Source organism: Aeromonas rivipollensis (assembly GCF_010974825.1).
Lineage (GTDB): Bacteria > Pseudomonadota > Gammaproteobacteria > Enterobacterales > Aeromonadaceae > Aeromonas > Aeromonas rivipollensis.
The window spans coordinates 1-53,647 of record NZ_JAAILA010000029.1; the positions used below are offsets into that span (position 1 = coordinate 1).

Genomic DNA, 53,647 nt, shown 5'->3' on the forward strand with positions numbered 1-53,647 from the left:
GTTGAGGCAGTTGAGGCAGTATCAGAATCCATTAAAAGAAAAGCCGGGACAAGCCCGGCTTTTTCTTTATCACTCAGCAGCTGCTTCAGCAGCGGCCGGGCGGTCTACCAGCTCAATGTAAGCCATAGGAGCGTTGTCGCCTGCACGGAAACCGCATTTCAGAATGCGAGTATAACCGCCGGCGCGCTCCAGGTAGCGCGGGCCCAGTTCATTGAACAGCTTAGCCACGATCGCGTTATCGCGAGTACGGGCAAATGCCAGGCGACGATTAGCAACGCTATCAGTCTTGGCAAGGGTGATCAGCGGTTCAACTACACGACGCAGCTCTTTTGCCTTAGGCAGAGTCGTCTTGATGATCTCATGACGAACCAGGGAGCTGGCCATGTTGCGGAACATAGCCTGACGATGGCTGCTGTTCCGGTTCAGTTGACGACCACTCAAACGATGGCGCATGACCTTATCCTTCTAACTAAATCTGTGAAACCCGTAATCTGGATTACTCGTCAGCGATGCTGGCGGGCGGCCAGTTCTCAAGGCGCATGCCAAGAGACAGACCACGGGAGGCCAACACATCCTTGATCTCAGTCAGGGACTTCTTACCGAGGTTAGGAGTTTTAAGCAACTCAACTTCGGTACGCTGTACCAGATCACCAATATAGTGGATAGCTTCTGCCTTCAGACAGTTCGCTGAACGAACTGTCAGCTCCAAATCATCGACAGGACGCAGCAGAATCGGATCAAACTCGGGTTTCTCTTCTTTCTTCTCGGGCACGCTGACATCGCGCAGATCCACGAAGGCTTCCAGCTGTTCGGCCAAAATAGTGGCAGAACGGCGAATGGCTTCTTCCGGATCCAGAGTACCATTGGTCTCCATGTCGATAACCAGCTTGTCCAAGTCGGTGCGCTGTTCCACACGTGCCGCCTCAACATTGTAGGCGATGCGAACGATGGGGCTGAACGCGGAGTCCAGCAGCAGGCGACCAATAGGACGCTCTTCATCATCGTTGTGAACACGAGCAGAAGCAGGCACATAACCACGACCGCGCTGAACTTTCAGACGCATGCTGATCTCAGCATTGGCCCCTGTCAGGTGGCAGATTACGTGCTCCGGGTTTACGATCTCGACTTCATCACCGTGAGTGATATCACCAGCGGTAACGGGGCCTGTTCCAGACTTGGTCAGGGACAGAGTTACCTCGTCCTTGCCTTCCAGCTTCACAGCGATACCTTTCAGGTTGAGCAGGATTTCAAGAATGTCTTCCTGTACACCTTCTTTGCTGCTGTACTCGTGCAGTACTCCGTCGATCTCGACTTCAGTAACTGCACAACCGGGCATAGATGACAGCAAAATACGACGCAGGGCATTACCCAGCGTGTGACCAAAGCCACGCTCAAGCGGCTCGAGAGTCACTTTCGCGTGAGTCGGGCTAACTTGCTCGATGTCAACTAGCCGCGGTTTAAGAAAATCTGTTACAGAACCCAGCATTGTGTCCTCTCTTTAGAAGCTAGCTTTACTTGGAGTAAAGCTCGACGATCAGCTGTTCGTTAATGTCGGCAGACAGGTCGGAACGCTCTGGCAGGCGCTTGAAGGCACCTTCCATCTTAGCAGCGTCAACCTCTACCCAAGTCGGCTTCTCGCGCTGACCAGCAACTTCCAGGGAAGCTTTGATACGCGCTTGCTTCTTAGCCTTCTCGCGAACGCAGATCACGTCCTCAGGGGATACCTGGAAAGAAGGAACATTCACAACGCGGCCGTTTACCATGATGGCTTTGTGGCTCACCAGCTGACGAGACTCAGCACGAGTGGCGCCGAAGCCCATGCGGTAGACGACGTTGTCCAGACGACCTTCCAGCAGCTGCAACAGGTTTTCACCGGTGTTACCCTTTTGACGGGCAGCGTCGCGGTAGTAGTTGCGGAACTGTTTTTCCAATACGCCGTAGATACGACGTACTTTTTGTTTCTCGCGCAGTTGCACGCCATAGTCAGACAGACGCGCTTTACGCGCACCGTGTTGACCAGGAACGGTGTCAATCTTGCACTTAGAATCAATCGCACGAACACCAGACTTCAGGAAGAGGTCGGTGCCCTCACGACGGCTAAGCTTAAGCTTAGGACCGATATATCTTGCCATCTTCTTTCTCCAACAATCCTAGACCAAGTAGCTACAGCGTTATACGCGGCGCTTCTTGGGAGGACGACAACCGTTGTGCGGGATCGGAGTCACATCAGTAATATTAGTGATGCGGAAACCAGCCGCGTTCAGAGCGCGGATGGAAGACTCACGACCGGGACCCGGACCTTTGACCATGACTTCCAGGTTCTTCACGCCGTATTCTTTGGCGATCTCACCAGCACGCTCAGCAGCTACCTGGGCAGCAAACGGAGTGGACTTACGGGAACCACGGAAACCTGAACCACCGGAGGTAGCCCATGACAGAGCATTGCCCTGACGGTCAGTAATGGTCACGATTGTGTTGTTGAAAGATGCATGAACGTGCGCAATACCGTCGCTCACTTGCTTTTTAACGCGCTTGCGAGCACGAGTCGGAGTTTTAGCCATTTTCTACCTTCCCGTTACTTCTTGATAGCCTTGCGCGGACCCTTACGGGTACGAGCGTTGGTCTTGGTACGTTGACCACGAACAGGCAGGCTACGACGGTGACGCAAACCACGGTAGCAACCCAGATCCATCAAGCGTTTGATGTTCATGGAAATCTGACGACGCAAGTCACCTTCAACGGTGAATTTACCTACTTGCTCGCGCAGACTTTCGATCTGAGCTTCGTCCAAGTCTTTAATTTTCACATTCTCAGCAATACCGGCTGCGGCACAGATGGCCTTGGAGCGGGTACGACCGACGCCATAAATCGCAGTCAACGCAATGACTGCATGCTTATGGTCAGGAATGTTAATGCCAGCGATACGGGCCACTGTTCACTCCTACTTAGCGTAGATAACGACCACCACAAAGCCCGTGAGCGGATACGTGGCGGTCAACCAATACACAACAAAAGTTGGCTGGCTATATTAGCCAGCACAACTATTTGTTGCAAGTACTAACCGTAAAAAATTAGCCTTGGCGCTGTTTATGCTTTGGCTCGCTGCAAATCACACGCACCACACCGTGACGCTTAATGATTTTGCAGTTACGGCAGATTGCCTTAACGGAAGCACGAACTTTCATTGCTTAACTCCGTAACTACGCCGACCTTTAGCGGCCGTAGCCCTTCAGGTTGGCCTTCCTCAGGACGTCACCATATTGATGAGACATCATATGGGTTTGTACCTGAGCCATGAAGTCCATGATAACTACCACGATAATCAGCAGCGAAGTGCCACCGAAGTAGAACTGTACGTTCCAGGCAGTCATCAAGAACTGGGGTACCAGACAGATAAAGGTTATATAGAGCGCACCTGCCAATGTCAGGCGAGTCATAACCTTATCGATGTAACGTGCTGTCTGCTCGCCCGGGCGGATCCCCGGGATAAAGGCTCCACTCTTCTTCAAATTATCTGCTGTCTCGCGGGGGTTGAACACCAGCGCGGTATAGAAGAAGCAGAAGAAGATAATGGCTGCTGCATAGAGCATCTCATACAAGGGTTGACCCGGCTGCAGGACCATAGAGACCTGTTGCAGGATATCAGCCACCTTGCCCTCGCCCTGACCAAACCAAGAGGTAATGGTCCCTGGGAAGAGGATGATGCTAGATGCGAAAATCGCAGGAATCACACCAGCCATATTCACTTTCAACGGCAGGTGTGTGCTTTGCGCGGCGAATACCTGGCGGCCTTGTTGACGCTTGGCATAGTTGACGACGATACGACGCTGACCACGCTCCACGAACACCACAAAGTAAGTCACTGCGAAAACAATCAAGCCCAGCAACAACAACAGCAGGATGTGCAATTCCCCTTGACGTGCCTGTTCGGCCGTAGCGCCAATGGCATGAGGCAGACCAGCAACGATACCCGTGAAAATAATCAACGAGATACCATTACCAATCCCACGCTCGGTAATCTGTTCACCCAACCACATCAAGAACATGGTACCGGTGACCAGACTCACAACGGCCGTGAAATAGAAGCCCAAACCCGGATGAGTCACGAGTCCCTGCATCATATTCGGCAGACCGGTTGCAATACCAATGGCCTGGAACGTTCCCAAAACCAGCGTGCCCCAACGGGTATATTGGCTAATCTTGCGACGGCCGGATTCACCCTCTTTCTTGAGTTCAGCAAGAGCAGGATGAACCACAGTCAGCAGCTGGATAATGATCGACGCCGAAATGTACGGCATGATCCCCAGCGCAAGAATAGAAGCACGCGAGAGTGCACCACCACTGAACATGTTGAACATCTCAATGATGGTGCCCTTCTGTTGTTGGAACAACTCGGCCAGTACGGCGGCGTCAATACCAGGAATCGGCACATAAGAGCCTGCGCGGAACACGATAATTGCCCCGAGAACGAAGAGCAGACGGCTCTTCAGTTCACTCAGACCACCTTGTGCTTTAACATCCAATCCTGGTTTCTTAGCCATTGTACTGATTATTCCTCGATTTTACCGCCAGCGGCCTCGATGGCTGCACGTGCACCTTTGGTGACGGACAGACCACGAACGGTCACAGCACGGTCAATGTTGCCAGACAGAACAACTTTAGCGAAAACGATGTTCTTGGTAACAACACCGGCTTGCTTTAGAGTGCTCAAATCGACCACATCACCTTCTACCAGGGCGATTTCGTTCAGGCGCACTTCGGCAGAAACCAAAGATTTGCGAGAGAAGAAACCGAACTTCGGCAGACGGATTTTCAAAGGCATCTGGCCACCCTCGAAACCGTTGCGGACTTTACCGCCACCGGAACGAGAAGTTTGACCTTTCACACCACGACCACCGGTCTTGCCCAGACCAGAACCGATACCACGGCCCGGACGGTGCTTAACACGCTTGGAACCAGCGGCCGGAGACAGAGTATTCAGACGCATGCTTAGCCCTCCACCTTAACCATGTAATAAACCTGGTTGATCATGCCGCGTACGCAGGGAGTATCTTCCAGCTCAACGGTGTGACCAATGCGACGCAGACCCAGACCACGCAGAGTCGCCTTGTGCTTTGGCAGACGGCCGATAGAGCTGCGAGTTTGAGTTACTTTTACAGTGTTAGCCATGTCGCATTACCCCAGAATTTCTTCAACGCGCAGACCACGCTTGGCAGCGATCTGTTCCGGTGATTGACCGTGAACCAGAGCGTCTACAGTTGCGCGAACAACGTTGATTGGGTTGGTGGAACCGTAGGTCTTGGCCAGCACGTTGTGGATACCGGCAACTTCCAGTACGGCACGCATGGCGCCGCCTGCAATGATACCAGTACCTTGTGAGGCCGGCTTCATGAACACGGTGGAACCGGAGTGAACACCGCGCACCGGGTGGTGCAGAGTGCCATTGTTCAGTTCAACCTTGTTCAGGTTACGTTTAGCCTGTTCCATTGCCTTTTGAATGGCAGCCGGAACTTCACGGGCCTTACCGTAACCGTAACCTACACGGCCGTTACCATCACCTACCACGGTCAACGCGGTGAAGGACATGATACGACCACCTTTAACAGTTTTCGAAACACGGTTTACTGCAATCAGCTTTTCTTGCAGTTCGCCGGCTTGAGATTCGACTTTAGCCATCTTCGACTCCTAGCTTAGAACTGAAGACCAGCGTCACGAGCAGCGGTAGCCAGAGCGGCTACACGACCGTGATACTTGAAACCGGAACGATCGAAAGATACGTTCTGAACGCCTTTGGCAATAGCACGCTCAGCGATTGCTTTACCTACTGCGGTAGCTGCATCTGCATTACCGGTAGATTTGAGCGCTTCACTGATGGCTTTCTCTACTGTAGAAGCAGAGGCCAGAACTTCGGAACCGTTGGCTGCGATAACCTGCGCATAGATATGACGCGGGGTACGGTGAACAACCAGACGGGTAGCTCCCAGTTCCTGCATCTTTTTCCGAGCACGAGTAGCACGACGGAGACGAGCTGCTTTCTTGTCCATAGTGTTACCTTACTTCTTCTTAGCTTCTTTAGTACGCACTTGCTCGTTGGCATAGCGTACACCCTTGCCCTTGTAGGGCTCCGGAGCGCGGTAAGAACGGATATCGGCGGCGACTTGGCCAACCAGCTGCTTGTCCACACCACGCAGAATGATCTCTGTGGCGGACGGACATTCAGCGGTGACACCAGCCGGCAGCGCATGCTCAACCGGGTGAGAGAAGCCCAGAGCCAGCGCGACAGCATTGCCCTTGATGGAGGCTTTGTAGCCAACACCAACCAGCTGCAGCTTGCGCTCGAAGCCTTGGGTAACACCGATTACCATGTTGTTAGCCAATGCACGTGCAGTACCGGCCTGAGCGTCAGCACCAGCGATGCCGTCGCGCGGGGCGAACTTCAGTACATTGTCTTCTTTGGTCACTTCTACACCGGCGTGAATGGAACGAACCAGAGAACCTTTACCACCTTTGATGGACAGTTCCTGACCGTTCAGAGTCACCTCTACGCCAGCAGGAATAGTGACGGGTGCCTTAGCAACGCGAGACATTTCCGACCTCCTATTAAGCGACGTAGCAGATGATCTCACCACCCATGCTTGCCTTGCGGGCAGCACGGTCGGTCATCACACCTTTAGACGTGGACACGATAGCAACACCGAGACCGCCCATGACTTTCGGCAGATCAGTAGTGCGCTTGTAAATACGCAGGCCGGGACGGCTCACGCGTTGGATCAGTTCTACAACCGGCTTGCCCTGGAAATATTTCAGTTCAATTTCCAGTTCCGGCTTCACATCACCTGCTACGGAGTAGCCAGCGATGTAACCTTCTTCCTTCAGCACTTTGGCAATAGCCACTTTCAGCTTGGAAGAAGGCATGGAAACCGCAACTTTGCTCGCCGCCTGACCGTTACGGATGCGGGTCAGCATATCCGCGATCGGATCTTGCATGCTCATAGTCTAACTCCCGAGATTCTTACCAAGAGGCCTTTTTGAGGCCCGGAATTTCGCCCTTCATGGCATGCTCACGCACCTTGATGCGAGAGAGGCCAAACTTCCGCAGGAAACCGTGCGGACGACCAGTGATGTTGCAACGGTTACGCTGGCGGGACGGACTGGAATCACGGGGCAGCTGTTGCAGTTGCAAGACAGCATCCCAACGCGCTTCTTCAGAAGCGTTCATATCAACGATGATAGCTTTCAGCTCGGTACGCTTGGTCGCGAACTTGGCTGCCAGCTTCGCACGCTTTGCTTCACGTGCTTTCATGGATGTTTTAGCCATAACCCTAACCTTACTTGCGGAATGGGAAGTTAAAGGCAGCCAGCAGAGCACGGCCTTCTTCGTCGGTATTCGCGGAAGTGGTGATGGTGATATCCAGACCACGGACGCGATCGACCTTGTCATAGTCGATTTCCGGGAAGATGATTTGCTCACGCACGCCCATGGAGTAGTTACCACGGCCATCAAACGCCTTAGCGTTCAGACCACGGAAGTCACGGATACGCGGTACGGAGATGCAAATCAGCCGTTCCAGGAACTCCCACATACGCTCGCCACGCAGGGTTACTTTACAACCTATCGGGTAGCCTTCACGAATCTTGAAGCCCGCAACAGATTTGCGTGCTTTGGTGATCAGCGGTTTCTGACCGGAAATGGCAGCCATATCGGCAGCAGCATTTTCCAGCAACTTCTTGTCAGAGATCGCTTCACCAACACCCATGTTCAGGGTGATTTTCTCGATCCGAGGGACTTGCATGATAGTCTTGTAACCGAACTGCTTGGACAGTTCATTTACTACATCGGATTTGTAGTAATCATGCAGTTTCGCCATCGTTAAACTCCAATTACTTCACAAGTTCGCCGGTGGATTTGAAGAAACGGACTTTCTTGCCGTCTTCAATCCGGAAACCAACGCGGTCAGCCTTGCCAGTGGCAGAGTTGAACAGCGCGATGTTAGATACATCGATGGGGGCTTCTTTGGTGACGATACCGCCAGCCTGACCCAATGCGGGTACCGGCTTCTGGTGTTTCTTCACCTGGTTGATGCCTTCCACGATTACCTTACCTTTTGCAATCAGGACTTGAGTGACTTTGCCACGCTTGCCCTTGTCTTTGCCGGTAAGAACAATTACTTCGTCTTCGCGACGGATTTTCGCTGCCATCGTTCGACTCCTTACAGTACTTCGGGTGCCAGGGACACAATCTTCATGAACTTCTCATTACGGAGTTCACGGGTCACCGGGCCAAAAATACGAGTACCGATTGGCTGTTGGTTGTTGTTAAGCAACACAGCCGCATTGTTGTCGAAACGGATGACAGAGCCGTCCGGACGACGAACGCCTTTACGGGTGCGTACGACCACCGCGTTATACACATCACCTTTCTTCACTTTACCGCGAGGAATAGCTTCCTTGATGGAAACCTTGATGATGTCGCCGATGCCGGCATAACGGCGGTGCGAACCACCCAGAACCTTAATACACATTACACTGCGAGCGCCGGAGTTGTCGGCAACACCCAGCATACTTTGCATCTGGATCATCTTAGTGCTCCGCTTTGTTTACTTCTTATCCCTAATGGGATCTGGCTGCCTTCAAAAGGCGCGAAACTATAACACAGGTATTTTTGAAAAGGTAGCCTAAAAAACAAACGGCCCCGATGGGGGGCCGTTTGGGCTAAAAAGTACCGAATTAGGCCTTTTCTACGACAGCAACCAGGGTCCAGGACTTGGTCTTGGACAGCGGGCGGCATTCGCGGATTTCCACGAGATCGCCAGCTTTACACTCGTTGTTCTCGTCATGTACGTGCAGCTTGGTAGTGCGCTTGATGATCTTACCGTAGATCGGGTGCTTTACCTTGCGCTCGATAGCGACGGTGATGGACTTGTCCATCTTGTCGCTAATTACACGACCTTGCAGAGTACGGATCTTGTCAGTCATTACGCACCTGCCTTCTCAGTCAGTACAGTCTTGATACGTGCGACGTCACGACGCACTTGTTTCAGAGTGTGAGTCTGAGCCAGCTGGCCGGTGGACGCTTGCATGCGCATGTTGAATTGCTCACGCAGCAGACCCAGCAGCTCCTGGTTCAGTTCATCGACGCTCTTTTGACGCAGATCTTGGGCTTTCATCACATCACCGTCTTAATTACGAAAGTGGTCTGAACGGACAGCTTAGCTGCGGCCAGGGCAAACGCTTCACGCGCCAGAGCCTCAGGTACACCATCCATCTCGTACAGAACCTTGCCAGGCTGGATCGGGCAGACCCAATATTCCACGTTGCCCTTACCTTTACCCATACGAACTTCGAGGGGCTTTTCGGTGATGGGCTTGTCCGGGAACACACGGATCCAGATCTTACCTTGACGCTTTACGTGACGGGTCATGGCACGACGGGCTGCTTCGATTTGACGAGCAGTCAGTTGACCACGAGATGTCGCCTTCAGGCCAAAGGTACCGAAGGATACTTCGTTACCAGAGTTGGCCAGACCGCGGTTACGACCCTTATGGGTCTTGCGGAATTTAGTACGCTTAGGTTGCAACATTTACCGAATCTCCTTACTTAGCAGCGCGGCGCTTGTTGTCACGCTTGGGCTTTGCAGGAGCTTGCTCTTGAGCAGCGGCAGCGTTAACAGCAGCCAGACCGCCCAGAACTTCGCCCTTGAAGATCCAAACTTTGACGCCGATCACACCGTAAGTGGTGTGGGCTTCAGAAGTTGCGTAGTCGATGTCGGCACGCAGGGTGTGCAAAGGCACACGACCTTCACGGTACCATTCGGTACGCGCGATTTCAGCGCCGCCCAGACGACCGGACACTTCTACTTTGATGCCCTTGGCACCCAGGCGCATGGCGTTCTGAACGGCGCGCTTCATAGCGCGACGGAACATTACGCGACGTTCCAGCTGAGAAGTGATGCTGTCGGCAACGAGTTTGCCATCCAGCTCCGGCTTGCGGACTTCGGAAATGTTGATCTGAGCAGGCACGCCAGCAATAGCGGCTACGGCTTTGCGCAGTTTTTCAACGTCTTCGCCTTTCTTGCCGATCACGACACCCGGACGAGCGGTGTGAATGGTCACACGGATGCTCTTGGCCGGACGCTCGATGGTGATCTTGGACAAGGAAGCGTTTTTCAGCTCCTTGGTCAGGAACTGGCGTACTTGGAAATCGCTGTACAGGTTGTCAGCGAAGTCTTTGGTGTTCGCGAACCAGGTAGAATTCCAAGGCTTGGTAATACCCAGGCGAATGCCATTAGGATGTACTTTCTGACCCATTGCTTATCTCCCAGCCTTAGCGTCGGATACCACTACAGTGATGTGAGCGGTACGCTTGAGGATACGATCCGCGCGACCTTTGGCACGCGGGCGGATGCGCTTCATGGAGGGACCTTCGTCTACCATGATGGTGGCAACACGCAGGGCGTCGATGTCGGCGCCTTCGTTGTGCTCAGCGTTTGCAATGGCAGATTCCAGCACTTTCTTCACCAGAACCGCAGCCTTTTTCGGGCTGAAGGTCAGGATGTTCAGAGCCTTGTCTACGGACAGACCACGTACTTGATCGGCTACCAGACGAGCTTTCTGGGCAGAAGTACGGGCATAACGGTGTTTAGCGATAGCTTCCATCATTTATCCCTTAGCGCTTCTTAGCCTTCTTATCAGCAGCATGGCCGCGATAAGTACGAGTCGGTGCGAATTCACCCAGTTTGTGACCGATCATTTCTTCGGTAACGAAAACCGGAACGTGCTGACGACCATTATGGACAGCGATGGTCAAACCGATCATGTTCGGGATGATCATTGAACGACGGGACCAGGTCTTAACCGGCTTTTTATCCCCGCTTTCCACCGCTTTCTCTACCTTCTTCAGCAAGTGCAGGTCAATAAATGGACCCTTCTTGAGAGAACGTGGCATGGTGATTCCTCTATGTTAACAATTACTTGTTACGACGACGTACGATGTACTTGTCGGTACGCTTGTTCTTACGGGTCTTGAAGCCCTTAGCCTTCTGGCCCCATGGGGACACAGGCTGCATGCCCTTGTTACGACCCTCACCACCACCGTGCGGGTGATCAACCGGGTTCATCGCCATACCGCGAACGGTCGGACGAATACCACGCCAGCGGTTTGCACCGGCTTTACCCAGTTGACGCAGCATGTGCTCGGAGTTACCCACTTCACCAATGGTGGCGCGGCACTCGGCCAGAACTTTACGTACTTCGCCGGAACGCAGACGCAGAGTTACATAGTTACCTTCACGAGCCAGAATCTGGATGAAAGTACCAGCGGAACGAGCCAGCTGGGCACCTTTACCAGGCTTCATTTCTACGGCGTGAACGGTAGAACCAACCGGGATGTTACGCATCGGCAGGGAGTTACCTACCTTGATCGCAGCATCAGCACCAGAAGCGATAGCATCACCTGCTTTCAGGCCTTTCGGAGCCAGGATGTAACGACGCTCACCGTCTGCATACAGCACCAGGGCGATGTTTGCGGTACGGTTAGGATCGTATTCCAGACGCTCTACTTTGGCCGGAATGCCGTCTTTGTCGCGTTTGAAGTCGACGATACGGTAGTGTTGCTTGTGACCACCACCGATATGACGGGTGGTGATACGGCCGTTGTTGTTACGACCACCGGACTTGCTTTTGCTGTCCAGCAGAGCGGCGAAGGGCTTGCCCTTGTACAGCTCTTGGTTGACGATCTTGACGACGTGGCGGCGGCCCGGAGAAGTAGGCTTGCACTTAACGATTGCCATTTTTGAGAACTCCTCTTACTCGGCTGCGCCCATGAAGTCGATGTCCTGACCAGCTTTCAGGGTCACATAAGCCTTTTTCCAATCGGAACGACGGCCTACACGCGCACCTGAGCGCTTGGTCTTACCCTTCATGTTCAGGGTACGGACGGTCTCAACTTCGACCTCGAACAGTTTCGCAACTGCAGCTTTGACTTCCGCCTTGGTGGCATCAACAGCAACTTTGAACACGATAGTGTTCTGCTTTTCTGCGACCATGGTGCTCTTTTCAGAGATGTGCGGAGCCTTCAGAACTTTCAACAGACGTTCTTCGCGGATCATGCCAGCATCTCCTCGATTTGCTTAACTGCGTCAGCAGTCATCAGAATCTTGTCGAAAGCGATCAGGCTGACCGGGTCGATACCGGCAACATCACGCACGTCGACCTTGTACAGGTTGCGAGCAGCCAGGAACAGGTTCTCATCGACTTCAGCAGTCACGATCAGAACGTCAGTCAGTTCCATTTCTTTCAGCTTGGCGATCAGTTCTTTGGTCTTCGGCGCTTCGATGCCGAATTTCTCGACAACGATCAGGCGCTCTTGACGTACCAGCTCGGACAGGATGCTACGGATAGCGCCGCGGTACATCTTCTTGTTTACTTTCTGGCTGTGATCTTGCGGCTTAGCAGCAAAGGTCACACCACCGGAACGCCAGATGGGCGAACGGATGGAGCCAGCACGGGCACGACCAGTACCCTTCTGACGCCACGGCTTTTTGCCGCCACCAGACACTTCAGAGCGAGTCAGCTGCGCACGAGTACCCTGACGGGCACCAGCGGCATATGCAACGACGACCTGGTGAACCAGAGCTTCGTTGAATTCGCGCCCGAAGGTAGTCTCGGAAACTTCAAGAGCGCTCTTGGCGTCTTTCATTACCAATTCCATTACTATCTCCTCAGACGTTACGCTTTGACGGCAGGTTTGACGATCACGTTGCCGTTGGTTGCACCCGGTACTGCGCCTTTGATGAGCAGCAGGTTGCGTTCAGCGTCAACACGAACCAGTTCCAGGTTCTGAGTCGTTACACGCTCAGCACCCATGTGACCAGCCATCTTTTTGCCCTTGAATACACGGCCCGGGGTCTGGTTTTGACCGATGGAGCCAGGTACACGGTGGGACAGGGAGTTACCGTGGGTCATATCCTGGGTGCGGAAGTTGTGGCGCTTTACAGTGCCCGCAAAACCTTTACCCTTGGATGTGCCGGTAACGTCAACCATCTTAACGTCAGCGAGAAGATCTACTTTCAGCTCGCTACCAACAGTGAAAGTTTCACCGTTGTTCAGGCGGAACTCCCACAGACCGCGACCGGCTTCTACACCAGCTTTGGCGAAGTGGCCAGCTTCCGGCTTGGTCACACGGCTGGCTTTCTTGGCGCCAGTGGTAACCTGAATAGCGTTGTAGCCGTCGGTTTCTACAGATTTGACCTGAGTTACACGGTTAGCTTCAACTTCGATAACAGTCACCGGGATAGAAACGCCATCTTCAGTGAAGATGCGAGTCATACCCACTTTGCGACCTACAAGACCGATTGTCATTGTTATCAACCTCTTTCCGTAATTAACCCAGGCTGATCTGGACGTCTACACCAGCTGCCAGATCCAGACGCATCAGGGCGTCTACGGTCTTGTCAGTCGGCTCAACGATGTCTACCAGACGCTTGTGAGTGCGGATCTCGTACTGATCACGCGCATCTTTGTTGACGTGCGGGGAGATCAGGACGGTGAAGCGCTCTTTGCGAGTCGGCAGCGGAATAGGACCGCGAACCTGCGCGCCGGTGCGCTTTGCAGTTTCAACGATTTCCGCAGTGGATTGATCGATCAGGCGATGATCAAAAGCCTTCAGGCGGATACGGATTCTTTGGTTCTGCATTGACAGAGCTCCAATAGATAAAAGAACATAAATCAACACCGCCCGACCGAGATTACTCCCGCCAGAGGTGTGATTTTTCACGTTTCCTCCCATATCGGGAGGACTGTATGGCTGGCGACTCGTAAACGGGAAGCTCAGCAGCAGACATATCGTCTGGCATGCCTCATGGGCAAGCGGAGGGGATTATACGGATTTTTTCAATTCGCGCAAGAGAAGGCGGACAGATTGTGCGCAATTTTGTGTGACGGATGGATCTCGCTGGCGATCGCTCTCCTGCCAGCCACAAAGCGGTAACGACAATGTTGCAAACAGGCTGATAGACTGCGCCCTTGCCTCAGTCAGCGGAACGACCCCGATGCTCAAGAATCAGAAGAAAGCCTATCAATACGGACTCTGCGCCGTCGCCCTCTGGTCGACGGTAGCCACCGCCTTCAAGATATCCCTCGCCTACTTCGAGCCGGTGCAGTTGCTGCTGGTCGCCGCCATCACCTCGACCCTGACCCTGGGGTCCATCGTGGCGATCCAGGGCAAGCTGCCCCTGCTGCTGAGCTATCTCAGGGCCCGCCCCTTCTACTATCTGGCCCTGGGGGTGCTGAACCCCTTCCTTTACTACCTGCTGCTGTTCAAGGCCTATGACCTGCTGCCTGCCCAGCAGGCCCAGACCCTCAACTACACCTGGGCCATCACCTTGAGTTTGCTGGCCGTCCCCTTCCTCGGCCAGAAGCTCCGGCGCCGTGACGGCGTGGCCATAGTCCTTGGCTACTTCGGCGCCCTGGTGATCGCCACCAGGGGGGACGTGTTCGGCCTGCAGTTTGACAGCCCGCTCGGGGTGACGTTAGCCCTGGTCTCTACCCTCATCTGGGCCGGCTACTGGATCCTCAATACCCGCAATCAGAGGGATCCCATCGTCAGCCTGCTGCTTGGCTTCCTCATCAGCCTGCCTTTCATCGTGGTGGCGACCTGGCTGCTCGCCGACTTTGCCATGACCGCCTGGCAGGGCTGGCTCGGAGCCATCTATGTGGGACTGTTCGAGATGGGCTTTGGCTTCGTGCTCTGGCTGATGGCCCTGCGCCACGCCACCAACACGGCCCCCATCAGCAACCTCATCTTCATCTCGCCGTTTGCTTCGCTGGTGCTGCTCAACCTGTTGATCGGCGAAGCCATTCATCCCGCCACCCCCATAGGGCTGGCGCTGATCGTCGCCGCCCTGCTGATCCAGCAACTCAAATACGGCAAGCGCTACCGCAAGAGCGCCGAGCCACAAGCCTGACAATGCAGAAGGGCGCATCCACAGATGCGCCCTTCGTTCAATCCATCCACTCCAGCGGCTGATGCTTGGGTAGCCGGATCTCCACCAGCAACCCCCCCAGATCAGAGCGACCCAGCTTGATGGTGCCGTGGTGCTGGGACACTATCTTGGCGACTATGGCCAGCCCCAGGCCACTGCCACCGCCGGTGCGCGCCAGATTGCCCTGGGTAAAGGGCTTGAGCACCCGGGAGTAGTCCTGCTCCGCAATCCCGGGGCCATTGTCGGAGAGCCGCAACCTGACCCAGTGACCATCGTCCTTCAGCTCGGCCTGCAACCGGGTCGCGCCGTAGCGCAGCGCATTGCCCGACAGGTTGTTGAGGATGCGGCGGATGCTGATGGGATGGCAGGCCACTCGCACCGCCTGCTCCGGCAGGAGCAGCTCCACTTCCAGCCCCTGATCGGTCTGCATCAGCAGCGCATCGTGGATGAGCTGGGTCAGGTCGATCGGATGGGCCTCCAGCCCCTCGTTCGGGCGTATGTAGTCGATGAACTGATCTATGATGCCGTTGGACTCGTCGATGTCTGCATTGATGCTCTCCTTGAGGTACTCATCCCCGGAGGACATCATCTCGGTCGCCAGCCGGATGCGGGTCAGGGGCGTGCGCAGATCGTGGGAGACCCCGGCCATCATCAGGTTGCGCTCTTCGATAAGTCCCTTGATGGAGTGCGACATGTGGTTGAAGGTGCGGGTCAGGCGGCGTACCTCCCGCGAACCGTGCTCTCCCAGGGCATCGGGGAACTGGCCCCGCGCCACGGCCACGGCCCCCGCCTCCAGGTCTTCCAGCGGTCGCACCAGCTGGCGGGCGAAGCGCCAGGCCGCAAACAGGGTCACTACCAGCAGCACGCTCATGTAGATGATGAGGGGCTCTATGTCGTCATCCTCGATCTCGGTCAGGGGGATGCGCACCCACATCTGGCTGGCCTGGGGCGGCTGGATCCAGATGATGTAGTGGTCCTGGATCTCGACCCTGACCTTGGTTTCCCCCTTCAGCTCGCGGCTGATGTTCTCCTCCAGATAGGGGTAGGGCTTGGAATCCTTGAGTCCGTGCTGCTCCGCCTCGCTCTGGGTGTAGATGTCGCTGCCCGTGGTCACATAGACCAGCGCCTCGGCATCCTCGCTCAGCGCCAGCTGGTTGCTGTCGGCAGGGAAGATGAGCTTGACCTGATTGGCCAGCAGGTGGCTGATCTGCTTGACGGTGGGCGCCAGCAGATAGTTGTAGAAGGTGGCGTAGGAGACCACCTGATAGACCACCAGCACGGCGGCCAGGAACCAGAGCATGCGGGAGAACATGCTGCCCACTTTTTTCATTCCCCGTCACCGTCCGGCACGAAGACATAGCCCAGGCCCCACACTGTCTGCAGGTAACGGGGCTGGGCCGGATCCTGCTCCAGCAGGCGGCGCAGACGGGAGACCTGCACATCTATGCTGCGCTCTGTGGCTGTGTATTCCCGGCCCCGGGCCAGGTTCATCAGCTTGTCCCGGGAGAGCGGCTCGCGAGGGTGGCTCACCAATACCTTGAGGACGGCAAACTCGCCGCTGGTCAGGGCGACCGGATCCCCGTCGCGGCTCAGCTCGCGGGTCGCCAGGTTGAGTTGATAGGCGCCAAAGCTCACCATCTTCTCGGCGGTGGAGGGTGCGCCGGGCAGCTCGACGGTATGGCGGCGCAACACGGCGCGGATCCGGGCCAGCAACTCACGGGGGTTGAACGGCTTGGGCAGATAGTCATCCGCCCCCATCTCCAGACCGACGATGCGATCCACTTCGTCCCCCTTGGCGGTGAGCATCAGCACCGGGATCTGGTTGCCCGCCTCTCGCAGGCGGCGGCAGATGGAGAGCCCGTCCTCCCCCGGCAGCATCAGGTCGAGTACCATCAGGCTGAAGTTCTCGCGTGTCAGCAGGCGATCAGCCTGCTCTCCATTGGCAACGCCCCGCACCACAAATCCCTGTTCGGTGAGGTAACGCTCCAGCAGGGAGCGTAGTTTCAGGTCGTCGTCGACCACCAGGACCTTGTATTGCTGACTCATTGCCGCCTCTCCTCTCTGTCTCCTCCCAATACTAGGGCTCGCTCTGGCAACCACAAAGCATAAATATGTTACCGGTTATTACCCTTGGCCTGGGGATCTCGGGGATAGAACGGCGCCGAATGGGCCGCTTGCCATGCATTTCTGCTCGACACTCGGACGCCAATGGCTAAGATCCCGAGCAAGACGACGCAACCCACCATGCAGGCAGCAGGGACTGATAAGCCCATGAAAACCAAACTCATCACCCGTGAAGGCTACAACCAGCTCCGGCAGGAACACGACACCCTGTGGCGCGAGGAGAGACCCGAGGTCACCAAGAAGGTAGCCTGGGCGGCGAGCCTCGGGGATCGCAGCGAGAACGCCGACTACCAGTACAACAAGAAGCGGCTGCGGGAGATAGACCGCCGGGTCCGCTACCTGCGCAAGTGCCTGGAGGAGCTGACCATAGTCGATTACTCCCCCTCCCAGGAGGGCAAGGTGTTCTTCGGCGCCTGGGTCGAGGTGGAGAGTGAAGAGGGAGAGACCAAGCGCTTTCGCATCGTCGGCTATGACGAGATCTTCGGTCGCAAGGATTACATCTCCATCGACTCCCCCATGGCCCGCGCCCTGCTCAAGAAAGAGGTCGGCGACGAGGCCATAGTGCGCACGCCAGTGGGTGACGCCTGCTGGTATGTCAACGACATCAGCTACCCCAAGTGACCCTGCCGGGGGAACACGGACCCACCTGCCCCCGCGGGGTCAGGCTGGCACCCTTGCCCGGGGTGGCATCCCCAGCGTCGACCTCATATAGTGCTCACACCCGGCGCCTTGCGGCGCCAACCGGCCGCAGAAGCGCACCGGGAGTCAGCTGACGAGCCAGCAGCCCGCCGCGACAACTCCCAACCACTGCCGGCCCGTAGGACAGACCCGACCACAGAGACCCCAGATGCACAGCCATGTAATTGAGAGACAGATTGCCGGTGAGCTGAATGCCCGCCCGGAACAGGTGCAGGCCGCCGTGCGCCTGCTGGATGAAGGCTCGACCGTTCCCTTTATCGCCCGTTATCGCAAGGAGGTGACCGGCGGTCTGGACGACAGTCAGCTGCGTACCCTGGAGAGCCGCCTCGGCTATCTGCGTGAACTGGAAGATCGCCGCCAGGTGATCCTTCGCTCCATCGAGGAGCAGGGCAAGCTGACCCCCGAGCTGGCGCGCGAGCTGAACGGTGCCGACAGCAAGACCCGGCTGGAAGATCTCTATCTCCCCTACAAGCCCAAGCGTCGCACCAAGGGGCAGATGGCCATAGAAGCTGGGCTGGAGCCGCTGGCCAACCTGTTGCTCACCGATCCCATGCAGGATCCCGAGCAGGCGGCAGCCCGCTTCCTCAATGCCGAGCAGGGGATCACCGACAGCAAGGCCGCCCTCGACGGCGCCCGTTATATCCTGATGGAACGCTTCGCCGAGCAGGCCGATCTGCTGGAGAAGCTGCGGGACTACCTGTGGCAGAACGCCACCCTGCGCGCCCGCGTGGTGGCGGGAAAGGAGCAGGAAGGGGCCAAGTTCAAGGACTACTTCGAACACGACGAGCCGCTGCACAAGGCCCCCTCCCACCGGGTGCTGGCCATGCTGCGCGGCCGCAACGAGGGAATCCTCAACCTGGCGCTGGTCACAGGTGACGATGAGAGTGCCAGCCCTTGCGAAGGGATCATCGCCCATCACCTCAAGCTCAATCTGCAGAGCCGTCCGGCCGACAAGTGGCTGCAGGGGGTGGTGAGCTGGACCTGGAAGATCAAGCTCTCCCTGCAGATGGAAACCGAGCTTATCGGCCGCATCCGCGAATCGGCAGAGGACGAGGCGATCAAGGTGTTCGCCATGAACCTCAAGGATCTGCTGATGGCAGCGCCGGCCGGCATGCGTTGCACCATGGGGCTGGATCCCGGCATCCGCACCGGGGTCAAGGTAGCCGTGGTGGACGCCACCGGCAAGCTGGTCGATCACGCCACCATCTACCCGTTCGAACCCAAGCGCCAGATTGACCAGAGCCTCAAGACCCTGAGCGAGCTGTGCCAGAAGCACAAGGTCGAGCTCATCAGCATAGGCAACGGCACCGCCTCCCGGGAGACCGACCGCCTGGTGAGCGATCTGTTCGAGCGCTACCCCGCCGCCAAGGCGCAGAAGATAGTAGTGAGCGAAGCGGGCGCCTCGGTCTACTCCGCCTCCGAGCTCGCCTCCCAGGAGTTCCCGGATCTCGACGTCTCCATCCGCGGCGCCGTCTCCATCGCCCGCCGCCTGCAGGACCCCCTTGCCGAGCTGGTCAAGATCGACCCCAAGAGCATAGGCGTGGGCCAGTACCAGCACGACGTCGGCCAGAGCCAGCTGGCCCGCCGGCTGGATGCCGTGGTCGAGGATTGCGTGAACGCGGTCGGTGTGGATGTGAATACCGCCTCGGTCGCCCTGCTCAACCGGGTTTCCGGCCTCTCCCAGACCCTGGCCCAGAACATAGTCGCCTATCGGGATGAGCACGGCGCCTTCAAGAGCCGCCAGCAACTGCTGAAGGTGAGCCGACTCGGGCCCAAGGCGTTCGAGCAGTGCGCCGGCTTCCTGCGCATTCGCGGCGGCAACAATCCGCTGGATGGCTCGGCGGTGCACCCGGAATCCTATCCGGTGGTGGAGCGGATCCTCGCCCAACTTGAACAGACAGTGGACAGCCTGCTCGGCAACAGCAGCCTGCTGCGCAGCCTGAAACCGGCCGACTACACGGACGAGCAATTCGGCGTGCCCACAGTCACCGACATCATAGGCGAGCTGGACAAGCCGGGCCGGGATCCGCGCCCCGAGTTCAAGACCGCCACCTTCAGGGACGGGGTGGAGAGGATAAGCGACCTGGTACCCGAGATGGTGCTGGAAGGTGTGGTCACCAACGTCACCAACTTCGGCGCCTTCGTCGACATCGGCGTCCATCAGGACGGGCTGGTGCACATCTCCTCCCTGACCGACCGTTTCGTCAAGGATCCCCGCGAAGTGGTCAAGGCGGGTGACATTGTGCGGGTCAAGGTGCTGGAGGTGGATGCCCCGCGCAAGCGCATCAGCCTGACCATGCGCCTCGACGAGAAAGCGGGGCAACCAGCCCGCAAGCCGGCGGAATCCCGCCCATCGGGTGCAGGCAGCGCCAGACCCAGGCAGGAGCCGAAACCGAGCGCCCCTGCCGGTGGTGCCATGGGCAACGCCTTCGCCGCCGCCCTCTCCAAGATGAAGAAGTGATTGCACCGAAATGACAAAAGCCCCGTGAGGGGCTTTTTTACATCGCCTGCATAGACCAGGACTCGCTCAGATGTCCTGGCTGAAGGTCTGACGAGGAGCGGGCCTGACGGCCTGCTGATAGTGGTGGGCTATCACCTGATTACGCCTCTCCATGTAGGCACCGAGCGGCCCGATTGAAGCGCCCCTGACCTCCATCAGCTCCTTGCGGGCCAGGGCCTCTCTGGCGGTGGCGGCGCGGGCCACGCTCAGATCCTGTGACGAGGGCTCTGCCGGTGCCAGGGCGGCGGCACGCACCTGCTGCATCTTGGCGAGAGTGGCGGCCGGATCGCCCGGGATGGCGCCGATGTCGATGGCCACCTCACCCCCGGTGGCATAACGCTTGCCATCCGGCCCCTGGGAAAACTGGTAGCTGGGGCTGCCCGCATGCTCGCCGCCTGCCATCTGGTGCGCCTGCTCATGCTTGCGTACCTCGAGATCCCGCTCAACAAACGCGGCCAGCTGGCGCTGCTGCGTCTGTTGCTCCTGCTGTTTGGGATCCTGCTGCTGCCGGCGCTGGCTCTCCTCCCCCGCGGCCTCGACGAAGCGATGGGACGGGGGCGTCGGGCTGGCCTGCGCATTATCCCGGGTCGAAGCGGCGGGTGGATTGGGATTGGCCTGGGCGGCTCTGGCCTTGTCTTTCTGGGAGGCAACGCCGGACTCGGCGGCGGAGGCCTCACCCTGACGTGCGGGAGGCACCAGCTCAGCACGGCGGTTGTCAGTCTGCGCCGATTCAGTCTGCGGTTGCAGCTGATTGGGGATCAGGGGCGGCAGGCTGACGTTGATGTTCATCTCACACCCTGATGTCGATCGAGGTCCCCACCCATATCTGTCTGCGGTTGCAGCTGAATGAGGATGAAGGACGACAGACTGACGCTGACGTTCATCTCACACCTTGATGTCTATCTGGGTGCCCACTCATATCAACCTGCGGTTGCAGCTGAATGAGGATGAAGGACGACAGACTGACGTTGATGTTCATCTCACACCTTGATGTCTATCTGGGTGCCCAACATGTCGCTGGCGGTCTGGATCACCTTGGCGGAGGCGCCGGCATGCAGCTCGGCCACCTTGAGATTGACCAGCTCGTCCGTCACCTGTACTTGGTCGCCCGCCGGGGTGTTGAGGCGGGCGAGCTGCCCGGATGCCTGACCGGCCAGTTGCTCGGCCCGCTGGAATCCCTGTACGCCCGTGGTCATGGCAGAATCGATACGCATCGGCTCACTCCTTTCATGGTTGGCTGATTATCCACCACCTAGAGGCGTTATTGAAGCATGTCGCTCAAGGATCAGCCAATGAACTGTCGCAACAGGGTGATGAAAGGCTCCGGATGGGAGATGAAGGGGGCGTGGGAGGCCTTCTCCAGTACCAGGCTGCGGCTCGCAGGATAGCGCTCGTCCAGCAGCGGTATGGCCGCCTTGGGCACTAGGGAATCCAGCCTGCCATAGATGCGCAGCCAGGGCAGATCCAGGCCGGCCAACTCATCCCTCAAATCCACGTCGGCCAGCAGGCCGAGACCCGCCTCCAGCGCGGCAGGCTGGGGGGCCGGACGCTCCGCCAGCCAGTGGCGCAACTGGCGAATGTCGTTTCTGGCATGCTCGCTGCCCATGGCCTGGATCGCCAGGAAGCGCTCTATGGTCTGCATGAAGTCCCCCGCCAGCATCTGGTTGAACCCCGCCAGCACCTTGGGGGCAATCCCGGGCCAGTCTTCGCGGGCCATGAAGCAGGGGGAGCTGGCGACCGTGATGAGGGAGTGAAGCCACTCGGGCCGGGTCAGGGCCAGCTGGCTCGCCACCAGACCACCGAGGGACCAGCCGAGCAGATGGCATTTTTCCGGCAGGACTGTGGCGACCTGCTCCGCCAGCCAGGGCAAGGAGTAGTCACTCCCCTCGCCAAGGGGGCTGTTGCCAAACCCGGGCAAGTCCACCAGGTGCAGCCGATAGTGGGCCGCCAACTGCTGGGCAATGCCGTGCCAGACAGCACCATTCATGCCCCAGCCATGCAACAACACCAGGTCCTGACCCTGGCCAAACCGCTCAACCGATACGCTCATCTAGACTCAAGATCCCTGTTCATCTGCTTGGAGCCTGCATGTTAAAGCGGCTGCTCGCCAAAGCAAGTCCGATCCTCGGCAGCCGGTCAGACTGGCTCGGCCTCTGCCTGCTCTGTCGCCAGCCCTGTGATGACCAGCCTCTGTTGTGCAGCTGGTGTCAGCACTCCCTGCACCAGCCTTGCCGCAAATGCAGGCTGTGCGCGACCCCCTTGCCAGAGCACCATGCAGGAAACGAGCTGCTGTGCGGACGCTGCCAGCGCAGGCCGCCGCCCTGGGAGCGGCTGCAGGTGATAGGCGACTATCAGCTCCCCTACTCCCTGCTCATTCCCCGGCTGAAATACTCGGGCCAGATCCTGCTGGCGCCGCTGCTCGCCCGCCTGCTGGCCGACCATCTGGAGGGAGACGATCCCCCCGAGGCCATCATCCCGGTCCCCCTGCACTGGTGGCGCCAGTGGTGGCGCGGCTTCAATCAGGCGGAAGAGATTGGACTGGCCCTTGGCGCGATTACCGGCATTCCCTGCGACACCCGGCTGCTGCGCAGGATCAGGGCCACTCCACATCAAACCCGGCTCAGTGCCGGCCAGCGGCGGCGGAACCTGCGCGGCGCCTTTCAGGTAGCACCCCACAGCTATCGTCACGTGGCCCTGCTCGATGATGTGGTCACCACAGGCGCCACCGCCGGCCAGCTCAGCCGTTTACTCCGCAAAAGTGGCGTTGAGAAGGTGGAAGTGTGGGCACTTTGCCGCACACAGAGGCACATCAAATAGCCGGGGCGGCATGGAGAGGAGGAAAAAGCGGCCTGGCGTCTTGTCATGCGCTTGTTGCGCTCAGGGTCGCATAGGGTAGCCATCGACACGCTACCCAAGCCCCGCCAAGCGAGTTATCATGAATACCCTAGTCGTACACTCAGGTTTATGAGGATAGTGATGATCAGCATTTCCGACACCGCCCAGGCCCACTTCCGCAAGTTGCTGGAGAAGCAGCCTGATGGCACCAACATCCGGGTGTTTGTGGTCAATCCGGGAACCCAGAATGCCGAGTGCGGCGTATCCTATTGCCCACCCGACGCGGTCGATCCGGAAGATCAACACCTGCCCTTCAGCGGCTTCGACTGTCTGGTCGATCCCCTGAGCGCCCCTTACCTGGTCGATGCCACCATCGACTTCGTCACCGATCAGATGGGCTCCCAGCTCACCCTCAAGGCCCCCAACGCCAAGATGCGCAAGGTGGCCGACGATGCCCCCCTGGCCGATCGCATCGAATACGTGCTGATGTCAGAGGTGAACCCCATGCTGGCCGGTCACGGCGGCAAGGTGACCTTGATTGACATCACCGACGACAAGCTGGCGATTTTGCAGTTCGGTGGTGGTTGCAACGGCTGTTCACAGGTGGATTACACCCTGAAAGAGGGGATCGAGAAGCAGCTGCTGGAGAAGTTCCCGGGCGAGCTCAACGGCGTGAAAGATGCCACCGAGCACCAGCGTGGCGATCACTCCTACTATTGATTTGTCCTTTACGGCAAAGAAAAGGCCCCGCCAGCTGGCGGGGCCTTTTGCATTCTGCGGCGGGCAGATTACTCGTCCTTCTTGTCTCGCGACAGCAGGGCGATGGCTGCCTCTTTCGGGTTCTTGCCTTCGTACAGCACCTTGAAGATCTGCTCGCAGATGGGCATCTCGACGCCACAACGGGCCGCCAGCAGATGCACCTCCTTGGTGTTGCGATAGCCTTCCACCACCTGACCGATCTCGGTCATGGCGGTTTCCACCGACTTGCCGGCCCCGAGGGCCAGACCGAAGCGACGGTTGCGGGACTGGTTGTCGGTACAGGTCAGCACCAGATCCCCGAGCCCTGCCATTCCCATGAAGGTCTTGGCATCAGCACCCAGTGCGGCACCGAGGCGCTGCATCTCTACCAGGCCCCGGGTGATGAGCGCGGTTCTGGCGTTGGCGCCAAAACCCAACCCGTCGGAGAGACCGGCACCGATGGCGATGACGTTCTTGACCGCCCCGCCCAGTTGCAGACCGATGAAGTCCGGATTGGTATAGACCCGGAACGAGCGGCCGCAGTGCAGCAGTTGCGAGAGATCGTCGGCGAAGTCGTCGTGAGTCGATGCCACAGAGATGGCGGTCGGCAGGCCGGCGGCCAGCTCTCTCGCGAAAGTCGGACCGGAGATCACCGCCAGCGGGATAGTCTCCCCCAGCACGTCACGGGCCACGTCCTGCAGCAGGCGGCCGCTGTCCGGCTCCAGTCCCTTGGTGGCCCAGGCGATACGGGTATCCGGGCGCAGGAAGGGTTTGATTCGGGCCAGCACCTGACCGAACACATGGCTCGGCACCACCAGCAGCAACACGGGAGCGGCCTGCACCGCAGCTTGCAGATCGGCAGTCAGCTGCAGATCGGCGGGGAAAGGGACATCAGGCAGAAACGCCTTGTTGCAGCGATCTTGTTCCAGCTCGGCGACATGGGCGGGATCGTGACCCCACAGCAGGGTCGGATGGCCGTTGCGCGCCAGAGAAATGGCAAGGGCGGAGCCATAAGACCCCGCCCCCAAGACCGAGATTGCGATCTGGTCGGCCATTATCAGGCTTCCGCAGTCGCCTGCTGGGCCTGAACCTGTGCCATGTGCTGGGCAAACAGGGCGTCGAAGTTGACCGGTGCCAGGTTCAGCTGCGGGAAGGAACCCTTGCTCACCAGGTTGGCCACGGCTTCGCGGGCATAGGGGAACAGGATGTTCGGGCAGAAGGCGGCCAGGCAGTGTGCCAGCTGCGGCTCCGGCAGGTTGCCGATGGTGAAGATACCGGCCTGCTGCACTTCACACAGGAAGGCGGTCTCGGTTTCCAGCTTGCAGGTCACGGTCAGGGTCAGCACGACCTCGTACACGCCGTCAGCCAGGACATTGGTCTTGGTGTCCATGTCCAGCTTGACGTCCGGCTGCCACTCTTTCTGGAAGATGTGCGGAGTATTGGGGGCTTCGAAGGAGACATCCTTGGTGTAGACACGCTGGATGTGGAATTCCGGTTGCACTTCCTGATTGTTGATTTCGTCAGCCATTTCGTTTGATTCCTTTTTAAGACAATGAGTGGGCGCAGGCCCTTAAATCAGCGTTTTTTGGTCACCGGCAGATTATCTGCACGCCATTGGGCCATGCCACCGCTGAGCACATATACCTGTTTGAAACCGGCTTTGCTCAGTTGGCGACCCGCGCCACCAGCGGTCATCCCCGACTCGCACACCACTATGATGGGGGCATCTTTGTGCTTTTCAACCGGTCCCAGATTGTTCGCCTGGATCTGGGTGAGGGGCAGGTGATGGGCGCCGGCCAGATGACCCTTGGCAAACTCATCCTGACTGCGAATGTCCACCACGGTGGCATTTTCACGGTTGATCAGCAGGGTGGCGCCGTGATTGTTCACCGCCTTCACCGGAGAAAAACGAGCACGCACAGTGGTGTACACCAGGGTGCCTGCCAGGCCGAACCAGGCTGCTGCCAGCAGCGGGTTGCGGGCCGCAAAATCCAAATACTCTTGCATCTTCTACTATCCAGGGACCAAGACAAGGGCCCGAGTATACATGGGGGCCTTGATAAGATCAGCCATCTTGGCGGCAAAGCGAGAGCAAGCTCCCATCAGGGATTGCCCGCCCCCAAACCGGCTTGGGGACGGGGCAGCCACCTGCTTCGGGGGAGTGGCGCCAGGGGGAGAACCGTGCACCAAGACAAGCCGGCAACATGCCAAATACAGCCGGATAACAGGTAAAAACAGAGGTGGAAGAGGGACTTGGCTATCAGGTGACTATTTCGGCAGATGTAGTAATATTACGCTAGTTTCACTTCCCGCAATTCATTCCTATCCGAGAGGACATAGTCTTATGTCAACAGCTAAGAAACCTTTGGTTCTGGTCATCATGGACGGTTGGGGCTACAGCACCAAGCAAGAGCACAACGCCGTTGCCGCCGCCAAGACCCCGAACCTGGACCGCCTGGCCCGTGACTACACCAGCACCCTGATCTCCGGCTCCGGCCTGGATGTGGGTCTGCCGGACGGCCAGATGGGCAACTCCGAAGTGGGCCACGTCAACATCGGCGCCGGTCGCATCGTCTATCAGGAGCTGACCCGCATCTCCAAAGACATCCAGGACGGCGACTTCTTCCAGAACGTCGAGCTGGGCAAGGCTGTTGACGCTGCCGTGACCAAGGGCAAGGCCGTGCACATCATGGGTCTGATGTCCCCGGGTGGCGTACACAGCCACGAAGAGCACATCATGGGCATGATCGAGATGGCCGCCAAGCGTGGCGCCGAGAAGATCTACTTCCACGCCTTCCTGGATGGCCGCGACGTGCCGCCACGCTCCGCCCAATCCTCCATCGAGCAGTTCGACGCCTTGTTCGCCCGCCTGGGCAAGGGTCGTTTCGCCTCCATGATCGGCCGTTACTTCGCCATGGACCGTGACAACCGCTGGGATCGCGTGCAGCAAGCCTATGACCTGATGACCCAGGGCAAGGGCGAGTTCACCGCCGACAACGCCACCGACGCCCTGGCTGCCGCCTATGCCCGTGAGGAGAACGACGAGTTCGTCAAGGCCACCCGCATCGGCGACGCCGCCCCTATGATCGACGGCGATGCGCTGATCTTCATGAACTTCCGTGCCGACCGCGCCCGCGAGATCACCCGCGCCTTCGTCGACAGCGACTTCACCGGCTTCGCCCGTGCCGCCACCCCGGCGCTGAACTTCGTGATGCTGACCGAGTACGCGGCCGACATCAAGACCGCCTGCGCCTACCCGCCCACCGCCCTGGTCAACACCCTGGGCGAGTGGCTGGCCAAGCAGGGCAAGACCCAGCTGCGCATCTCCGAGACCGAGAAGTACGCTCACGTCACCTTCTTCTTCAACGGTGGCGAAGAAGATTGCTTCACCGGTGAAGACCGCGAGATCGTCGCCAGCCCGAAAGTGGCCACCTATGACCTGCAGCCGGAGATGAGCTCCGAAGAGCTGACCGACAAGCTGGTCGGCGCCATCAAGAGCGGCAAGTACGACGTCATCATCTGCAACTACCCGAACGGCGACATGGTTGGTCACACCGGCGTGTTCGATGCGGCCGTCAAGGCCTGCGAAGCCGTTGACCACTGCATAGGTCGCGTCACCGAGGCCCTGGCGGAAGTGGGTGGCGAGTGCCTGATCACCGCCGACCACGGCAACGCCGAGAAGATGCTGGACGAAGAGACCGGTCAGGCCCACACCGCCCACACCAATCTGCCGGTTCCCCTCATCTATTTCGGTCGCAAGGCCGAGGTACTGGAAGGCGGCAAACTGTCCGATCTGGCCCCGACCATGCTGACCCTTATGGGTCTTCCTGTGCCGCCGGAAATGACTGGCAAGCCCCTGATGATTCTGAAATAATCCTGCCCCATGCGGGGATGCGAAGTTATTTCACAGAAAACCAGTCGCGTCGGCCTGTTGGCCGGCGCGCTGTTTTTTTGCCTGGTCGGCGGCGCTGGCACGGCCCAGGCTGCGAACCAGCAGCTGGGGGCCATGCAGTCCGAGATAAAGGAACAGCAGAAGACCCTCAAGCTCAGCAAGCAGGAGCTTGCCAAGCTCAACACCCAGCTCAAGGCTGACGAGCAGGCCATCTCGGCCGCCGCCGCCAAGCTGGATCAGACCCGGCTGCAACTGAAGCAGAACCAGCAGAAGCTGGCCGACCTGCAGCAGGACAAGCTGGCGCTGGAACAACAAGCCAAACACCAGAAACAGTTGCTGGCCAAGCAGGCGGAAAGCGCCTTCCAGGCGGGCAACCACGACTACCTCAAACTGCTGCTCAACCAGCAGGATCCGGCCAAGCTGAGCCGCTCTCTCGATTACTACGACTATCTCAACAAGGCTCGCATCGAGGCCATAGACGCCCTGCGCGCCACCCGCAACAAGCTGGCGAAAAACCAGCTGGCCACCAAAGAGACCGAGACCAGGCTGCAGACCCTGCTGAGTGAACAGCAGGAGCATCACCAGAGCCTGCTGGCCAGCCAGCAGAGCCGTGCCAAGGTGCGCAACCAGTTGCAGCAATCGGTGCAAAACGACGAGCAGAAGCTCACCAAGCTGGTCAAGGCGGAGAAGGCCCTGAAGGCCAGGCTGGAAGAGTTGCGTCGCCAGCAGGAAGAGAAGGAACGCCGCGAGCGGGCCGAGCGGGAGCGCCTCGCCAAGATCAAGGCCGAGCAGGAGCGCCAGCGCCGCCTGGAAGCCCAGCGCCTGGCCGCCGAGCAGAAGCGGATTGCGGAGCAACAGCGGATCGCGGCCCAGCAGCAGAAGGCGGGCGAACAGCAACGGCTCGCCGCCGAGCAGCAGAGGGTCACCGAACAGCAGAACCGGGTGGCGAAGCAACAAGCCGCCGCGCGCAGCAGCAGCACCAAGGCCAGTGGCGGCTACAACGGCCTCAGCACCAACGGCAGCCTGCGCTGGCCGGTACAGGGGCCCATCCTCATCTCCTACGGTTCGCCGCGCACCGCCGAGCTCAAGTGGAAGGGCACCCTGATAGGCGCAAGCGAGGGTACCCAGGTCAAGGCGGTGGCGCCGGGCCAGGTGGTCTATGCGGACTGGCTGGACGGCTTCGGCATGCTGCTGGTCATCGATCATGGGAAGGGCTATATGAGCCTCTACGGTCACAATCAGTCGCTGCTGCGCCAGGTAGGCCAGAGCGTGGAGCAGGGTGAACCCGTGGCCCTGGTCGGCGACAGCGGCGGCCAGGACAGACCCGGCCTCTACTTCGAGATCCGTTACCAGGGCGAAGCCATCAACCCGACCAAGTGGCTGGCCAGACGCTAAGCCCACCTTGGCGGGGCCCTCAACCCGGCCCACGACAGCTGGCCAGATGCTAAGCCCACCTTGGCGAGGCCCTCAACCCGGCCCACGACAGCTGGCCAGATGCAAAGCCCACCCTTGGCGAGGCCAACAACCCGGTCAACGACAGCTGGTCAGACGCTGAGCCAGCGCCCCCTCATCTCCAGCCCTTCTCCCACGAGGGGAGAAGGGAGCGAACGGCGGCATACCCTCACAACTCCCCCAGCAAAAAGCCTGCATCACGCAGGCTTTTTGCTTTGCGGGGGAAGAGCCGCACCGCCCGTCCTGGTTGATGAAAACTTACATCGTTTTCCCCGTCTCAGGGGAAGACGACCAGGCCTATCTGCTCCAGCAGGGTCTGCTGCTGCTCCTCGTTTATCTGCACCCCGTCCAGGTTGACCCGGCGCAGATCCAGCCCGGGCAGATCGCACTGGCGCAGATCGCAGCCCTGCAGGTTGAAGCTGGTCCAGTCGATCTGCCCAAACTCGGAGCCGCTGAGATCGGATCCCGCCAGCGAGGCCCCCAGCAGGCTGGCCCCCTGCCAGCGGTTACCGCCGAGTTCGCACTTCTCCAGCAGGCAGCCGTCGAAGTTGGCGTAGCTGAAATTGTTTCCCGTAAGATGGGCCTCGCAGAAGTAGCTCTTGGCGGTGATCTGGTTGGCGAAGCTGGCGTGGCCGAAGTTGATGCCGACCGCCTGACAGTCGCGCATCTCCAGCCCCAGACACTGGCTGCGGCTGCAATCCGCCAGGGTGAGATCGCAGCGCAGAAAGCTCGCCTCCCGCAGGTCGCAGCCTTGCAACAGGCAGCCCCGCTCACTCTCCCGATCGTAGAAGCTGCAATCGACGAAGCGGCTATCGCTCAGATCCAGCCAGGAGAAGTTGCAGTCGATAAAGCGGCACTCCGAGAACTGCTCCCCCTCCACATCCTGCTGCTCGAACCTTTTCCCCTCGAAACACTTGCCCTTGATCATCCCCAGCCTCTCCTGTGATGGCGTCATATGCTGACTTTGTTGCGCAAAAACGGTAATGTTACCTGTAACATTCTTTGCCGGATCCCGAGATGAACGACACCCGCAAGCGCCGCCCCACACTGCAGGACATCGCCGACCTGACCGGGGTCACCAAGATGACGGTCAGCCGCTACCTGCGTGACCCGTCCGCCGTGGCCGAAGGTACCCGTGAGCGGATCGCCGCGGCGGTGGAGGAACTCGGCTACATCCCGAACCGGGCGCCGGACATGCTCTCCAACGCCACCAGCAAGGCGATCGGCATACTGATCCCCTCCCTCTCCAACCAGGTCTTCTCGGCGGTGATCCACGGCATAGAGGCGGTGACCCGGCCCGCCGGCTACCAGACCCTGCTCGCCCACTATGGCTACAGCCCGGAGCGGGAGGAGGAGCAGGTTGCCTCCCTGCTCTCCTACAACGTGGATGGCCTCATCCTCTCGGACACCCAGCACACAGAGCGCACCCGCAAGATGATCGCCACCGCCGGCATTCCCGTGGTGGAGACCATGGATCTGCCGCTCTCCCCCATCGACATGGTGGTCGGCATGGATCACCGCGCCGCCGCCCGGGCCATGGTAACAGAGATGCTGCGCCGGGGACGGCGCAAGGTGGTCTACCTGGGGGCGCGCCTCGATGTGCGCACCCAGCTGCGGATGGAGGGCTACTACCAGGCGATGGCGGACTTCGGCCTGGATGGCCAGCACCTGCTGACCGAACAGTCCTCCAGCTTCACCCTGGGCGGCGAGCTGCTGGAGCAGGCCATGGCCCGCTACCCCGACCTCGACGGCCTGTTCTGCACCAACGACGACGTGGCGGTCGGTGCCCTGCTGCAGTGCCAGGCCAAGTGGATACCCGTGCCCCAGCAGATTGCCATCGCCGGCTGCAACGCCCTCGACATAGGCCACGCCATGACCCCCAAGCTGGCCAGCATCAGCACCCCCCGCGAGGCCATAGGTCGCGAGGCGGCCGCCATGCTGCTGGCCCGGCTCAATGGGCAACCCCAGGCCGAGCACCGCAAGGACATGGGCTTCTCCCTCTATGAGGGGGAGAGCCTGGGCTGATCCCGCCCCTTCACACCCACCCGGCGCCACTTTGGCGCCTGTGACCGCCATGATGGCGCGTCCTCCCGGGATCCTTCCCTGCTCACTGACTTATGCTGGCGCAGCTTGTCCCACATTCAGGAGCAGAAGATGAATCACACCGAAAGATTGAAGACCTGCCTGCAGCGCGTTATCTGCGATCCCGGCTTCACCCTGGCCGAGCTCGACACCTGGTTCAGCCCCGACTATTGCCAGCAGGTGAATGGCGAGACCCTCGACTACGCCGCCTTTCGCCAGCATATTGCCGCCTTGAGAGGCCATCTGGCCGAGGCCGCCATCGAGTTTGTCGCCACCCTGGAGCTGGGGCAGCGGGTACATTCCACCCATCTGGTTCGAGCCACCCGCCAGGATGGCGGCACCCTGGTCTGCAAGGTGAGCGGCCTCTTCACCTTTCGCGATGGCCGGCTCTGCCACACCGAGGAGGTCACCTGCCTGCTGGCGGGGGGCAAGGAGGACGCAGACATAGGCTCAAGGCGCTGAGCCCTGGCCCTGCCCCCGCGCCAGGGCCGCCGAGAAGGCCTCGGGATCCTCATAGCCGAGGATCCCGGCAATCTCGGCAGGCGCCATTCCCTGGTGTTGCAACTGACGGGCCCGCCCCATCAGCACCCGCTCCCGCCACTGGCGGAAACTGCACCCCAGCTGCCGGGCAAAGAGGCGATTGAGGGTGCGCACCGAGGCGCCGCAGTCACGGGCCAGCGCCTCCAGCGTCACCTTGATGGAGGGGGCCTGGCACAGCTTCTCCAGCACCCGCAGCAGGCGCGGATCCAGATCCGCTGCCAGGGGGAGCTGCCCCGCCAGCGGAGCGGCGAGTCCCAGCTCGTGGTGAAGCACCCCCAGATAGGCGTCCCGCATCTCTCCCTCCCCCAGCTCAAGCAGGCGGGCGAAGAGACCCGCCAGCATGGGGCTCACCTGCAGCTGGCTGAAAGTGGTGCATGCCGGTTGCGGGCTGTAGAGCAGCGAGAGCCGGGAGTGGCGCAACACGCGAAACTCGTGGGCCCAGCCGGCGGGGATCAGGCAGAGCTGGCCGGCCACCAGCAAGCCGCCCCCGTCATTACCTGTGATGACGCCGCCGCCCTGGTGCAGGTAGCAGTATTGGGCCTGGGGGTGGCAGTGCAGGGCGGTGAGATGCCCCAGCGGGTAGGAGTGGTGAAGAAAGCTCATAAGGGGCGGCAGCGTGAGGAACCGACCCCGACCTTAAGACAGCCGGCGGCTCCATGCAAATGGCTTTCCGGCCTCCCGGGGCCGCAAAAACGACAGGCCACCCGAGGGTGGCCTGTTCAATTTATCTAAACGATGGGCGCTTAGCGTTTAACCATTTCAACCGCTTCGCGGGAGAGGCGGGTCACCTCCTCCCAGTTGCCGCTCTTGACCGCATCGGCGGGCAGCATCCAGGAGCCGCCGACCGTGGCCACGCACTTGAGCGCCAGGTAGTCGGCCACGTTTTTCGGGCCTATGCCGCCGGTGGGGCAGAATTTCACCTGGGGCAGGGGCGCGGCTATGGCGGCCAGCGCCTTGGTGCCGCCGTTGGCCTCGGCCGGGAAGAATTTCAGGTGGTCGTAGCCCGCTTCCAGCGCCTGCATCACCTCGGACGGTGTCGCCACCCCCGGGATCAGCGGTGCCGTGCTCTTGGCCGCGTGGGCCAGCAGGGCCGGAGTCATCCCCGGGGAGATGACGAAGCGGGCACCGGCGGCCACGGCGGCGTCAAACTGCGCGCAGTTGAGCACTGTACCGGCACCGACCATGGCATCCGGCATCGCCTTGGCGATCAGGGCGATGGCGTCGAGGGCCACCGGGGTGCGCAGGGTGATCTCGAACACAGAGATGCCGCCATCCAGCAGCGCCTTGGCCATCGGCAGGGCCTGCTCCAAGTCGTTGATGACCATCACGGGTACCAGCGGAGAGGCGGCAAACACCTCGGCAGGGGTCACTTTCCAGTTCTGCATAACTCTTCCTCAGTCAAAGATGGTGGCGCCGCACTCGGCGCTCGATACCGCGCGACGCATCACGCTGAACAGTTCACGGCCCCACCCCTCTTGTTCCAGGGTGAGGTCGATGTCGGCCTGGGTGCGGCCGCTCAAATCGGTCAGGCAGTCGAGGCGGCCGCTGTCGGCGTCCACCCGCAGCAGATCGCCATCCTGTAACAGGCCTATGGCCCCGCCGTGCAGCGCTTCCGGGGTGACGTGGATGGCGGCCGGGATCTTGCCGGAGGCGCCGGAGAGGCGACCATCGGTGACCAGGGCCACCTTGTGACCGGCCTTCTGCAGGTTGCCGAGCACCGGCATCAGCTTGTGCAGCTCCGGCATGCCGTTGGCGGCAGGGCCATTGTGGCGCACTACTATGACGGCGTCCTGATTGAGCTCACCGGCCTTGTAGGCCGCCTCCACAGCGTGCTGGGAGGAGAAGACCCGGGCTGGCGCTTCAATCACCCTGTATTCGGGGGCGACCGCCGAGACCTTGACCACGGCGCGGCCCAGGTTGCCGGAAAGCAGCTTGGTGCCGCCTGTGGCCTGGAACACGCTGCCAGCAACGGACAGCACGCTCGGATCCGTGCTCTCCCCCACCGGCTGCCACACCAGCTTGCCATCCACCAGCGCGGGGCGGCTGAGGTAATCCTGCATCTCGCCAAACACAGGGGTGGCATCCAGGTGGATCAGGTCCGCCTCGGCCAGACGGCGCATCAGGCCGGGCACGGCGCCCGCCTGCTCGAAGGCATTCACGTCCGCCGGGCCGTTCGGGTACATGCGAACCAAGAGCGGCACCACGTCGGAGAGATCGCTCAAGTCATCCCAGGTCAACTCCAGGCCAGCGGCGCGGGCCAGCGCCACCATGTGGATGCTGTGGTTGGTGCTGCCGCCGGAGGCGAGCAGGGCCACCAGGCCGTTGACCAGGGCGCGCTCGTCCAGCACCTGGCTCAAGGGGCGGTAGGCCGGGGAGCCCGGGATCATGGCGCTGATGCGGCGAGCCGCCTCGCACGTCAGGGCCTGGCGCAACTCGCTGTGGGGGTGCACGAAGGCGGAGCCCGGCAGCATCAGGCCCATGGCCTCGAACACCAGCTGGTTGGTATTGGCGGTGCCATAGAAGGTGCAGGTGCCGGCCGAATGGTAGGCGCCGCACTCCATCTTCAGCAGGGCATCGCGGCCCACTTCACCGGCGGCGTACTGCTGGCGCACCTTCACCTTCTCGTCGTTGCCTATGCCGCTCGCCATGGGGCCGGCGGGCACGAAGGCGGTGGGCAGGTGCGCATGGGAGAGGGCCCCCATGATCTGGCCCGGGGCTATCTTGTCACAGATGCCGAGCAGCAGGGTGGCGTCGAAGGTGTTGTGGGAGAGGGAAACCGCGGTGGCCTGTGCGATGAGATCCCGGGAGAAGAGGGACATGTCCATCCCCGGCTGGCCCTGGGTCACGCCGTCGCACATGGCGGGCACGCCGCCGGCGACCTGGGCGCTGTGGCCCAGCTCGGCCAGCGCACCCTTGATGATGTCCGGATAGCCCTGATAGGGCTGATGGGCGCTCAGCATGTCGTTGTAGGCGGTGACTATGGCCACGTTGGCGCGGGTCATGTCGAGGATGCGCCCCTTGTCGTCACAGCTGGAGGCGGCCACGGCGTGGGCCAGGTTGCCACAGGAGAGGGAGGCGCGGGTCTTGCCCTGCTCGGTCTGGCGCTGGATGCGGGCCAGAAAGGCCTGACGGCGAGCGACACTGCGCTCGCGGATGCGGCGGGTCACTTCGGTGATCACGGGATGGGTCATAGGATTGTCTCCAACACGGAAATACGGACGCGATCGACAAAGGCCAGGATCGCGAAATGGCTCATTGCACCTGCGCCAGGGCGGTGACGGCGCGGTCAACCACCTGCTCGAAGGTGCCATCTATGTCGACGCGAAACACACCGGCCTCGCCATCCGGCCGCTCCAGGGTCTCAAACTGACTTTTTACCATGCCTTCCCGCATGAAGTGGCCCTTGCGTGCCCGCATCCGGTCGAGAATGAGGGACTGGCTGCCGTCCAGAAACAGGAAGTGCACCGATTCGTTGCCCTCGCGGATCTGGTCGCGGTACTGCTTCTTGAGGGCCGAGCAGACGATGACGCCCAGCTCGTTCTTCTGCTCCAGGCTGTAGGCCGCATCGCGGATCCGCTCCAGCCAGGGTGCCCTGTCTTCGTCGTTGAGAGGGTTGCCGCCCGCCATCTTCTGGATGTTGGCGCGGGGGTGCAGATCATCACCGTCGATGAACTTGGCGCCCAGGGCGCTGGCCACCTTGAGGCCTATGCTGGACTTGCCACTGCCACACACACCCATCACGATAATGCTCTTGCCCGCCATTATTTGACCTCTCTCTCACTTTTCAAAAAACGTTTACCTGATGGGTTCTAAGTTAGCACGTTACCGGTAACATGTTACCGGTAACGTTGCGCAATGTGAAGTGGAGCACAGAAATGTGCAGAACAACTACTAGAACCATTTGAGGACATTTTATGGACGGAGCGATGAACACACCCGATGTCGCCTACCTGCTCTCGGTAGCCGCTGGCGCTATCGTCATGCTGCTGGTGCTGATCATGCGATTCAAGGTACATGCCTTCGTGGCATTGACCCTGGTCAGCATGCTGACGGCCCTGGCCACCGGGGTCACCTATGACCAGGTGATCCCCACCATGCTGACCGGTTTCGGCGGCACCCTGGCCTCGGTCGCGCTGCTGGTCGGCCTCGGTGCCATGATAGGCAGGATCCTGGAGATGACGGGGGGCGCCAAGGTGCTTGCCGACACCCTGATCAACCGCTTCGGCTCCCACCGCGCTCCCTTCGCGCTGGGGATCGCCTCCCTGCTGTTCGGCTTCCCTATCTTCTTCGATGCCGGCCTCATCGTCATGCTGCCCATCATCTTCAGCGTGGCCAAGCAGTTCGGCGGCTCAGTCCTCAAATATGCCCTGCCCTCCGCCGGTGCCTTCGCGGTGATGCACGCCTTCCTGCCACCCCACCCGGGCCCGGTGGCCGCCAGCGAACTGCTGGGTGCCAACATAGGGCTGCTCACCATAGTGGGTCTGCTGGTTGCGCTGCCGACCTGGTATCTGGGTGCCTATCTGTTCGGGCTCTGGTCCGGCAAGAAGTTTGAACTGCCCCTGCCCCCGAGCTTCACCGAGACCGCAGAGCGACTCTCCGACCAGGCGCCGAGCTTTGGCCAGGTGCTCTCCATCCTGCTGCTGCCGCTGGTGCTCATCTTCATGGATACCGGCCTCAACACCCTGAGCGTCATGGGGGTAATCGACAAGGGTGCCGACTGGGTGAACGTGCTGCGCATGGTCGGCAAGACCCCGGTGGCCCTGCTCATCACAGTGCTCTATGCCCTCTGGCTGTTCCGTCAGACCCAGGGCAAGGTGCAGCTCGAGAAGTTCTGCAACGACGCCCTGGCTCCCGTCTGCGCCGTCATCCTGGTGACGGGTGCCGGTGGCATGTTCGGCGGCGTGCTGCGGGCCAGCGGCATCGGCACAGCCCTGGCTGACGTGCTCTCCGACACCGGCATGCCGGTGATCCTGGCTGCCTTCCTGGTCTCTACCGCACTGCGGGTGGCCCAGGGCTCGGCCACGGTAGCCCTGACCACCACGGCCGCCCTGATGGCGCCGACGGTCGCGGCCACGGCCGGGCTGAGCGATCTGGACCTGACCTTCATCGTCATCGCCATCGCCGGTGGGGCGACCGTGCTCTCCCACTTCAACGATTCCGGTTTCTGGCTGGTCAGCCGCTTCCTCAACATGGACGAGAAGACCACCCTCAAGACCTGGACAGTGATGGAGACACTGCTCGGTACCATCGCCTTCCTCATCGTTGCCATGGCAAGCATCGTCTTCTAACTCCCCCATATCGGGGCCCCGTCCGGCGGCCCCGATATGGCGTTCCATCGACATTTTTACGGATTCTTGCTTGGGCCCATCGCCGCAGGTTGCTAGAATTGCCTATTCATCGCCCCGAGTGGAACGCTTCATCCCGTGATTTCAGGCTTCTCTATGCATTCATCGGCACATTATCGACAGTTGCTGGCACGTTTACCCCAGATCGCGGTTGCCGCAGATCAGTTCCAGGTACTCAACAGCGCCAAAGATTTCAAGAGCCGTATCCTCTCGCTCATCGCCAACGCGACCCAGCGTATCTATCTGATCGCCCTCTACCTGCAGGATGACGAGGCGGGACGGGAAATCCTCTCCGCCCTCTACGCCGCCAAGCAGCGCAACCTCGCCCTCGACATCAAGGTCTTCGTCGACTTCCACCGCGCCCAGCGCGGCCTGATCGGCAAGGGCAAACAGGGGGGCAACCACCTGATGTATCAGGCCATGGCCGCCCGCCATGAACACCAGATCGAGATCTACGGCGTGCCGGTCAAGGGCCGCGAGCTGCTCGGCGTCCTGCACCTCAAGGGCTTCATCTTCGACGACATCCTGCTCTACTCGGGTGCCAGCCTCAACGACATCTACCTGCACCAGCAGGAGCGCTATCGCTTCGATCGCTATCACCAGATCCACAGCCAGGCGCTGACCCGCAGCATGGTCAACTACGTGGATGACGTCTTCCTCAAGAGCGAGGCCGTGCAGCGGCTGGATCGCACCGGCATCCCGGGCGCCAAGCAGCTCAAGGGGCAGATCCGCCGCTTCAAGCACAACCTGCGCACCAGCCAGTACAGATTCGAGAGCATACCGGCCAACAGCCAGGAGATCGCCATTACCCCCATGGTGGGCCTGGGCAAGCGCGGCAACCAGCTCAACCGGATGATCCGCAACCTGGTGCGGGCCACCGAGCGGGAGATCTTCATCTGCACCCCTTACTTCAACCCCCCCAAGGAGTTGAACAAGGACGTGGAAGCCCTGCTCAAGCGCGGCTGCAAGGTGACCATAGTGGTGGGCGACAAGACAGCCAACGACTTCTTCATCCCGCCGGAGGAGAAATTCTCCACCATAGGCGGCCTGCCCTATCTCTACGAGACCAACCTGCGCAAGTTTGCCGAGCGCAACCAGCACCACATCGACAGCGGCCGTCTCAACCTGATGCTCTGGTGTTGCGACAAGCACTCCTATCATCTCAAGGGGATCTTCGTGGACGAGGAGTGGGCGCTGCTTACCGGCAACAACCTCAATCCCCGCGCCTGGGCCCTGGATCTGGAGAACGGCCTGCTGGTCCATGACCGCCACCACCACCTGCGCGTGCGCTTCCAGGAGGAGCGCGAGAACATACTGGCTCACACCCGTCGCATCAGCCACTTCGATCAGATAGAGCAGATCAAGGATTACCCCGAGCAGGTGCGCAAGCTGCTTGCCAGGATCCACAGGGTCAGGGCCCACATACTGCTCAAGCGGATCATCTAGGCCTTATCCGCCTCCCCTGTCTGCCCCTCCAAAGGCCTGCCGTGTTAGGCAGGCCTTTGTCCTAAGTGCCCTCTCACCCAGCCTGGAAGCCCTCTGCCCCTGCAACGCGGCTTGCATCGAGACAGCAACAACCCCTATCATCTGGACATATTTACAGTGTTTTCGGGCATCTAATTGATGAAATTGGATAAAATTCCTCTCGACAGCCTCAAGGGCGTCGGCAGCAAGATGCTGGAGAAGCTCGAGCGGCTGGGGCTGGCCACGGTACAGGATCTGCTGTTCCACCTCCCCCTGCGCTACGAGGACCGCACCCAGGTGTGGCCCATCGGCGATCTGCCGCCCGGGCTGCACGGCGCCGTCGAGGGCGAAATCCAGGATACCCAGCTGGTCATGGGCCGCCGCCGCATGCTGGTGTGCCGCATCAGCGACGGTACCGGCAGCCTGACCCTGCGTTTCTTCAATTTCACCGCCGCCCAGAAGAACAGCCTGGCCCAGGGCCGGTTGATCCGCTGCTTCGGCGAGGCCCGTCCCGGCAAATACGGGCTGGAGATGGCCCACCCCGAGTACAAGCTGCTCGGCGAGGAGCAGGCTGGCCAGACCGAAGAGGCGCTCACCCCCGTCTACCCGACCACCGAAGGGCTGCGCCAGCTCAGCCTGCGCAGCCTCACGGATCAGGCGCTGGCCCAGCTCGATCTCTACGGGGTGGAGGAGCTGCTGCCCGCCGGTCTCTACCCCCAGCAGATAGACCTCGCCGCCGCCCTGCGTCTGCTGCACCGTCCGCCCCCCTCGGTGGCGCTGGCCCTGCTGGAGAGCGGCCAGCACCCGGCCCAGCAGCGACTGGTGCTGGAAGAACTGCTGGCCCACAACCTGTCGGTGCTGAAAGTCCGCGCTCAGGCGCAGACCCAGCTGGCCCGCACCCTCAAGCCTGCACCGGCTCTGGTGGAAAAGCTGCTAAGCGCCCTGCCGTTCAAGCCGACCGGGGCCCAGAACCGGGTGGTGGCGGAGATCAGCCAGGATCTGCAACGCAGCCATCCCATGATGCGGCTGGTGCAGGGGGACGTGGGCTCAGGCAAGACGCTGGTCGCGGCCTTGGCGGCGCTGCAAGCCATAGGCAACGGCTGCCAAGTGGGGCTGATGGCGCCGACCGAACTGCTGGCCGAACAGCACGCCATCAACTTCGCCAACTGGCTGGAACCCCTCGGCATCAAGGTGGGCTGGCTGGCGGGCAAGCAGAAGGGCAAGGCGCGGGAGGAGGCGCTGGCCGCCATCGCCGACGGCAGCGTCAAGATGGTGGTGGGCACCCACGCCATCTTCCAGGAGCAGGTGGTGTTCCAGCGCCTGGCCCTGGTGATCATCGACGAACAGCACAGGTTCGGGGTGCACCAGCGCCTCGCCCTGCGCGAAAAAGGGGAGCGGGAAGGGGTCCATCCCCATCAACTGATCATGACCGCCACCCCCATTCCCCGCACCCTGGCGATGACAGCCTATGCCGACCTCGACACCTCCGTCATCGACGAGCTGCCACCCGGCCGCACTCCCATCACCACTGTCGCCCTGCCGGACAGTCGCCGTCAGGATGTGATCGAGCGGGTGAAACTCGCCTGCACCGAGGGCAAGCAGGCCTACTGGGTCTGCACCCTGATCGAGGAGTCCGAGGTGCTGGAGTGCCAGGCCGCCGAAGACACGGCCGCCGAGCTGCAAGCCAGACTGCCCGGTTTGCACATAGGCCTGGTCCATGGCCGGATGCGCCCGGTCGAGAAGCAGCGGGTGATGGAGGAGTTCAAGGCGGGCATATTGCAGCTGCTGGTCGCCACCACCGTCATCGAGGTGGGGGTAGACGTGCCCAATGCCAGCCTGATGATCATCGAGAACCCGGAACGGCTGGGGCTGGCCCAGTTGCACCAGCTGCGCGGCCGGGTCGGCCGGGGCTCGGTGGCCTCCCATTGCGTGCTGCTCTACCATGCCCCCCTCTCCAAGACGGCCCAGAGCCGGCTCGGGGTGCTGCGGGAGACCAACGACGGCTTCCTGATCGCCCAGCGGGATCTCGAGCTGCGCGGCCCGGGGGAACTGCTCGGCACCCGCCAGACCGGGTTGGCGGATCTCAAGATCGCCGATCTGGTGCGCGATCAGTCGCTCATTCCTCAGGTGCAGAAGATGGCGCGCTTCTTGATGGACAAGCATCCGAGCCATGTCGACCCCCTGATCCGCCGCTGGCTGGGCCTGCGGGATCACTATTCCAATGCCTGACCTGCGGGATCACGCTGCCAACGCCTGATCACTCAACCAATACAGGAGGAAAGCGCTTATGAATTCCTGGCTACGCGCCCTGCTCTATCTGTTTGCCTTCCTGCTGCTGTTCGTCTGGGTCGGCCTCGGCCTGTTCGACGCCGAGCGTGCCAAGGGCCCCATCGCCAGCTGGATCAGCCAGCAGACCGGCGTGCCTGTCACCATAGGGCGACTGGTGTTCAACCCGCTTCACCCCTACACCCTGCTGGCGGAGCAGGTGCAATATGGGGATGCGGTGCAGCTGGAGAAGATCTATCTGGAGATAGACAACATCGACTGGCTGAACCGGGACGTACGCATCGCCCACCTGGATCTCATCCGCCCCGTCATCAAGCTGCCTCTGCCGAACCAGCTGCCGACCCTGCCGGTGCACTCCCTCACCATCAGCGACAGCACCATAGACAACCTGAGCCTGCTGAGCCCGGAGCTGACCCTGCGCGGCCTGAGCGCCACCCTGAGCGACTGGGAGCTGATCGATCCTAAACGCCAGCCCCAGGCCAACCTCAGCCTCGGCATCAACCAGCTGGAGACGCCGCAGCTCACCCTGGCCCGCCTCAGCCTCAAGGGGCGACTGGAGGGGCAGGTGCTGAGCACCGACAAGCTGACCACCAATCTGTTCGACGGTCTGCTGGAAACCGGCATGGTGCTGAACTGGCCGGATCGCAGCCTGCAACTGCACACCTTGAAGACCCGTGGCATGCGGGTCGAACTGGGGGACATCCCCCCTGGCGAGTTCCCCCTGCGCCGCATCACCCTGGATCGGGGCCAGCTCGATCGGGTCAGCGTCAACACCATAGAGCAGGAGCTCTCCCTCAACAACTTCAGCGGTCAGCTCACCGCCTTCGACTGGCAGGCAGGCAGTCAGCCAAGCGGCTATCTCTCCGGCACCCTGTCAGATCTCGGCCGCGGCCTGTTCCAGCTGGAAGCCATCGAGGGCAAGCTAGCCTTCTCCCCCGGGCAGATCGATGCCGAGTTGCAGGGCAAGGCATACGACGGGGAGTTCAATGTCGAGCTTGCCCTCGACACTCAACAGCAAAAGCTGACCCTCAAGGACCTGGCCCTGAGCGGCATGGACATCAGCCTGCCGGAAGGGTGGTGGCAGGAGTGGCAGGGCTGGCGCCCGCAGCAGATCGAGGTGCGCAAGCTGGCCTTCGACAAGCTCAAGGTGCTCTCCTTCGACGACACCCTGCCCCTCTCCCTGACCGGCTGGCAGCTCTATCTGAGCGATCTCAGCCTGAAGGGCAACCAGCCGGACCCGCTGCTGGGCCGGGCCAGCATCGAGAGCAAGTGGTTCGAGCTGGTGTGGGACGGCTTGAGTGCCCGCAACGGCGAGCTGGACGCGGAGCTGACCCCCGGCGCCTGGCAGCTCAACAGCCTCAGCAGCGAACTGCCGGATGAGGGCTCCCTCAGCCTGAGCGGCCAATGGGGCAAGGTGCCCGGGCAGGAGAGCCGCCTGCAACTGCAGGGCAAGCAGCTGGATCTGGAGAAATGGGGCGAACTGCTCCATGCCCCCGTCTCGCTGGCGGGCAAGGTGGATCTGGAGACGGATCTGCAGGCAGATCTGGCCCCTCAGCCGGAGCAGGCCACCGGCAACTGGCGCCGCACCCTGCAGGGCAGCCTGAGCCTGGAGGCAAGGGATCCCTTCTGGGACAAGGTTGGGATAGACCCTCTGCTGGACAACTGGTTCAAGGAGGCGACCCCGCCCACCCTGACCCCCGAGTCCCTGTGGCAGGCGATGCAACAGGGGGATACCCCCTTCTACCACATCAAGCTGAAGGCCAGGGCCGAGCAGGGCAAGCTGCAGATCGAGCAGGGCGGGGCCTCCACCATCACCCACCTGCTGGCGCTGCAGGGCGGGGTCGATCTCGCCAGCGACCAGTGGCAGCTGGATCTCGGCGTGCTGAACAAGCGGCGCTGCGCCGAGCTGCTGGCACTCTGGCGTGGCCCCCTTGAGAGCCCGACCCTGGAATGGCGCTTCCCGACCGGGGAAGCCACTTGCGACTGGGAAACAGGCGTACGCTACCCGGCCCAGGGGCGCAGCGGCCCGCTCCGGCGACCCCAGACGCCCCCCGCCACCGCGGCGCAATGACGAACAAGGCCTCATCATGAGGCCTTGTTGCTAACGGATGTCGGACGGCGGGGTCAGTGTCCCGCCCGCTTGATGGGCAGCACCACGTACTGGCCGACAAACTCCACCGCCAGCTTGCGGCCGCTGAACAGCTGCACCCGCAGGCTGAACTTGGCGGACTCCCCGTTCTTGAGCGGCGCCAGCACGGCGGGCATCCCCTCCCGGGCGACCCTGGCCTCCGGCTCCTCGCTCACGGGTCTGTAATATTTGATGTTGCCCTCAGCCAGCACTGTATCCCCCCCCAGACCGGCCTCCTTGAGCTGCAGCCAGATGAGACCCCAGCCCGCCAGCACGCACTGACTGTAAATGCTGCCGGCGAACATGGTGTCGTGGACGTTGAGGTTGGCCGCCAGGTTGGCCTTGAGGTGGAAGGTCTGACCATCGTAGTGGGTGATGTGCACCCCCATCTTCTCGCTGATGGGGATCCCCCTCGACCAGCGGGTGGTGAGATCCTGACACCACTCGGGGCGGTACTGTATGGTCTGCAGCGGACTGATGGATTTGATCATCTGACGATGGGGAATGCGGCCGAAGGAGACGGGCCCCTCACCCACCTCGAGAAAACCGCACCTGCGATAGAACTCCACCGCCTCCTGGCGTGCGTTCATCACCAGCCGTTTCACCTTCTCGTCCCGGGCAAGCTGCTCGAGATCCTCCACCATGCGGGCCCCCAGCCCCTGACCGCGAAACTCCGGGCGCAGCGCCATAAAGCGGATCTGGGCCTCGTCCCCCCCGATGAAGAGGCGACCGACGGCAATGGGGGTACCGTCTTCGGCCAGCATCAGCCGATGAATGGCGACGGTATCGTATTCGTCACGCTCGGAGCCCACGGGCAGATTGAAGGGCTTGCGCAGGAGTTCCCAGCGTAACTGGTAGTAGGCATCCAGCTCTGCTGGGGTTTGGGGGGTGACTACCCGGTACATAAAGAGATCCTTGAGTTTGCGCCGACGGGCAGATTGAAGAGCTTGCGCACCAATGCCTCCCAGCGCAGCTGGTAGTAAGAGTCCAGCTCGGCTGCCGTTTGAGGAGTGACCACCCGGTACATAGCGACATCCTTGAGTTACACTGGTCGAAAGCCATCTTGCCGTGCAAATTCATGGACTTCAATCTGCAAGCGTACCAAGCCGATCACTTATTGCACCTCAGCGCCAAACCAGAACGCCGCCTCTCCATCCTGGAAAATGCCCGCCACCGCTGGCTGGAAATGGACGGCGTGGTGCAATCCGCCATGAGCCTGAGCCAGCCGGAACACCTCTGCCTACCCCATCAACAGAGCATCGCCGAGCGGCTGCCCGCAGAGGCGAACCGGATCCTGGAGCTGGGATTGGGAGGGGGGGATCTCACCCGCCATCTGGGGGCACGCTGGCCCGAGGCCCGCCACGACTGCGTGGATCTGGACGCCGAGATCCTCACCCTGTTCCAGCAGTTCTTCCAGGACGCCTCGCAGCGCCCCCCTAGGCTGCATCATGCGGACGCCCTGCACTTCCTGCTCCAGAGCCAGGACGCCTACGATCTGGTGCTGCTGGACTTGTTCAGCCAGGACGGCAATCCCCTGCTGCTGTTCCAGGCGCCCATCTATCAGGCGTTGGCCAGATGCCTGCACGGCACCCTCATCGTCAACCTGCTGCCACGGACCCACCTCGAACTGGCGCAGGCCAAACGGCTGGCCGAGGAGTGGATAGGCCCCACCAGCGCCCACGGGGTGCCGGGTTATCGCAACGTCATATTGCACGCCACCAATCTCACCTAGGGCCTGTTGCGGGCCCTCACTCTTGCGGCGGGTCACCACGAGAGCCCTCGGCAGGGTGAAAAGCCAGGCATCCTCGGCCTGGCGCCAGCAATGATACCTACACCTGCAGCCAGAAGGTCACGGGGCCGTCGTTGAGCAGCCTGACCTTCATGTCAGCGGCAAAACGTCCCGTCTCGGTCGGCATGCCGCCCTCCCTGGCCCGGGCAACGAAGTAGTCATAGAGCCGCTCGGCATCGCTCGGGTGGGCACCGCCGGAGAAGCTGGGTCGCATCCCCTTGCCGGTATCCGCCGCCAGGGTGAACTGGGAGACCACCAGCAGGCTGCCTCCGACCTGGCCCACATTGAGGTTCATCTTGCCCTCTGCATCGGAGAAGATGCGATAGCCGCTCACCTTGTGCAGCAGCTTGTCGGCCTTGGCCTCATCGTCCCCCTGCTCTACCCCGAGCAGCACCAGCAACCCCTGGCCTATGGCCCCGGTCACCTCTCCCTCGACGGTCACGCTGGCCTCGGATACCCGTTGGATCAATGCAATCACATCCCTCTCCTCTCAAAACAGAACGACCGCCGCCGTCGTCATGACGGGGCGGTCGTTGATGCTACCAATAAATGCCCTGCCCGGGCCAACGCCTTTCCCGCCGGGATCGGCGCTATGTCAGGCCAGCTCCTCGTTGCCCGGTTTCTCGTATTCCCCCAGGCAGGCGGTGGTCTCCGCGCCGAGCAACACCACCAACCAACTTAGATAGACCCAGACGAACAGAATGGATATCGGTGCCAACAATGAGCGGCTGACTCAAGCCAGCTCCTCGTTGCCGGGCTTCTCATACTCTCCGAGGCAGGCGGTGGTCTCCGCGCCGAGCAAGACCACCAACCAACTTAGATACACCCAGACGAACAGAATGGGGATGGTCGCCAGGGCGCCGTAGATGGCCTGATAGGAGGGGAAGTTGGTGATGTAGATGGAGAAGCCACGCTTGGCCAGCTCGAACAGGGTGGCCGCCACCAGGGCGCCGATCAAGGCGTGGGTCAGCCGCACCTTGCAGTTCGGCACCACGGTATAAATAAGCAGGAAGCCGAACACAGAGAACAGGAAGGGCAGGCTGCGCAGCACCAGATAGCCGGCGCCAAACAGGCTGTCAGCGGCAAACAGCTTCAGCGACAGTATGTAGGAGGAGATGGCGAGGCTGGCCCCGATGAGCACGGGGCCCAGGGTCAGTATCATCCAGTACATGGCAAAGGCCTGGGCCAGCGGTCGATTCTGGGTCGAACGCCAGATGTAGTTGAGGTTCTTGTCGATGGCAGAGATCAACATCAGCGCCACCACTATCAGGGCGCCTATGCCGACCGCAGTGGTGTTGGTGGCATTGGCCACGAAGCCGTCTATGTACTCCTTGAGCATCTCGCCGGCGGTGGGCACGAAGTTGTGATAGACGAACTGTTCCATCTGCTGTTTCAGGGTCTGGAATACCGGGAAGGCCGACATCATGCCGAACACCACGGCGACCATGGGCACCAGGGAGAGCAGGGTCACATAGGCCAGGTAACCGGCGGTGACCGTCAGCCTGTCCTGCTGGAAACGGCCCCAGACAAACTGGGCGAAATGGGCGCCATCGTGGCGCAAGAAGGAGACTGCGTGGGCCAGGCGGCCCCGGATTTGCTGCTGCATCTTGATTCTCGTAAGCGTCATCATGCAGATATTGTGTCAGATAGGGTGCCCATCTGACCACCCATGAGCCGATTCGCGGCCATCACCATCGACCAACTCAGAGCAAGAGGCCGCCGCGCGACCATAAAAAAAGAGGCCATAAGGCCTCTCTTTGGTCTGTCGATGAACAGCTATCGATCAAGCACGACCGGCGCGCTTGCGATCCATTTCGGTCAGCAGTTTCTTGCGGATACGGATGGCCTTGGGAGTGATCTCCACCAGCTCATCGTTGTCGATGAACTCGAGAGCCTGCTCCAGGGTCATGCGGATCGGCGGAGTCAGCACCTGGGCTTCATCGGTACCGGAGGCACGCATGTTGGTCAGCTGTTTGCCCTTCAGGCAGTTGACGGTCAGGTCGTTGGAGCGGGAGTGGATCCCGATCACCTGGCCTTCGTACACTTCGGTCGCGTGACCGATGAACAGACGACCGCGGTCTTGCAGACCGAACAGGGCGAAGGTCAGGGCCTTGCCGGTGGCGTTGGAGATCAGCACGCCGTTCTGACGCTCACCGATGCTGCCACCCTTGTGCGGACCGTAATGGTCGAAGGTGTGGTACAGCAGGCCGGTACCTGAGGTCATGGTCAGGAACTCGGTCTGGAAACCGATCAGGCCACGGCTCGGGATCATGAAGTCGAGACGGACACGGCCCTTGCCATCCGGGGTCATGTTGGTCATCTCGCCCTTACGCAGGCCGAGTTGCTCCATGACGGAACCTTGGTGGATCTCTTCCACGTCCACGGTCACGGTTTCGAACGGTTCGTGCAGCACGCCGTCAACGGTGCGCAGGATAACTTCCGGACGGGATACCGCCAGCTCGTAGCCTTCGCGACGCATGTTTTCGATCAGGATGGACAGGTGCAGTTCACCACGGCCGGAGACGCGGAACTTGTCCGGATCTTCGGTCTCTTCCACACGCAGGGCCACGTTGTGGACCAGCTCCTGGTTCAGACGCTCCAGAATGTTGCGGGAGGTCACGAACTTGCCTTCTTTGCCGGCGAACGGTGAGGTGTTGACCTGGAAGGTCATGTTCACGGTCGGCTCGTCGACGGAGAGCGGTGGCAGGGCTTCGACGGCATTGTTGTCACAGATGGTGTCGGAGATCTTCAGCTCGCCCAGACCGGTGATGGCGATGATGTCGCCCGCTTGCGCGTCGGCCACTTCGGTACGGGACAGACCCAGGTAGCCCAGCACCTGACCGACCTTGCCGGTACGGTTCTTGCCGTTGGCACCAACGATGGTGACCTGCTGGTTGGTCTTGACGCGACCACGGGTGATGCGGCCGATACCGATAACACCGACGTAGGAGTTGTAGTCCAGCTGGGAGATCTGCATCTGGAAGCCACCGGCGGGGTCACCCTTCGGCTGCTCGACGTTGTCAACGATGGCCTGGAACAGGGGTTCCATGTTGTCGGACTCGACGCTCTGGTCCAGGGTGGCCCAACCGTTCAGTGCAGAGGCGTAAACAACCTTGAAGTCCAGCTGTTCATCGGTGGCACCTAGGTTGTCGAACAGGTCGAATACCTGATCCATTACCCAGTCAGGACGAGCACCCGGACGGTCGATCTTGTTGATGACCACGATCGGCTTCAGACCCTGGGCGAAGGCTTTCTGGGTCACGAAACGGGTTTGCGGCATAGGACCGTCAACGGCGTCGACCAGCAGCAGCACGGAGTCAACCATGGACATTACGCGCTCAACTTCACCACCGAAGTCGGCGTGACCCGGGGTATCGACGATGTTGATGCGGTAGTCATTCCAGCGGATCGCAGTGTTCTTGGCGAGAATGGTAATACCACGTTCCTTTTCCAGATCGTTGGAATCCATCAGACGCTCTTGACCATCAGTGGTACGGTCCAGGGTTCCAGACTGCTGCAGCAGCTTATCAACCAGGGTAGTTTTGCCGTGGTCTACGTGCGCAATAATCGCAATATTGCGTAAGTTCTCTAACATTCTCGCCTCAAATCACCGGGTAAAATTGGGCGCTAATTGTACTCTCGCCTTTGTGATCTGCCTAGCAGAATTGCAGACCATTCGTGTACGACAGGGGATCTGGATCATGGACCCCGCGCCAAAAGCCTGCTTAGATGGTCTTGACACGTAGGCGCACCATCCTGGTGCACCAAAACGATCCAAGGTTGCACCACTTTGAGGCGCAGCCAAGCATGAAAGCGGGAGTCCCGACAGCCTGAAAGGGTGCAAATGCACTGAAATCAAGCTGTCACAAACTTGGCACGATACTGGCTTATGTGAATGTGATGACGCATTCACCCAAAGAGTTTTAACACCGGAGGTTACTTAGCATGTCAGCCCAGAACGTTTTGGCCCTGATCCAGGAACACGAAGTCAAGTTTGTTGATCTGCGTTTTACCGACACCAAGGGTAAAGAGCAGCACGTATCCATTCCTTCCCACCAGGTCGACGAAGACTTCTTCGAAGACGGCAAGATGTTCGATGGCTCCTCCATCGGCGGCTGGAAGGGCATCAACGAGTCTGACATGGTGCTGATGCCGGATCCGGCCTCCGCCAAACTGGACCCGTTCACCGAAGAGACCACGCTGAACATCGTCTGTGACGTGCTTGAACCTGCCACCATGCAAGGCTATGACCGCGATCCGCGCTCCATCGCCAAGCGTGCCGAAGATTTCCTGAAAGCCAGCGGCATCGCTGACACCGTGCTGTTCGGGCCGGAGCCGGAATTCTTCATGTTCGACAACATCACCTTCTCCAACACCATGGGCCACAGCTTCGTGAAGATCGAATCCGAAGAAGCTGCCTGGAACTCGGGTACCGAGTACGAGCACGGCAACAAGGGGCACCGTCCCTTCGTCAAGGGTGGCTACTTCCCGGTTGCGCCGGTTGACTCCTCCCAGGACATCCGTGCCGCCATGTGTCTGGTGCTGGAAGAGATGGGCCAGGTCGTTGAAGCTCACCACCACGAAGTGGCCACTGCCGGTCAGAACGAGATCGCAACCCGCTTCAACACCCTTACCCTGAAAGCTGACGAAGTGCAGGTGCTGAAGTACGTGATCCACAACGTGGCCCACGCCTACAACAAGACAGTCACCTTCATGCCGAAACCCATGTTCGGTGACAACGGCTCCGGCATGCACTGCCACCAGTCCCTGGCCAAGAACGGCGTCAACCTGTTCGCCGGTGACCTGTACGGCGGTCTGTCCGAGATGGCGCTGCACTACATCGGCGGCATCATCAAGCACGCCAAGGCCATCAACGCCTTCGCCAACCCGACCACCAACTCCTACAAGCGTCTGGTGCCGGGCTATGAAGCCCCCGTCATGCTGGCCTACTCCGCCCGCAACCGCTCTGCTTCCATCCGTATCCCGGTGGTGCCGAGCCCGAAAGCCCGCCGCATCGAAGTGCGCTTCCCGGATCCTGCTGCCAACCCCTACCTGGCCTTCGCTGCCCAGCTGATGGCCGGTCTGGACGGCATCATCAACAAGATCCATCCGGGCGATGCCATGGACAAGAACTTGTATGACCTGCCGCCGGAAGAAGCCGCAGAAGTGCCGACCGTTGCCGGTTCCCTGGACGAGGCCCTGTCCGCACTGGATGCTGACCGCGAGTTCCTGACCCGTGGCGGCGTCTTCAGCGACGACTTCATCAACTCCTACCTGGAGCTGAAGCAGCATGACGTGGATCGTGTCCGCATGACCCCGCACCCGCTGGAGTTCGAGCTGTACTACTCCGTCTAATCCGGTGCCCATTGCTTCATCATGACAAACCCGCCATCTGGCGGGTTTTTTATCTAAGGGGCTGAAATATCATGACTCATTGCCTCACGCAGCATGGGGCTAGGGCTCAGCGAACTCATTTTTCACCGCCGATCCGACAATAAACCCGACATTTTTTTCTCTGATAGGATTAAGGTGAACCCCGTCAAGGAGAGATGGATGAAAACAGTACACCCGACATGGACGCTGGGCCTCTTGCTGATGATCTCCTGCACCGCCCAGGCGGCCAGAGTATATTCCTGGGTCGACCCTCAAGGGGTGACCCATTACACCGACGCCCCTCCCCCCGGCAAGAACGCCAGGGAGTTAGACCTGCGGGTCTCCCCCCTCATCGGCACCTCGCCCCACTCGGTCCAGGTCGACGACTTCAACAGCCTGACCGGCGTCGATGCCAGGAAGGCCCAGGAAGCTGCCCCCCTGGAGATAGAACTGCTCTCCCCAGAGCCGGGCAGCACATTGCGCGACAACACGGGCAACATCGTCTTCCAGGCACAGGTCCATCCCCAGGCGCCGGTGCAATATGACGTGCGCCTGCTGCTGAACGACAAGGCCATTCCCCTCGTTCACAACAGCCTGGCCATCCGGGTTGAGAACCTCCCTCGCGGCGCCTACGAGGCACGGCTCGAGCTGCTTACCAAAGACGGTACGATCCTTGCTAAATCCAAAGCAGCCACCTTTTACCTGCATAGAACGACTGTGAATCCAGCTCCCAAAGCCACCCCCAAGGCCAATTAGGGGTGATGTGACGCACCGATGCGGGTAAACTCAATGCACCATATCGGTGCATAACAGGTGTAAAGCACCGTTTTAGGGAGAAACCTGTGCCAACCCGCTCGGATCACGCCAAGACACTCTTGGACAACCTGCTGACCGCCGTCATCCTGATGGATGAGCGGCTCTGCATTCAATTCGTCAACCCGGCGGCCGAACAGCTGCTTTCCCTCAGCGAACGGCGACTGATCGGGATCGAACTGCCCCATCTGCTGGAGCACATCTCCCTCGACCTGCAACGATTCAAGCAGTGCCTCATTTCGGGGCAGGGCTTCACCGACAGCGAAGTCACCCTGGTGGTGGAGGGAGAGCCCAGGCTGGTGGAGATCAGCGTGAGCCCCATGGCCGACCACGAGCAGCGGCTGATGGTGGTGGAGCTGCGCAAAATCGATCAGCAGAAGAAGATCAGCCAGGAGCTGCAACAGCATGCCCAGCAGCAGGCCGCCAAGGAGCTGGTGCGCGGGCTGGCCCACGAGATCAAGAACCCCCTCGGGGGTCTGCGCGGCGCGGCCCAGCTGTTGCAAAAGGAGCTGCCGGACCCGGCCCTGCGTGAATACACCGGCATCATCATAGAGCAGGCCGATCGCCTGCGGGTGCTGGTCGATCGTCTGCTCGGCCCCCAGCGGCCGGGACGCCATCAGATGCACAATGTGCATTCGGTGCTGGAGCAGGTGCGCCGCCTGGTAGATCTGGAACTGCCGCCCCAGATCCGCATCGAGCGGGACTACGACCCCAGCATTCCCGAGTTCGAGATGGAGCCGGACCAGCTGCAGCAGGCGTTTCTCAACATAGTCCGCAATGCCGCCGAGGCCCTAGGTGACCAGACCGGGCTCATCCGCATCAAGACCCGCACCGCCTTCCAGATCACCATCCACGGACAACGCTATCGCCTGGCAGCAGAGATCAAGATCATCGACAACGGCCCCGGCATTCCCGATGCCATTCGCGACACCCTCTTCTACCCCATGATCACCGGCAAGGAGGGGGGCACAGGCCTCGGCCTCTCCATCGCCCAGAACCTGATCGATCAGCACAAGGGACGCATCGACTGCATCAGCTGGCCCGGCCACACCGAATTCACCATCTACCTACCACTTCGCAAGTAAGGGAACCTCATGACAGCAAAAGTGTGGATCGTCGATGACGACAGCTCCATCCGGTGGGTCCTGGAGCGCACCCTTGGTAGCGAAGGCTTCGAATGCGAGAGCTTTGCCGACGGCGAAGCCCTGCTGAGTTCGCTGGAGATGCGCTCGCCGGACGTGATCCTCTCCGATATCCGCATGCCGGGCATCGACGGCCTGAGCCTGCTGGAACAGATCCACCGCCGCCAGGCGGATCTGCCCATCATCATCATGACGGCGCACTCGGATCTCGACAGCGCGGTCAACGCCTACCAGCGCGGCGCCTTCGAATACCTGCCCAAGCCGTTCGACATCGACGAGGCTGTCACCCTGGTGCGCCGCGCCGAGAATCATCTGAAAGAGCAGCGCACCAAGCGCAAGGCGCGCCAACAGGAGGCCACCACCACCCCGGAGATCATCGGTGAGGCCCCCGCCATGCAGGAGGTGTTTCGCGCCATAGGCCGACTGTCCCGCTCCAGCATCTCGGTGCTGATCAACGGCCAGAGCGGCACCGGCAAGGAGCTGGTCGCCCATGCCCTGCACAAGCACAGCCCGCGCGCCCACAAGAACTTCATCGCCCTCAACATGGCGGCCATCCCGAAGGATCTCATCGAATCCGAGCTGTTCGGCCATGAGAAGGGGGCCTTCACCGGTGCCAACAACATACGTCACGGCCGTTTCGAGCAGGCCGACGGCGGCACCCTGTTTCTCGACGAAATAGGCGACATGCCCCTCGACGTCCAGACCCGGCTGCTGCGGGTGCTGGCCGATGGCCAGTTCTACCGGGTCGGCGGCCATCAACCGGTGCAGGTGGACGTGCGGATCATCGCCGCCACCCACCAGAATCTGGAGAAACGGGTCGCCGACGGCGAGTTTCGCGAAGACCTGTTCCACCGCCTCAACGTCATCCGCATCCATATCCCCGCCCTCAAGGAGAGACGGGAGGACATACCCCAGCTGGCCCAGCACTTCCTGCTGAGGGCCGCCAAGGAGCTGAACGTGGAGGCCAAGAGCCTGCACCCGGATACCCAGACCTACATCAGCCGCCTGCCCTGGCCCGGCAACGTGCGCCAGCTGGAGAACGTCTGCCGCTGGTTGACCGTGATGGCCTCGGGCCAGGAGGTGCTGGTCGGCGATCTGCCCACCGAGCTGCTGACCCCCATCACCAGCACGGCGGAACCCGGCCAGCCCGCGCTGACCGGTGGCTGGCAGCAACAACTGCAGGACTGGGTGGCCGCCAAGCTGGCGCTGGGGGAGACCGACATCCTGGCCGACGCCATGCCCCAGTTCGAGCGGATCATGCTGGAGACGGCGCTGGAGCACACCCATGGCCACAAGCAGGAGGCCGCCCGCCTGCTCGGCTGGGGTCGCAATACCCTGACCCGCAAGCTCAAGGAACTCGACATTCCCTGAGTCTTCGGGAAAAACGATTCCCATCACGCCTTGAGGGAAAGCCTGACCAATCAGACCCCGTTTGCCTGCAAACGGGGTATCTTTTTCAAGATCC

64 protein-coding genes are annotated in these 53,647 nt (G+C 60.5%); 18 read left to right on the forward strand and 46 right to left on the reverse strand.

Translation table 11 applies throughout. The annotated features are described in order from the left end of the window. Positions 1–69: 69 nt before the first annotated feature. The 28 genes from rplQ to rpsJ all read right to left on the reverse strand — a co-directional run bounded on the left by rplQ (position 70) and on the right by rpsJ (position 13,692). Positions 70–453, reverse strand: a complete 384-nt coding sequence (gene rplQ, locus G4923_RS16610; RefSeq protein WP_005307999.1) for a 50S ribosomal protein L17 — start codon at positions 451–453, stop codon at positions 70–72. Positions 454–496: 43 nt separating this feature from the next. Beyond that, positions 497–1,486, reverse strand: coding sequence for a DNA-directed RNA polymerase subunit alpha (locus tag G4923_RS16615; protein WP_005307997.1), 990 nt, complete (start codon positions 1,484–1,486; stop codon positions 497–499). Positions 1,487–1,511: 25 nt separating this feature from the next. Then, on the reverse strand, positions 1,512–2,132 hold the full coding sequence (gene rpsD / locus G4923_RS16620; protein ID WP_010672568.1) for a 30S ribosomal protein S4: 621 nt from the start codon (positions 2,130–2,132) through the stop codon (positions 1,512–1,514). Between the two features lie 39 nt (positions 2,133–2,171). Continuing rightward, the gene (gene rpsK, locus G4923_RS16625) at positions 2,172–2,561 is read right to left on the reverse strand and encodes a 30S ribosomal protein S11 (protein WP_005319702.1); all 390 of its coding nucleotides are present in this window, start codon (positions 2,559–2,561) and stop codon (positions 2,172–2,174) included. Between the two features lie 14 nt (positions 2,562–2,575). After that, the gene (gene rpsM / locus G4923_RS16630) at positions 2,576–2,932 is read right to left on the reverse strand and encodes a 30S ribosomal protein S13 (RefSeq protein WP_005307991.1); all 357 of its coding nucleotides are present in this window, start codon (positions 2,930–2,932) and stop codon (positions 2,576–2,578) included. A 139-nt stretch (positions 2,933–3,071) separates the two neighbouring features. Next, positions 3,072–3,185, reverse strand: coding sequence for a 50S ribosomal protein L36 (gene rpmJ, locus G4923_RS16635; RefSeq protein ID WP_005319705.1), 114 nt, complete (start codon positions 3,183–3,185; stop codon positions 3,072–3,074). 27 nt (positions 3,186–3,212) lie between these two features. Then, positions 3,213–4,541 (reverse strand): preprotein translocase subunit SecY, encoded by a 1,329-nt coding sequence (gene secY, locus G4923_RS16640; protein ID WP_005307989.1) that lies wholly within the window; start codon positions 4,539–4,541, stop codon positions 3,213–3,215. Positions 4,542–4,549: 8 nt separating this feature from the next. Then, positions 4,550–4,987 (reverse strand): 50S ribosomal protein L15, encoded by a 438-nt coding sequence (gene rplO / locus G4923_RS16645; protein ID WP_025325390.1) that lies wholly within the window; start codon positions 4,985–4,987, stop codon positions 4,550–4,552. A 2-nt stretch (positions 4,988–4,989) separates the two neighbouring features. After that, positions 4,990–5,169 carry a 50S ribosomal protein L30 gene (gene rpmD, locus G4923_RS16650; RefSeq protein WP_005307985.1) on the reverse strand — a complete coding sequence of 60 codons (180 nt, stop codon included), beginning with the start codon at positions 5,167–5,169 and terminating at the stop codon, positions 4,990–4,992. A 6-nt stretch (positions 5,170–5,175) separates the two neighbouring features. Further along, the gene (gene rpsE, locus G4923_RS16655) at positions 5,176–5,676 is read right to left on the reverse strand and encodes a 30S ribosomal protein S5 (RefSeq protein ID WP_005340605.1); all 501 of its coding nucleotides are present in this window, start codon (positions 5,674–5,676) and stop codon (positions 5,176–5,178) included. Between the two features lie 14 nt (positions 5,677–5,690). After that, positions 5,691–6,044: a 50S ribosomal protein L18 gene (gene rplR, locus G4923_RS16660; protein WP_033130012.1), complete on the reverse strand. Its 354-nt coding sequence runs from the start codon at positions 6,042–6,044 to the stop codon at positions 5,691–5,693. A 9-nt stretch (positions 6,045–6,053) separates the two neighbouring features. Continuing rightward, positions 6,054–6,587, reverse strand: a complete 534-nt coding sequence (gene rplF, locus G4923_RS16665) for a 50S ribosomal protein L6 (protein ID WP_106885233.1) — start codon at positions 6,585–6,587, stop codon at positions 6,054–6,056. 13 nt (positions 6,588–6,600) lie between these two features. Further along, the gene (gene rpsH / locus G4923_RS16670; RefSeq protein ID WP_005307980.1) at positions 6,601–6,993 is read right to left on the reverse strand and encodes a 30S ribosomal protein S8; all 393 of its coding nucleotides are present in this window, start codon (positions 6,991–6,993) and stop codon (positions 6,601–6,603) included. Positions 6,994–7,012: 19 nt separating this feature from the next. Beyond that, positions 7,013–7,318 carry a 30S ribosomal protein S14 gene (rpsN, locus tag G4923_RS16675; protein ID WP_005331161.1) on the reverse strand — a complete coding sequence of 102 codons (306 nt, stop codon included), beginning with the start codon at positions 7,316–7,318 and terminating at the stop codon, positions 7,013–7,015. 10 nt (positions 7,319–7,328) lie between these two features. After that, positions 7,329–7,868 carry a 50S ribosomal protein L5 gene (gene rplE, locus G4923_RS16680; protein ID WP_005331162.1) on the reverse strand — a complete coding sequence of 180 codons (540 nt, stop codon included), beginning with the start codon at positions 7,866–7,868 and terminating at the stop codon, positions 7,329–7,331. 13 nt (positions 7,869–7,881) lie between these two features. Beyond that, positions 7,882–8,199, reverse strand: a complete 318-nt coding sequence (rplX, locus tag G4923_RS16685) for a 50S ribosomal protein L24 (protein ID WP_025325387.1) — start codon at positions 8,197–8,199, stop codon at positions 7,882–7,884. 11 nt (positions 8,200–8,210) lie between these two features. Continuing rightward, positions 8,211–8,579 (reverse strand): 50S ribosomal protein L14, encoded by a 369-nt coding sequence (gene rplN / locus G4923_RS16690; RefSeq protein ID WP_005307975.1) that lies wholly within the window; start codon positions 8,577–8,579, stop codon positions 8,211–8,213. A 148-nt stretch (positions 8,580–8,727) separates the two neighbouring features. Then, entirely contained in the window at positions 8,728–8,976 is a 249-nt protein-coding gene (gene rpsQ, locus G4923_RS16695) for a 30S ribosomal protein S17 (protein ID WP_005307966.1), read from the reverse strand. Beyond that, positions 8,976–9,167, reverse strand: coding sequence for a 50S ribosomal protein L29 (gene rpmC / locus G4923_RS16700; protein ID WP_005319733.1), 192 nt, complete (start codon positions 9,165–9,167; stop codon positions 8,976–8,978). The genes rpsQ and rpmC overlap by 1 nt, the downstream gene beginning before the upstream one ends. Then, a complete protein-coding gene (gene rplP, locus G4923_RS16705) occupies positions 9,167–9,580 on the reverse strand; it encodes a 50S ribosomal protein L16 (protein ID WP_005307963.1) in 414 nt (137 codons plus the stop codon). The genes rpmC and rplP overlap by 1 nt, the downstream gene beginning before the upstream one ends. Before the next feature lie 13 nt (positions 9,581–9,593). After that, positions 9,594–10,307, reverse strand: a complete 714-nt coding sequence (rpsC, locus tag G4923_RS16710; protein WP_005331168.1) for a 30S ribosomal protein S3 — start codon at positions 10,305–10,307, stop codon at positions 9,594–9,596. A 3-nt stretch (positions 10,308–10,310) separates the two neighbouring features. Beyond that, positions 10,311–10,655 carry a 50S ribosomal protein L22 gene (rplV, locus tag G4923_RS16715; protein ID WP_005319741.1) on the reverse strand — a complete coding sequence of 115 codons (345 nt, stop codon included), beginning with the start codon at positions 10,653–10,655 and terminating at the stop codon, positions 10,311–10,313. Between the two features lie 10 nt (positions 10,656–10,665). After that, positions 10,666–10,944: a 30S ribosomal protein S19 gene (gene rpsS, locus G4923_RS16720; RefSeq protein WP_005307960.1), complete on the reverse strand. Its 279-nt coding sequence runs from the start codon at positions 10,942–10,944 to the stop codon at positions 10,666–10,668. 22 nt (positions 10,945–10,966) lie between these two features. Further along, positions 10,967–11,788, reverse strand: a complete 822-nt coding sequence (rplB, locus tag G4923_RS16725; RefSeq protein ID WP_005331177.1) for a 50S ribosomal protein L2 — start codon at positions 11,786–11,788, stop codon at positions 10,967–10,969. Positions 11,789–11,803: 15 nt separating this feature from the next. Further along, positions 11,804–12,106 (reverse strand): 50S ribosomal protein L23, encoded by a 303-nt coding sequence (gene rplW, locus G4923_RS16730; RefSeq protein ID WP_005331199.1) that lies wholly within the window; start codon positions 12,104–12,106, stop codon positions 11,804–11,806. After that, the gene (rplD, locus tag G4923_RS16735; RefSeq protein ID WP_025325386.1) at positions 12,103–12,708 is read right to left on the reverse strand and encodes a 50S ribosomal protein L4; all 606 of its coding nucleotides are present in this window, start codon (positions 12,706–12,708) and stop codon (positions 12,103–12,105) included. The genes rplW and rplD overlap by 4 nt, the downstream gene beginning before the upstream one ends. 17 nt (positions 12,709–12,725) lie before the next feature. Next, on the reverse strand, positions 12,726–13,358 hold the full coding sequence (gene rplC, locus G4923_RS16740) for a 50S ribosomal protein L3 (RefSeq protein ID WP_025325385.1): 633 nt from the start codon (positions 13,356–13,358) through the stop codon (positions 12,726–12,728). A gap of 22 nt (positions 13,359–13,380) precedes the next feature. Continuing rightward, positions 13,381–13,692 (reverse strand): 30S ribosomal protein S10, encoded by a 312-nt coding sequence (gene rpsJ / locus G4923_RS16745; protein WP_005307944.1) that lies wholly within the window; start codon positions 13,690–13,692, stop codon positions 13,381–13,383. A gap of 355 nt (positions 13,693–14,047) precedes the next feature. Between rpsJ and G4923_RS16750 the strand changes: the two genes are divergently transcribed. Further along, positions 14,048–14,962 carry a DMT family transporter gene (locus tag G4923_RS16750; RefSeq protein ID WP_163137736.1) on the forward strand — a complete coding sequence of 305 codons (915 nt, stop codon included), beginning with the start codon at positions 14,048–14,050 and terminating at the stop codon, positions 14,960–14,962. Between the two features lie 37 nt (positions 14,963–14,999). Here the strand turns inward: G4923_RS16750 and envZ are convergent, their stop codons facing one another. Both envZ and ompR read right to left on the reverse strand, forming a co-directional pair. Next, complete coding sequence (gene envZ / locus G4923_RS16755) at positions 15,000–16,310, reverse strand: two-component system sensor histidine kinase EnvZ (RefSeq protein ID WP_163137737.1); 1,311 nt, start codon at positions 16,308–16,310, stop codon at positions 15,000–15,002. Continuing rightward, positions 16,307–17,026: an osmolarity response regulator transcription factor OmpR gene (ompR, locus tag G4923_RS16760; protein WP_111911588.1), complete on the reverse strand. Its 720-nt coding sequence runs from the start codon at positions 17,024–17,026 to the stop codon at positions 16,307–16,309. Before ompR ends, envZ begins: the two co-directional genes overlap by 4 nt. Before the next feature lie 225 nt (positions 17,027–17,251). Between ompR and greB the strand changes: the two genes are divergently transcribed. Both greB and G4923_RS16770 read left to right on the forward strand, forming a co-directional pair. Further along, entirely contained in the window at positions 17,252–17,725 is a 474-nt protein-coding gene (greB, locus tag G4923_RS16765; RefSeq protein WP_025325381.1) for a transcription elongation factor GreB, read from the forward strand. A 226-nt stretch (positions 17,726–17,951) separates the two neighbouring features. Then, positions 17,952–20,264, forward strand: coding sequence for a Tex family protein (locus G4923_RS16770; RefSeq protein ID WP_163137738.1), 2,313 nt, complete (start codon positions 17,952–17,954; stop codon positions 20,262–20,264). A 66-nt stretch (positions 20,265–20,330) separates the two neighbouring features. Here the strand turns inward: G4923_RS16770 and G4923_RS16775 are convergent, their stop codons facing one another. The 3 genes from G4923_RS16775 to bioH form a co-directional block, all read right to left on the reverse strand. Further along, on the reverse strand, positions 20,331–21,092 hold the full coding sequence (locus G4923_RS16775; RefSeq protein ID WP_163137739.1) for a putative metalloprotease CJM1_0395 family protein: 762 nt from the start codon (positions 21,090–21,092) through the stop codon (positions 20,331–20,333). A gap of 191 nt (positions 21,093–21,283) precedes the next feature. Next, positions 21,284–21,517 carry a flagellar biosynthesis protein FlgE gene (locus G4923_RS16780; RefSeq protein ID WP_163137740.1) on the reverse strand — a complete coding sequence of 78 codons (234 nt, stop codon included), beginning with the start codon at positions 21,515–21,517 and terminating at the stop codon, positions 21,284–21,286. 71 nt (positions 21,518–21,588) lie between these two features. Continuing rightward, positions 21,589–22,353: a pimeloyl-ACP methyl ester esterase BioH gene (gene bioH, locus G4923_RS16785; protein ID WP_163137741.1), complete on the reverse strand. Its 765-nt coding sequence runs from the start codon at positions 22,351–22,353 to the stop codon at positions 21,589–21,591. Between the two features lie 38 nt (positions 22,354–22,391). Here bioH and G4923_RS16790 point away from each other — a divergent pair, with 38 nt between their 5' ends. Continuing rightward, the gene (locus G4923_RS16790) at positions 22,392–23,120 is read left to right on the forward strand and encodes a ComF family protein (protein WP_163137742.1); all 729 of its coding nucleotides are present in this window, start codon (positions 22,392–22,394) and stop codon (positions 23,118–23,120) included. 159 nt (positions 23,121–23,279) lie between these two features. Continuing rightward, a complete protein-coding gene (nfuA, locus tag G4923_RS16795; protein ID WP_033129997.1) occupies positions 23,280–23,858 on the forward strand; it encodes a Fe-S biogenesis protein NfuA in 579 nt (192 codons plus the stop codon). 68 nt (positions 23,859–23,926) lie between these two features. Here nfuA and gpsA read toward each other — a convergent pair whose 3' ends face one another. From gpsA to G4923_RS16810, 3 genes are read right to left on the reverse strand one after another with little or no spacing between them, the layout of a single operon-like run. Beyond that, the gene (gene gpsA / locus G4923_RS16800) at positions 23,927–24,931 is read right to left on the reverse strand and encodes an NAD(P)H-dependent glycerol-3-phosphate dehydrogenase (RefSeq protein WP_106885240.1); all 1,005 of its coding nucleotides are present in this window, start codon (positions 24,929–24,931) and stop codon (positions 23,927–23,929) included. Between the two features lie 2 nt (positions 24,932–24,933). Next, positions 24,934–25,404: a protein-export chaperone SecB gene (gene secB, locus G4923_RS16805; protein ID WP_005328525.1), complete on the reverse strand. Its 471-nt coding sequence runs from the start codon at positions 25,402–25,404 to the stop codon at positions 24,934–24,936. Between the two features lie 47 nt (positions 25,405–25,451). Then, positions 25,452–25,883, reverse strand: coding sequence for a rhodanese-like domain-containing protein (locus G4923_RS16810; protein ID WP_106885241.1), 432 nt, complete (start codon positions 25,881–25,883; stop codon positions 25,452–25,454). A gap of 337 nt (positions 25,884–26,220) precedes the next feature. Between G4923_RS16810 and gpmM the strand changes: the two genes are divergently transcribed. Next, the gene (gene gpmM, locus G4923_RS16815; RefSeq protein WP_106885242.1) at positions 26,221–27,750 is read left to right on the forward strand and encodes a 2,3-bisphosphoglycerate-independent phosphoglycerate mutase; all 1,530 of its coding nucleotides are present in this window, start codon (positions 26,221–26,223) and stop codon (positions 27,748–27,750) included. A 9-nt stretch (positions 27,751–27,759) separates the two neighbouring features. Then, positions 27,760–29,163: a peptidoglycan DD-metalloendopeptidase family protein gene (locus tag G4923_RS16820; RefSeq protein WP_163137743.1), complete on the forward strand. Its 1,404-nt coding sequence runs from the start codon at positions 27,760–27,762 to the stop codon at positions 29,161–29,163. Between the two features lie 334 nt (positions 29,164–29,497). Here the strand turns inward: G4923_RS16820 and G4923_RS16825 are convergent, their stop codons facing one another. Continuing rightward, positions 29,498–30,148 (reverse strand): Qnr family pentapeptide repeat protein, encoded by a 651-nt coding sequence (locus tag G4923_RS16825; protein WP_163137744.1) that lies wholly within the window; start codon positions 30,146–30,148, stop codon positions 29,498–29,500. An 89-nt stretch (positions 30,149–30,237) separates the two neighbouring features. Between G4923_RS16825 and G4923_RS16830 the strand changes: the two genes are divergently transcribed. Together G4923_RS16830 and G4923_RS16835 are read left to right on the forward strand one after the other, a co-directional pair. After that, on the forward strand, positions 30,238–31,245 hold the full coding sequence (locus G4923_RS16830; RefSeq protein ID WP_106885245.1) for a substrate-binding domain-containing protein: 1,008 nt from the start codon (positions 30,238–30,240) through the stop codon (positions 31,243–31,245). Between the two features lie 129 nt (positions 31,246–31,374). Next, positions 31,375–31,764 (forward strand): nuclear transport factor 2 family protein, encoded by a 390-nt coding sequence (locus G4923_RS16835; RefSeq protein ID WP_163137745.1) that lies wholly within the window; start codon positions 31,375–31,377, stop codon positions 31,762–31,764. Here G4923_RS16835 and G4923_RS16840 read toward each other — a convergent pair. The 4 genes from G4923_RS16840 to G4923_RS16855 form a co-directional block, all read right to left on the reverse strand. Beyond that, entirely contained in the window at positions 31,753–32,445 is a 693-nt protein-coding gene (locus G4923_RS16840) for a helix-turn-helix domain-containing protein (RefSeq protein ID WP_163137746.1), read from the reverse strand. The genes G4923_RS16835 and G4923_RS16840 overlap by 12 nt on opposite strands. 140 nt (positions 32,446–32,585) lie before the next feature. Continuing rightward, positions 32,586–33,227, reverse strand: a complete 642-nt coding sequence (locus G4923_RS16845; protein WP_111911614.1) for a bifunctional 4-hydroxy-2-oxoglutarate aldolase/2-dehydro-3-deoxy-phosphogluconate aldolase — start codon at positions 33,225–33,227, stop codon at positions 32,586–32,588. A gap of 9 nt (positions 33,228–33,236) precedes the next feature. Beyond that, a complete protein-coding gene (gene edd / locus G4923_RS16850; RefSeq protein WP_163137747.1) occupies positions 33,237–35,033 on the reverse strand; it encodes a phosphogluconate dehydratase in 1,797 nt (598 codons plus the stop codon). Positions 35,034–35,094: 61 nt separating this feature from the next. Then, a complete protein-coding gene (locus G4923_RS16855; RefSeq protein WP_025325364.1) occupies positions 35,095–35,604 on the reverse strand; it encodes a gluconokinase in 510 nt (169 codons plus the stop codon). Positions 35,605–35,768: 164 nt separating this feature from the next. Here G4923_RS16855 and G4923_RS16860 point away from each other — a divergent pair, with 164 nt between their 5' ends. The 4 genes from G4923_RS16860 (at position 35,769) to G4923_RS16875 (ending at position 43,008) form a co-directional block, all read left to right on the forward strand. After that, the gene (locus G4923_RS16860; protein WP_201035283.1) at positions 35,769–37,130 is read left to right on the forward strand and encodes a GntP family permease; all 1,362 of its coding nucleotides are present in this window, start codon (positions 35,769–35,771) and stop codon (positions 37,128–37,130) included. A gap of 153 nt (positions 37,131–37,283) precedes the next feature. Beyond that, positions 37,284–38,633: a CDP-diacylglycerol--serine O-phosphatidyltransferase gene (gene pssA / locus G4923_RS16865; protein ID WP_163137748.1), complete on the forward strand. Its 1,350-nt coding sequence runs from the start codon at positions 37,284–37,286 to the stop codon at positions 38,631–38,633. A gap of 177 nt (positions 38,634–38,810) precedes the next feature. Further along, positions 38,811–40,880 carry an ATP-dependent DNA helicase RecG gene (recG, locus tag G4923_RS16870; protein ID WP_163137749.1) on the forward strand — a complete coding sequence of 690 codons (2,070 nt, stop codon included), beginning with the start codon at positions 38,811–38,813 and terminating at the stop codon, positions 40,878–40,880. Positions 40,881–40,938: 58 nt separating this feature from the next. Continuing rightward, positions 40,939–43,008: an AsmA family protein gene (locus tag G4923_RS16875; protein WP_163137750.1), complete on the forward strand. Its 2,070-nt coding sequence runs from the start codon at positions 40,939–40,941 to the stop codon at positions 43,006–43,008. A 53-nt stretch (positions 43,009–43,061) separates the two neighbouring features. On the opposite strand, the gene G4923_RS16880 is transcribed toward G4923_RS16875, so the two are convergent. After that, positions 43,062–43,970 carry a bifunctional GNAT family N-acetyltransferase/hotdog fold thioesterase gene (locus G4923_RS16880; protein ID WP_025325359.1) on the reverse strand — a complete coding sequence of 303 codons (909 nt, stop codon included), beginning with the start codon at positions 43,968–43,970 and terminating at the stop codon, positions 43,062–43,064. Between the two features lie 173 nt (positions 43,971–44,143). On the opposite strand from G4923_RS16880, the gene G4923_RS16885 reads away from it, so the two are divergent. Further along, positions 44,144–44,797, forward strand: coding sequence for a spermidine synthase (locus G4923_RS16885; RefSeq protein ID WP_163137751.1), 654 nt, complete (start codon positions 44,144–44,146; stop codon positions 44,795–44,797). A 97-nt stretch (positions 44,798–44,894) separates the two neighbouring features. Here the strand turns inward: G4923_RS16885 and dtd are convergent, their stop codons facing one another. The 4 genes from dtd to typA all read right to left on the reverse strand — a co-directional run bounded on the left by dtd (position 44,895) and on the right by typA (position 48,449). Beyond that, a complete protein-coding gene (gene dtd, locus G4923_RS16890) occupies positions 44,895–45,332 on the reverse strand; it encodes a D-aminoacyl-tRNA deacylase (protein WP_139745014.1) in 438 nt (145 codons plus the stop codon). 117 nt (positions 45,333–45,449) lie between these two features. Next, positions 45,450–45,575: a ribonuclease BN gene (locus G4923_RS16895; protein WP_374048969.1), complete on the reverse strand. Its 126-nt coding sequence runs from the start codon at positions 45,573–45,575 to the stop codon at positions 45,450–45,452. Between the two features lie 12 nt (positions 45,576–45,587). After that, positions 45,588–46,460, reverse strand: coding sequence for a virulence factor BrkB family protein (locus tag G4923_RS16900; protein WP_025325356.1), 873 nt, complete (start codon positions 46,458–46,460; stop codon positions 45,588–45,590). Positions 46,461–46,637: 177 nt separating this feature from the next. Continuing rightward, complete coding sequence (typA, locus tag G4923_RS16905; RefSeq protein WP_041206669.1) at positions 46,638–48,449, reverse strand: translational GTPase TypA; 1,812 nt, start codon at positions 48,447–48,449, stop codon at positions 46,638–46,640. Between the two features lie 350 nt (positions 48,450–48,799). On the opposite strand from typA, the gene glnA reads away from it, so the two are divergent. The 4 genes from glnA (at position 48,800) to glnG (ending at position 53,553) form a co-directional block, all read left to right on the forward strand. After that, positions 48,800–50,209 carry a glutamate--ammonia ligase gene (gene glnA, locus G4923_RS16910; RefSeq protein WP_025325354.1) on the forward strand — a complete coding sequence of 470 codons (1,410 nt, stop codon included), beginning with the start codon at positions 48,800–48,802 and terminating at the stop codon, positions 50,207–50,209. A gap of 198 nt (positions 50,210–50,407) precedes the next feature. Then, positions 50,408–50,983: a DUF4124 domain-containing protein gene (locus tag G4923_RS16915; protein ID WP_106885256.1), complete on the forward strand. Its 576-nt coding sequence runs from the start codon at positions 50,408–50,410 to the stop codon at positions 50,981–50,983. Between the two features lie 86 nt (positions 50,984–51,069). Next, positions 51,070–52,125 carry a nitrogen regulation protein NR(II) gene (glnL, locus tag G4923_RS16920; protein WP_041206667.1) on the forward strand — a complete coding sequence of 352 codons (1,056 nt, stop codon included), beginning with the start codon at positions 51,070–51,072 and terminating at the stop codon, positions 52,123–52,125. A gap of 9 nt (positions 52,126–52,134) precedes the next feature. Beyond that, positions 52,135–53,553, forward strand: a complete 1,419-nt coding sequence (gene glnG / locus G4923_RS16925; RefSeq protein WP_106885257.1) for a nitrogen regulation protein NR(I) — start codon at positions 52,135–52,137, stop codon at positions 53,551–53,553. The last annotated feature ends 94 nt before the right edge of the window (positions 53,554–53,647 follow it).

What these genes read in the sequence shown, in the direction of transcription:
- ompR (WP_111911588.1), bottom strand. Translation starts at nt 17,026, where the DNA reads ATGAGTCAGCAATACAAGGTCCTGGTGGTCGACGACGACCTGAAACTA.
- G4923_RS16750 (WP_163137736.1), top strand. Translation starts at nt 14,048, where the DNA reads ATGCTCAAGAATCAGAAGAAAGCCTATCAATACGGACTCTGCGCCGTC.
- rpsQ (WP_005307966.1), bottom strand. Translation starts at nt 8,976, where the DNA reads ATGACTGACAAGATCCGTACTCTGCAAGGTCGTGTAATTAGCGACAAG.
- glnA (WP_025325354.1), top strand. Translation starts at nt 48,800, where the DNA reads ATGTCAGCCCAGAACGTTTTGGCCCTGATCCAGGAACACGAAGTCAAG.
- G4923_RS16810 (WP_106885241.1), bottom strand. Translation starts at nt 25,883, where the DNA reads ATGCAAGAGTATTTGGATTTTGCGGCCCGCAACCCGCTGCTGGCAGCA.
- gpmM (WP_106885242.1), top strand. Translation starts at nt 26,221, where the DNA reads ATGTCAACAGCTAAGAAACCTTTGGTTCTGGTCATCATGGACGGTTGG.
- rpsJ (WP_005307944.1), bottom strand. Translation starts at nt 13,692, where the DNA reads ATGCAGAACCAAAGAATCCGTATCCGCCTGAAGGCTTTTGATCATCGC.
- rplD (WP_025325386.1), bottom strand. Translation starts at nt 12,708, where the DNA reads ATGGAATTGGTAATGAAAGACGCCAAGAGCGCTCTTGAAGTTTCCGAG.
- G4923_RS16885 (WP_163137751.1), top strand. Translation starts at nt 44,144, where the DNA reads ATGGACTTCAATCTGCAAGCGTACCAAGCCGATCACTTATTGCACCTC.
- rpmD (WP_005307985.1), bottom strand. Translation starts at nt 5,169, where the DNA reads ATGGCTAACACTGTAAAAGTAACTCAAACTCGCAGCTCTATCGGCCGT.
- edd (WP_163137747.1), bottom strand. Translation starts at nt 35,033, where the DNA reads ATGACCCATCCCGTGATCACCGAAGTGACCCGCCGCATCCGCGAGCGC.
- G4923_RS16900 (WP_025325356.1), bottom strand. Translation starts at nt 46,460, where the DNA reads ATGCAGCAGCAAATCCGGGGCCGCCTGGCCCACGCAGTCTCCTTCTTG.
- rplP (WP_005307963.1), bottom strand. Translation starts at nt 9,580, where the DNA reads ATGTTGCAACCTAAGCGTACTAAATTCCGCAAGACCCATAAGGGTCGT.
- G4923_RS16830 (WP_106885245.1), top strand. Translation starts at nt 30,238, where the DNA reads ATGAACGACACCCGCAAGCGCCGCCCCACACTGCAGGACATCGCCGAC.
- G4923_RS16615 (WP_005307997.1), bottom strand. Translation starts at nt 1,486, where the DNA reads ATGCTGGGTTCTGTAACAGATTTTCTTAAACCGCGGCTAGTTGACATC.
- rplX (WP_025325387.1), bottom strand. Translation starts at nt 8,199, where the DNA reads ATGGCAGCGAAAATCCGTCGCGAAGACGAAGTAATTGTTCTTACCGGC.
- G4923_RS16855 (WP_025325364.1), bottom strand. Translation starts at nt 35,604, where the DNA reads ATGGCGGGCAAGAGCATTATCGTGATGGGTGTGTGTGGCAGTGGCAAG.
- rplQ (WP_005307999.1), bottom strand. Translation starts at nt 453, where the DNA reads ATGCGCCATCGTTTGAGTGGTCGTCAACTGAACCGGAACAGCAGCCAT.
- rplB (WP_005331177.1), bottom strand. Translation starts at nt 11,788, where the DNA reads ATGGCAATCGTTAAGTGCAAGCCTACTTCTCCGGGCCGCCGCCACGTC.
- bioH (WP_163137741.1), bottom strand. Translation starts at nt 22,353, where the DNA reads ATGAGCGTATCGGTTGAGCGGTTTGGCCAGGGTCAGGACCTGGTGTTG.
- rpsC (WP_005331168.1), bottom strand. Translation starts at nt 10,307, where the DNA reads ATGGGTCAGAAAGTACATCCTAATGGCATTCGCCTGGGTATTACCAAG.
- G4923_RS16825 (WP_163137744.1), bottom strand. Translation starts at nt 30,148, where the DNA reads ATGATCAAGGGCAAGTGTTTCGAGGGGAAAAGGTTCGAGCAGCAGGAT.
- envZ (WP_163137737.1), bottom strand. Translation starts at nt 16,310, where the DNA reads ATGAAAAAAGTGGGCAGCATGTTCTCCCGCATGCTCTGGTTCCTGGCC.
- rpsS (WP_005307960.1), bottom strand. Translation starts at nt 10,944, where the DNA reads ATGCCACGTTCTCTCAAGAAGGGTCCATTTATTGACCTGCACTTGCTG.
- G4923_RS16770 (WP_163137738.1), top strand. Translation starts at nt 17,952, where the DNA reads ATGCACAGCCATGTAATTGAGAGACAGATTGCCGGTGAGCTGAATGCC.
- rpsD (WP_010672568.1), bottom strand. Translation starts at nt 2,132, where the DNA reads ATGGCAAGATATATCGGTCCTAAGCTTAAGCTTAGCCGTCGTGAGGGC.
- G4923_RS16790 (WP_163137742.1), top strand. Translation starts at nt 22,392, where the DNA reads ATGTTAAAGCGGCTGCTCGCCAAAGCAAGTCCGATCCTCGGCAGCCGG.
- G4923_RS16915 (WP_106885256.1), top strand. Translation starts at nt 50,408, where the DNA reads ATGAAAACAGTACACCCGACATGGACGCTGGGCCTCTTGCTGATGATC.
- G4923_RS16860 (WP_201035283.1), top strand. Translation starts at nt 35,769, where the DNA reads ATGAACACACCCGATGTCGCCTACCTGCTCTCGGTAGCCGCTGGCGCT.
- nfuA (WP_033129997.1), top strand. Translation starts at nt 23,280, where the DNA reads ATGATCAGCATTTCCGACACCGCCCAGGCCCACTTCCGCAAGTTGCTG.
- rpsH (WP_005307980.1), bottom strand. Translation starts at nt 6,993, where the DNA reads ATGAGCATGCAAGATCCGATCGCGGATATGCTGACCCGCATCCGTAAC.
- secY (WP_005307989.1), bottom strand. Translation starts at nt 4,541, where the DNA reads ATGGCTAAGAAACCAGGATTGGATGTTAAAGCACAAGGTGGTCTGAGT.
- rpmC (WP_005319733.1), bottom strand. Translation starts at nt 9,167, where the DNA reads ATGAAAGCCCAAGATCTGCGTCAAAAGAGCGTCGATGAACTGAACCAG.
- glnG (WP_106885257.1), top strand. Translation starts at nt 52,135, where the DNA reads ATGACAGCAAAAGTGTGGATCGTCGATGACGACAGCTCCATCCGGTGG.
- recG (WP_163137749.1), top strand. Translation starts at nt 38,811, where the DNA reads ATGAAATTGGATAAAATTCCTCTCGACAGCCTCAAGGGCGTCGGCAGC.
- rplN (WP_005307975.1), bottom strand. Translation starts at nt 8,579, where the DNA reads ATGATCCAGATGCAAAGTATGCTGGGTGTTGCCGACAACTCCGGCGCT.
- greB (WP_025325381.1), top strand. Translation starts at nt 17,252, where the DNA reads ATGAAAACCAAACTCATCACCCGTGAAGGCTACAACCAGCTCCGGCAG.
- G4923_RS16775 (WP_163137739.1), bottom strand. Translation starts at nt 21,092, where the DNA reads ATGAACATCAACGTCAGCCTGCCGCCCCTGATCCCCAATCAGCTGCAA.
- G4923_RS16840 (WP_163137746.1), bottom strand. Translation starts at nt 32,445, where the DNA reads ATGAGCTTTCTTCACCACTCCTACCCGCTGGGGCATCTCACCGCCCTG.
- rplO (WP_025325390.1), bottom strand. Translation starts at nt 4,987, where the DNA reads ATGCGTCTGAATACTCTGTCTCCGGCCGCTGGTTCCAAGCGTGTTAAG.
- gpsA (WP_106885240.1), bottom strand. Translation starts at nt 24,931, where the DNA reads ATGGCCGACCAGATCGCAATCTCGGTCTTGGGGGCGGGGTCTTATGGC.
- rplV (WP_005319741.1), bottom strand. Translation starts at nt 10,655, where the DNA reads ATGGAAGCTATCGCTAAACACCGTTATGCCCGTACTTCTGCCCAGAAA.
- rplE (WP_005331162.1), bottom strand. Translation starts at nt 7,868, where the DNA reads ATGGCGAAACTGCATGATTACTACAAATCCGATGTAGTAAATGAACTG.
- secB (WP_005328525.1), bottom strand. Translation starts at nt 25,404, where the DNA reads ATGGCTGACGAAATCAACAATCAGGAAGTGCAACCGGAATTCCACATC.
- rplW (WP_005331199.1), bottom strand. Translation starts at nt 12,106, where the DNA reads ATGATCCGCGAAGAACGTCTGTTGAAAGTTCTGAAGGCTCCGCACATC.
- rpmJ (WP_005319705.1), bottom strand. Translation starts at nt 3,185, where the DNA reads ATGAAAGTTCGTGCTTCCGTTAAGGCAATCTGCCGTAACTGCAAAATC.
- G4923_RS16845 (WP_111911614.1), bottom strand. Translation starts at nt 33,227, where the DNA reads ATGCAGAACTGGAAAGTGACCCCTGCCGAGGTGTTTGCCGCCTCTCCG.
- G4923_RS16780 (WP_163137740.1), bottom strand. Translation starts at nt 21,517, where the DNA reads ATGCGTATCGATTCTGCCATGACCACGGGCGTACAGGGATTCCAGCGG.
- rplR (WP_033130012.1), bottom strand. Translation starts at nt 6,044, where the DNA reads ATGGACAAGAAAGCAGCTCGTCTCCGTCGTGCTACTCGTGCTCGGAAA.
- G4923_RS16880 (WP_025325359.1), bottom strand. Translation starts at nt 43,970, where the DNA reads ATGTACCGGGTAGTCACCCCCCAAACCCCAGCAGAGCTGGATGCCTAC.
- rplF (WP_106885233.1), bottom strand. Translation starts at nt 6,587, where the DNA reads ATGTCTCGCGTTGCTAAGGCACCCGTCACTATTCCTGCTGGCGTAGAG.
- rpsK (WP_005319702.1), bottom strand. Translation starts at nt 2,561, where the DNA reads ATGGCTAAAACTCCGACTCGTGCTCGCAAGCGCGTTAAAAAGCAAGTG.
- G4923_RS16835 (WP_163137745.1), top strand. Translation starts at nt 31,375, where the DNA reads ATGAATCACACCGAAAGATTGAAGACCTGCCTGCAGCGCGTTATCTGC.
- rplC (WP_025325385.1), bottom strand. Translation starts at nt 13,358, where the DNA reads ATGACAATCGGTCTTGTAGGTCGCAAAGTGGGTATGACTCGCATCTTC.
- rpsE (WP_005340605.1), bottom strand. Translation starts at nt 5,676, where the DNA reads ATGGCTAAAGTCGAATCTCAAGCCGGCGAACTGCAAGAAAAGCTGATT.
- typA (WP_041206669.1), bottom strand. Translation starts at nt 48,449, where the DNA reads ATGTTAGAGAACTTACGCAATATTGCGATTATTGCGCACGTAGACCAC.
- G4923_RS16820 (WP_163137743.1), top strand. Translation starts at nt 27,760, where the DNA reads ATGCGGGGATGCGAAGTTATTTCACAGAAAACCAGTCGCGTCGGCCTG.
- pssA (WP_163137748.1), top strand. Translation starts at nt 37,284, where the DNA reads ATGCATTCATCGGCACATTATCGACAGTTGCTGGCACGTTTACCCCAG.
- rpsN (WP_005331161.1), bottom strand. Translation starts at nt 7,318, where the DNA reads ATGGCTAAAACATCCATGAAAGCACGTGAAGCAAAGCGTGCGAAGCTG.
- G4923_RS16875 (WP_163137750.1), top strand. Translation starts at nt 40,939, where the DNA reads ATGAATTCCTGGCTACGCGCCCTGCTCTATCTGTTTGCCTTCCTGCTG.